The organism is Microcoleus sp. S36b_A4 (assembly GCF_036700645.1).
GTDB lineage: Bacteria > Cyanobacteriota > Cyanobacteriia > Cyanobacteriales > Microcoleaceae > Microcoleus.
The window spans coordinates 1-43,004 of the sequence record NZ_JAUBPI010000054.1 but is presented as its reverse complement, the minus strand read 5'-3'; the positions used below and the strand labels follow the sequence as shown (position 1 = coordinate 43,004).

The window sequence follows — 43,004 nt, the reverse complement described above, 5'->3', positions numbered from 1 at the left end:
GACCGAGAGTTCAGCCTTGTGGCTGGAAACGTTATGTACGGGCTTTCACCGTGATTCACGTTTCAACGAATCGCACTGCCTCTATCTATTAATAGTAATGCTAAAATCCGTTTAAGAAATGCCAATTGTCGTTAGCGGAGCCCTCGAAGAGGATCGCACTTGCACGCTTTTTCGTCCTAGCGTGTTCGCAGCACTGCAGGCCCGAAAATTTCCGCCCAAATTCCCGCACCTTCCAGGGCACAATCCTCAGACTGGCAGCCCCAAATGCTTGCAGATTTTTGCCTTCAGATTCACAAAACCTCTGTTAATTTGACCAATGTGCGATCGAGCTATCTTGCCTTTTCCGAACAGATGTCCCACGTTTTCCTGCCCTTTCGCTCTAACGGAAATACGGCGAGACTAAAGCTGCTAATGACTTGCACTCATTAATTCAATTTCAAAGCATTAACAGGCACCTCATCCCAAGAACTAACAGTCCGCAAGGTAGCAACCCAGCCCTGCTGTTTTTGCTCTGCCGTCAAATTCTGCTCAAAAGATTCGTGGCAATCCTTCGCTTGAGTCTCATCGCAACAAGCAATGCAAGAATAAAGAATACCCGACGGATCGATTTGCTCGTTTACCCAAATAATCACGATATACTCTCCCAATTAACTTAACTCTTATCTAAATTTTCCTATATTTTTGTCAATTAATTAGGTCGGTATTAATTAACCAGAGTGCTGCATTTTAGCTTAACAGGCAAGATGCCTGTTCTACACACAGGCAAGATGCCTGTTCCACACACAGGCAAGATGCCTGTTCCACAACAGATGAATTTTGGGTTGGGCACGCGATCCCGCCTGAATTACTTCGATGCCAAATTTGCCAAAGACTCGCCCGCAACCCGGCAAATCCGCCAATCGGGCATCACATCAGCACCGATACCCTTGTAAAATCCGATCGCCAATTCATTCCAATCCAAAACGCTCCATTCCAAACGCCCGCAGCCCCTTTCTACTGTCAACTGCGCTAAATAAACTATCAAAGACTTGCCAATTCCCCGCCCTCGAAACTCAGGTACCACAAACAAATCTTCCAAATAAATTCCCGGCTGAGTCAAAAAAGTAGAATAATTGTAAAAAAACAGCGCCCACCCCACCACTCGATTTTCGCACTCGGCTAAAATCGCTTCAGCAAAAGGTCGATCGCCAAACAAATGATGCTCCAAATCAACCGCATTGCCAGTAACGGCATGAGATAATTTTTCGTACTCAGCTAAAGCTTTAATCAAATCAAACAGCACCGGCACGTCGGCGCGGGTAGCTGGACGCAAAATTACCTCAGAAGACATAAATAAGTAAGTAGTACGCGACAATCAACAATTAAAAATACCACATCAAGACATTTTTAATTTGTAATTTTTAATTAAGCTTTTCCACCTTGAACAAGCATATTTACGGTGACCTCGGAGTGCCACCCCACAATAAGTTTAAGATTTTTCAAAATGCCAACTCAATGTTTTTTTGTTTATTTCAACCAGCCCTTCAATCGTTCCGTCACTTGAGGGCGGCGCAGCTTTCGCATTGCCTTATTTTGAATTTGACGGACTCGTTCGCGGGACAAATTGAACAAACTGCTGACCTCTTCTAAAGTGTAAGGTTCGCCGGTCAGCAAACCGTAACGCATAGCAACAATCTCTTTTTCCCGCTCAGTCAAAATACTGTCCAACACCTCCAAAATATCTTGGCGCATCATCATCTCATTCATCTGAGCTTCGGGAGATTGCGTCGCGTTATCTTCGAGAACATCCAAAAGTTCCGAACTTTCTTCTGAGCCGATGCGGTGGTTGAGAGACAAAGATTGCCGACGTACTTGCTGGAGGTAGCGAAGCTGTTCGCAAGTAACTTGCATTTCTCTAGCAAGTTCAGTTTCATTTGGATTTCGTTGAAGAGAACGCTTCAAATCTCGATAAACTTTTTTGAGTTTATTTAACTGTTCGACAATGTGAACAGGCAAGCGAATCGTCCGCCCTTGATTGGCAATTGTCCGGGTAATTCCTTGGCGAATCCACCAATAGGCATAAGTAGAAAACTTGTAACCCTTCTCCGGATCAAACTTTTCGGCTGCCCGATTCAAACCCAAAGCTCCTTCCTGAATTAAATCGAGAAAAGGCACGCCCCGATTAAGATAGCGTTTGGCAATCGAAACCACCAAGCGCAAATTCGAGCTGATCATTTTCCGTTTCGCCGACTGACACTGGTGGCGAAGCTGTTGCAGTTGAGTTTCGCTTATCCCCAAAGCCGCAGCGATTTCAGCTTTTGTCGGCACTCTGTCGAATTCCTGCTGCAAACGCTGTTCTAATTCATCCAGGGCTACCAATTCTTGAACGCGGCGCGCTAACTCTACTTCTTCGGCTGCTGTCAGTAGAGGATACCGAGCCATTTCCTTGAACAAAGCTCCCACTGGATCGTCGGCAGACCAGTTGTTGTATGCTGACGATCGAGTTACGGTCGGACGATCGATCTCGGTGTCTTCATCTTGTGCGATCGCGAATGAGGCTTCGGGTGCCACCGCAAAACTGCCTAGGTCAGATTCTGCCATATCGTGCTTGGTGTCGGTGGAAGGATTTGAAAAGTATCCCTTAACTTTAACCAATTTAACCGGAAATTTCCGAAATCCATCTAGAAGACCGTGATCGAAAGCATCCAGGATACAAGCCCCCGGATTCATCCGTCCAGAAATAAAAAACCTGTACCCGAGAAACTTGCCCCCCGAATTTATCCGTGGGGTCAATGCTTCAATTCTTTAATCTAAAATCTAAAATCTAAAATCGATTGACAGAAATTAGATGGCCCCAATTTTCTACCTTTCTATTGAGTTCGAGCCAGTAAAGGAGCTGCCTGCAATAATTGCTGAGTATAAGGGTGCTGCGGATTAGTAAAAATATCCCTAGTCTTACCGATTTCAACAATTTTTCCAGCATTCATTACCGCAATCCGATCGCAAAAAAATCTCGCCACCCACAAATCGTGCGTAATAAACAGATAAGTCAAATTAAATTCCTGCTTCAACTCCAACATCAGCTCTAAAACTTGAGTCTGCACGCTGGCATCCAGCATACTCACAGGTTCGTCGCAAATTATCAGTTGCGGCCGAGTAATTAAAGCGCGGGCGATCGAAACTCGCTGCTGTTGTCCTCCCGACAATTCCCCCGGATAGCGACGAAAGAAATCCTCCCCTGGACTTAAACCCACCCGCTCTAACATTTGGATTACTTGTTTTTTAGCTTCGCTGCCATTAGCTAATTTGTGAATAAACAAAGGATCAGCAATACTTTGCCCGACAGTCATCATCGGATTCAGGCAAGCGTGGGGATCTTGAAAAATCATTTGCATTTCGCGGCGGTGCTTCCTCACAGCATCGCGGTTCAGGGCAGTTATATCTATTCCTTGAAATTCCACTTTGCCACCAGTCGCGGTAATTAGCTGCAAAATCGTGCGTGACAAGGTACTTTTGCCGCAGCCGGACTCCCCTACAAGCCCTAGGGTTTCTCCTCGTTGTAGCTCTAAACTAACGCCGTCTACTGCTTTAATTACCTGGCGATTCCTGGAAAACAACTGATCTAATAAATTGCTTTCTAAACTGTAGTGTTGCTGCAAATTGGTTACGGTCAAAAGAGGCGCATTTGTTAAGTTTGCAGTAACGCCTTCAGTCCTGATTTCCTCGAATGCTAACCCTTTGTCAGAATCGGCTTGAATGTGCAAAGCTGCTTTGAGGAGCGATCGAGTATATTCGTGCTGCGGCTTCTCAAAAACGTTTAGCACCGGCCCGGTTTCTACAACTTTACCGCCGTACATCACCGCAATGCGATCACAATACTCAGCCACCATCGCCAAATCGTGAGAAATCAACAAAATAGCCGTTCCCCGTTCCTCACAAAGTCTGGTTAATTCCTGCAAAATCTGAGCAGCTACAGTTACGTCCAAACTTGTAGTCGGTTCGTCTGCCACAATTAATTTGGGATCGAGCAAAAGAGCCAAAGCAATTGCTACTCTTTGCCGCATTCCGCCACTAAATTCGTGGGGAAACTGCGACCAACGAGACGCGGGAATTTTCACAGCTTCCAGAGTTTCGATCGCCCGTTTCTTAGCTTGCTTGCGATCCAAATTCGGTCTGTGAGCTTGCAAAGTCTCGATGCAATGTTCTCCTACAGTCATCAAAGGATCGAGACGAGTCATCGGATCTTGAAAAATCAATGCTACAGCTTCGCCCCGAAACCGCCTCAGCCGCGAAGCATTCATATCAAACACCGACTCTCCAGCAAAACTAACTCGCCCCTCAATCAGCGTTGAGTCCGGCAGCAACCGCATCGCCGCCCTTCCCAAAGTTGACTTACCGCACCCAGACTCCCCAACTAATCCGAGCTTTTCCCCCGGTTTCAGCGTCAGGGAAACCCCGTCAACGGCCCAACCGGATTGGCCCCGCCGCTGAGGATAAGCTACTCGCAGATTGTCAACGGAAAATAGAGAAGAGTCATTAGTCATTAGTCATTAGTCCTTAGTCAATCGATTTTAGATTTTAGATTTTGGATTTTAGATTAAAGAATTAAAGCATTAACCCCACGGATAAATTCGGGGGCTTATATCCTGGACGTTTTCGGTCAGTAGTCAGTGGTCAGTGGTCAGTTGTTATTTGTTATTTAATGGTCAATATACTGGCTGTTAGTTGTTACTTATTAGTGTTTCAGAGTTATTAGTTATGGGCAAGAGACTGCTCTGCTGTTTGTAAATACAAATAAAAATAGCTACAAACAAAGCTTTTATTAGTACATCATTCACCGAGCAACTGATAACTGACAACTGACAACTGACAACTAACAACTGACAACTGACAACTGACAACCATGAACTGACTAAATTTCCCTTCGCTTCAACTCAGCTCTCCGCAGTATGTAAGTAGCGGCACAATCTGCGTGAGGATGGTCTGCTAAAACTTCCGCGAGTTCCAACACATATCCGGCGATATCCGGCCCCAGCTTCTCAGTCAGCACTTGACGTTCCCGAGAGGCGAGTTCTTGCACGCGGGCCTTAGCTTGCCAATTCGGAGAAAACATCTTGTCAATCTCGGTGTGGAATCCCAGACTTTCGAGAATGTCCCACTCGCCGTTATCGCACCAAATGCCCCCGCACAACATACAGCGCTCTATGTAAAAAGGCACTCTGCTGAAAGGAACTTTCGCCCGCGACAGATAGTGACCGTCTTCGGGACACAGCGCTGCTTTGCTGTCGTAGGGAGACGGCGTGAATTCTATGCCGAGAGTCGCTGTCGCATCAGGCTTCTCGGATTTGTTGTACCACTGGCTTTGCTCTTTTTGCCAAGCTTCGTATTCTCTGCCTGGAATCCAGATACCGTAACAGTTGGGACACCACTGCACCGACATACGGCCGGCTAAGGTACCGCCTTCTAAATTGGGATGTTTACATTTTGGACATTCCACCGCTTTATTTCTCCTTGCCTTATTAATTCCCTGTTAATGCAATTATTAATTCTGTATCTGGGCGGGCCCTGAAGAACCAGAATTTTTTTGCAGCAGCGCGCCACAGTAGCCAATTAGCGTGTTGAGTCGCGCGATCGCCGCAGTTTGCCTCGCCTTTGCTGTCGCTGGCTGGCGCGACGCTTGCAAAAAGGTGACATCTGTCCCCAATAACCGCAGTTGCTTGTGAATTTCCGTCAAATAGGACTGCTCTGGGGGTGTTTCTGAGGCGTCTAACTCATCGCTTTCGGCTCTCATAATTTGGTTTCCGAAAAATTGTTGCACTTTTGTGTATTCGATCGCCAGCGTGGCCCCATCCAGATTATCCTGTGCAGCAGTTCTTTGTAGTTGTTCTAGTGCTTGCTGTAATTCTTGGTAGCACTGGCGGCGGTCTTCGGACAATATCATGATTTTGTAAACAAATTTGTATTTATAATCAAAGTAGATACTTACTTAAGTTTGCTCATATGGAGGGAAGCCGTGCGTTTTTGGAGCAATTCCCTGTTTTATGAGAACTTTTTTTGATTTGCTGCCCTGACTCTACCCTTCTGGCTGCTGCTTTTAGTTTAGCGTTGCCGGTAAATGCCGATCCCCCGCAACCTCAACGGCTACCGCCCAAATCTGCTGATTTTACCCGATTTTCCTCGTTCGACAGACTGCGGCGGCGGCAGTGGTGTCACTATATTTTCCTACCTCCGAGGGGGGACGACTCGGAATTACATAGGTATAGTTTGAGAAAAATCGACTATTTTTTTGAATTGCAAATTGTGGCATTCAATTAGTTTAGTATAGCTAAACACATAATTTCGGCAATTCAACCGGAAACCGGCTTTTAACCATTTGTATTTCTAAGTTTTAAAGGTGTACCCCATGAACGCGAACACTCTGACTCCCTCTCCTTCGATCGATCCTGCCGTAGTTCCCGATTGGCTGCAAGAATGCCTGAATACTCGATCGCAGCCGGATGGGGGATCTAACCCGAATTGTTCGACTGACGACAGCTTAATTTGTCGGGCCTTTGAATTTGCCCGCGACTTGCACGAAGGACAATACCGCAAATCAGGAGAACCTTACATTTGCCATCCGGTAGCTGTCGCTGGAATACTCAGGTATATGGGCGGCAACAACGTCATGATTGCCGCCGGCTTCCTCCACGACATTGTTGAAGATACAGATATTACTCTCGAAGAAATAGAACAGCGGTTCGGCGCGGAAGTACGACAGTTGGTTGAAGGTGTCACCAAGCTTTCTAAGTTTAATTTTTCCAGCAAAACAGAGCGCCTAGCGGAAAATTTCCGCCGAATGTTCCTAGCAATGGCTAAAGATATTCGCGTCATTGTCGTCAAACTCGCAGATCGGCTGCACAACATGAGGACTTTGGAGCATTTGTCCGAAGAAAAGCAGCGCACTATTGCCCTAGAAACCCGAGATATTTTTGCTCCCCTAGCAAACCGTTTGGGTATCGGCCGCTTTAAGTGGGAATTGGAAGATTTAGCCTTTAAATACCTGGAACCAGAAGCTTACCGCGAAATTCAGGACTTAGTGGCGGTGAAGCGAGCTGATCGAGAAACTCAACTCGCAGAAGTCACAGATAGTTTACGAGAAAGGCTTGACAAATTAGGCATTAAATGTTACGAAGTCAGCGGCCGTCCCAAACATTTGTACGGAATTTATGGGAAGATGCAGCGCCGCCAAAAAGGCTTTAACCAAGTGTACGATATTGCGGCGGTAAGGATCATAGTAGAAACCAATGATGACTGTTATCGCGCTTTGGCGATCGTCCACGATTCTTTCCGCCCCATTCCCGGCCGCTTTAAAGATTATATCGGTTTACCAAAAGCCAACCGCTACCAATCTTTGCACACCGGAGTAATCGGAACCAGCGGTCGCCCCATCGAAGTGCAAATCCGCACGGTAGCAATGCACCACATTGCAGAATACGGCATTGCCGCGCACTGGAAATACAAAGAAACTGGCGGTTCTAACACAACAGTCACTGGCGACGACGAAAAATTTACTTGGCTGCGGCAACTCCTAGAATGGCAAAGCGACCTCAAAGACGATCGCGAATATTTACAAAGCATTAAGGACAACTTATTCGACGAAGATATTTACGTTTTTACTCCTAACGGAGACGTAATTGCTCTCAATAGCGGGTCAACTCCCGTAGATTTTGCTTTCCGCATTCACACCGAAATTGGTAATCACTGCACCGGTGCCAGAGTCAACGGGCGAATGGTAACACTAGACAAGGTTTTAAAGAATGGCGATATTGTAGAAATCTTGACCCAAAAAAATGGTCATCCCAGTTCCGACTGGCTGAATTTTGTCAAGACAAACGGAGCAAAAAACCGAATTCGTCAGTGGTTGAAGCGATCGCACCGAGATGAAAATCTTGCTCGCGGGCGGGAATTGCTGGAAAAAGAATTAGGTAAAAACGGATTAGAATCTTTGCTGAAATCTGAACCCATGCAGTCTGTGGCTCAGCGCTGCAACTACCACAGCGTCGAAGATTTAATCGCCGGTTTGGGCTACGGCGAAGTTACCTTAAATCTCGTAGTAAATCGACTGCGAGATTTAGTAAAAGTGCAGCAAAAAATTGAAGCTGCTCCCGCAGGAACCCACGAAGTGCCCCAGCTAATACCTGCATCGACGACACCGAAACCAGTACCGAGTTCATCTCCGAGCAAATCGCCCATCGCAGGTGTAGAGGGATTGCTCTACCATTTATCCGGCTGTTGTTGTCCGATTCCTGGGGAATCAATTATTGGAGTGGTGACTCGCACTCGCGGAATTTCGATTCACCGGCAAGGATGTTCAAATGTTGAGAGCGTACCTGGGGATCGGTTGGTTCCTGTGAGTTGGAATTCCAGCAACCGCAATGAATCTCGACCCAACACTTATCCGGTTAATATTCAAATTGAAGCCCTCGATCGAGTGGGAGTTCTCAATGATGTTTTATCGCATTTGAAGGACAACCAAGTAAACGTCCGCAGCGCTCAAGTCAAAACATATCCCGGATTGCCTGCATTAATTGACTTGTGCATGGATATCCAGGATAAACAACAGTTCGAGCGGACTTGTATGCAAATTAAAAAGATGAGCGATATTTTGAATTTGCGGAGGCTGAGTGAAGTGAATTAAGAGCAAAGACGGCGGTTGAAACCGCGCCTACAAAAACGAACTCCACTCCAAGCGGACTGAAAAAAATAAGGTAATTTTAACCGCCTGTTCTTCAACCCGCACCAGGCGGGTTTTCTTTTTATAGACGCGGTTTCCAGCGCCCGGTCTTCTTAACATTATCTGCGTTTATCTGTGTTTATCTGCCTAACATCTGCGGTTGACCTATCAATCAAAGATTTATGCAACAGGTCTTATGGCTTTGACACGCCCAACTTTTGCTGCAAAAACTCCCGCGCCACTTGTCCGGCTTCCTGCTGTTTCTTATCAACTTGATAGTTGAGTCGTCGCATATCTTCCTCAGAGATTTTGCCACCCAATTGTGCGAGGACTGGACGCAATTCCGGGTATTTTTCCAAAACTTGCGATCGCACAACCGGAACTGCTTCGTAGGGCGGGAAATAGTTCTTGTCATCTGTGAGAACTACTAAACCTAAACTTTGAATCAAACCGTCCGTCGTATTACCAGCAATCACATCTACTTCTTTTTGTTGCAGCGCTTGATAAAGCAATCCTAACAGCAATTCCTTGGGTTGTTCTCGAAATTTAATCCCGTAAGTTTTAGCCAATCCGGGAAACCCATCTTCTCTCTCGTTAAATTCTGGGCCGAAACCAGCCCGGAGGTTAGGTGAAGCTTTCCCAAGTTGCGAAATAGTTTGTAAATTGAGCTTTTTGGCATCGTCTCCCCGCACAATAATCGCAAAACTGTTATTAAATCCTAGCGGTTCCGTCCATTCTGCTTTAAACTGTTTGGGATATTCTTGTTTGAGGTAATCGAGGACTTTTTTGGGGTCAGAAATCGGTTTCTGTTTGAGCAGGTTGGCGTAAGCAGTCCCCGTGTATTCAACGTACAAATCGATTTTACCTGCTGTTAGGGATTGATGGCAAAGCGAACCTCCGAGATTCAGTTCTCGTTCTACTTTGATATCTGTTTTAGCTTCGATATGCTGTGCTAAAATTTCTGCGAGAATGGCTTGTTCGGTAAAGTCTTTCGAGCAGATGACAACTTGCTTTTCGGGCTTAGAGGTACATCCTGCTACTGCAAGCAAGCAAAGCAGCCAGCAGGAATAGAAAAAAAAATCGTTCTTAGATATTTTCATGACTTAACTCACATTAAAAATCTACAATTAATACCTTATAAGTTATAGCATAAAGCCCAGATCGCAGACTTATTCCAGAAGTCTACGCTTTAACACCGATCGCACTTTACCCAAGTTCCATTTTCTTGTTGTAACATTTATTTATAGACATGGAGGACTAAATATGGTAATCAGCGTCAGCGATATTATCCAGCAGCAGCGGCAATTTTTTGCGACTGGGAAAACGAAAGATGTGGATTTTCGGCTCGAACAACTGAAAAAACTTAAAAGTGCGATCGAACTTAATCAATCACGAATAGTCGATGCTGTCAAGGCAGACCTGGGTCGGCCGGAATTCGAGGCTTATCTTGAAATCGCATCGATTGCCGAAGTTAATTATGCCCTCAAAAACCTCAAATCATGGGTAAAGCCGAGAAAAGTGCCTGCTTCGATAGATCAATTCCCAGCATCAGCCCGCATTTACCCTGAACCTTTGGGCGTAGTGTTAATCATCGGGCCTTGGAATTACCCATTTCAGCTAATGATATCACCTTTAGTCGGGGCGATCGCCGCCGGCAACTGTGCACTTCTCAAACCTTCGGAAATCGCCTCACACACCTCCGAAGTTATCGCCGACATGATATCCAAAACCTTTGATCCCGCCTACGTAGCAGCCGTCGAAGGAGGTGTGGAAATCAGCCAACAATTACTAGCCGAAAAATTTGACCACATCTTTTTTACCGGAGGCACTAAAATCGGTAGAATAGTCATGGAAGCTGCCGCTAAACACCTGACACCTGTAACCTTGGAATTAGGCGGCAAAAGTCCTTGCATTGTAGACTCAGACATTCAGATTGAATACACCGCAAAACGCATTGCGTGGGGCAAATTTCTCAATGCCGGACAAACTTGCATCGCTCCAGATTACCTGTTAGTTGATAAAAAAGTTAAACCTGCTTTGATGGCAGCAATTAAAACAGCAATTCACGAATTTTACGGCGACGATCCGCAAACAAGTCCCGACTATTCGCGGATTATCAACCAGCGGCAATTAGACCGTTTGAGTGGGTTTATCAAAGATGGAGAAATTGTCGTTGGTGGGGAAGTTAAGCCGGAAGATAGATATATTGCACCGACGGTTTTAGATCGTGTTTCCTGGGACTCCCCGGTGATGCAGGATGAGGTTTTCGGGCCGATTTTGCCAGTTTTGGAGTATTATGATTTCGGAGAGGCGATCGCCCAAATAAACGCCCGTCCCAAACCCCTAGCTTTGTATTTGTTCTCCAAAAATAAAGAGAAACAAGAGCGAGTTTTGAGGGAAACTTCTTCGGGGGGAGTTTGTCTAAACGACACGGTTATGCAAGTGGGGGTAAAAGATTTACCTTTTGGCGGAGTTGGCGACAGCGGCATCGGTAGCTATCACGCCAAAGCAAGTTTTGATACTTTTTCTCATTACAAAAGCGTGCTGCAAAAGTCATTTTTACTGGACTTGAAATGGCGGTACGCCCCCTATAAGGGTAAGTTGGATTTGATTAAGAAAATTATCGGTTGAGCGCACTTGGAGGGGCGGGTTCGCCAACGTTTACAATATCACCGAGATAGCCAAATTAACCCGCCCATTCCTGATATTATCGGTTAACCGATTCCACGGTGCAGGATAATTTTCATAAAATTTAAATGATTGCTCATCTGTTTTATGAACTATTTTGATCACACTCTCTACGTCACTGCTAAATGACTGTTGCCCCATCCAAAATAATTCCCATTAGAAATGTCTATAATGTCTTTTAGAACCGATCGCTAACAAGCAATTTATGGAACCTTTAGCAAAAGAACGCTGTGCAGCCTGCAGCCCCAACTCTCCCCGCGTCACAGCTTACGAAATTGTCCAACTAAAACCTCAAATTCCCGACTGGAATTTGATCGAAAAAAATGGCATTCCCAAAATAGAACGCACCTATGAATTCCCGGATTTCAAAAGTGCGATCGCCTTTACAAACAGCGTCGGCGAAGCAGCAGAAACTGAAGGACATCACCCCGCACTGTTAACCGAGTGGGGGAAAGTTACCGTTACTTGGTGGACTCACGCGATTTCTGGACTACATCGCAATGATTTTATTATGGCAGCGAAAACAGATGCAATCGCCAATCAATTCTCAAAATAAAATCCGACTTATAGCCCGATCGTACTCTAAGAACTCACAGCTCCGGGTACGAGCGGAGAATGCCGTTGGTTCCCATTCAACAACTCCAGATTCAGTCGGTAGCCGACATTCCGTACAGTTTGAATCAGGCTCGGCTGTCGCGGATCAATTTCGATTTTTTTACGCAGAGAGAGTACGTGAGTGTCGATCGTCCGGGGGTTATCAATCGCATCGGGCCACGCCCTCCGCAGCAAATCCGAGCGCGAGAGTGGCACTCCTCCAGCTTGAGCTAGCACGTACAGCAGGCTAAATTCCTGGGGAGTGAGTTCAATATGTTCCTCGTACAACCTGACTCGGCGCTGCACCAAATCAATTTTCAGCAGCCCGCACTCCAGCGTCGCCGGCGGTACCATCGTGCGGTTACGGCGCATCAGAGCTTCCACCCTCGCCATAAACTCTTGCATCCCAAAGGGTTTAGTCAGGTAATCGTCTGCCCCCGCCTTCAAACCTTCAACAATATCCGATTCCGAATTCCGCGCCGACAGCATCAAAATCAGCGACTGCTGCTGCTGTTGCAGCCAGTGGCAAAATTCCAAACCGTCCCCATCCGGCAATTGGGCATCCAGAATGACTAGGGTTGGCTGGCGGCTGAAAAATATTTCCCTAGCGTGACTGATATCCGCTGACTGGTGCACCCAGTGACCGACTTGCTGTAGATGCCAGCCCAAGAGCGATCGCAGGTGCGGATTCCCTTCAACAATTGAAATACTTGCAGATTCCACAGAGGCGAGCTTCCCATATCACTAATTGCTACAAGGTTAACAGAGCTTTTGTCAAGCTTTTGTAACCATCGCTACTCAAGCATTAGCTGCGTTTAAAGCAGCGGACATACCTAGGGTACGAATTTTAAAGATTGGGTTAATTTGGCAGGGTCAGCCTGCAGAAAGGTTAAATCATTCTGGCGATGAGCTTACAATGAAAATAAGACAGTGTAAAGCCGATCGATCCCATGCCCCAACCGCCTGCCAAAAGCGATCCCCCCGACCCAGCCCCCACTCCCAGGAGGTTGACAAATCGCGCAAGTGAAACTAGAATTCCTCCAACCGTTCGCTCGGTAGCCGGAACACTCAGCCACTTAGACCGCCAAATTCAGCAATATCCCGACTCTATTAAACGCACAGCGAATTATCTAGGTGCGCGCACAAAGTCGAGCAACTGCATTGCAACGAGTGAAATTTTTTATGGAGGGTAGCCTGTTGAGCAGGGTAAAAACTTTTATTTAGAAATAGCCTCAAGCTGAGCCACTCAGCATCAATCGAGGCCATTCCTAAATCCCGCCGTCATTATACAAACCACAAAGGATTTCAAACTCACACTATGCTACAAGACACCCAAACAATCCGGCACTACCAAAAACTCACCGACGCCCTCGTCGAAATGTGGAATAGAGGTTATCGCTTCGATGACCTGCGGCTTTACTTAGACGGCTATTTAGCAGCCCTGCGGCATTCCAACAGTTTGGAGCCCTATCTGATTCACAGACTAGAGGAAGAAGCAGCGCGTTACATTCACGACCCCTCCAATTTTGCAATGCCACAGACACAGACACAGGCTGAATCAGACTACTATTAAATAGCAAATTCGGTTTGATAAACCCTTGATGAATTGGGAATTGGGAATTGGGAATTGGGAATTGGGAATTGGGAATTGGGAATTGGGAATTGGGAATTTTAACGGGTTCCCTGGCTCGGCCTGAGAGCCCATGTCCAGAGGCTCGACCTCGCTTTCGGAGCCTAAAAATTGGAGGTCGAGCCGACCGCATTGCGTTCCCAGGCTTTGCCTGGTAACGAATAATTAAGTAAATCAACTTAATTCAAAGTAAAACGCGATTGCTGTTATTTCCCCGACTTCTTAAAGAAGTCGGGGAAATGTTTTTTCTGTCTAATTTAAGAAGCCAAAGCCACTTCTACAACTTCTTGCAATTCGCCCTTTTGATACATCTCGATCATAATATCCGAGCCCCCAATAAACTCGCCGTTGATATAAACTTGAGGAATTGTCGGCCAGTTGGAATACTCTTTAACGCCTTGACGAATTTCCTGGTCTGCCAAAACATCAACGGTTTCGTAAGGCACTCCCAGAGTATTGAGAATTTGCACCACAGTATTAGAAAAACCACACTGGGGCATTAACTTATTGCCCTTCATAAACACCATGATTTTATTTTGCTTAACTAACTCGTCAATTCTTTCATGTGCTGCTGTAGTCATGGTAGCTCCTAATATTGTTTGAAAAATTTTAAACGTTGACTGACGCAGAAACCGGGTTTTTTAGGACAATCTTTCGTTACAGCCATAGATTCCGGTTAAAAAACCCGGTTTCTTTGGTTTTTGTGCGTAAGTGCAGCAGTTGTATTTCAAGCAACTATTGACAGAAGCACAAACTTGTGATCTCCACTTGCAAGTCAACAATTAAGCAACTTGACTTTTCGCTTCCCATTCTGCGGGAGTTAAGGTTTCCAAGCCCAAAGCGTGGATGGCTTCACTAGCCATTGCCTGTTTGAGAGCGCCGTAGACCAGTTGGTGCTGCTGTACTCGGCTTTTTCCTTCAAAGGCTGCTGAGACGACTCTCGCCTGGTAGTGGTCACCGCCACCAGTCAAATCCTCAACTTGTATTTTAGCGTCGGGCAACCCTGCCTTAATCATTTCTGCTACTTGAGACGGTGTAACCATTGGTTTCTGTGATAAACGGCTGTAATTTAGATTTTAGTGGAACTATTTTGTCGATGAGCTCGGTTGAGTGCTGGCAGGCCGGGGAAAGGGCGAATCCACAAAACCCAATTCCAGTAACTGCTGGTAAGCTTTCTTGCCCAAGTCGCGAGTTGGCTGCTGCGATCGAATAATCTGAATCAGCAGGGGCACAGCCAGTTCGGGCTTATTTTGCGCCCGGTGTACCAACGCCAGCCGATAGGTAGCTTCGTCGCGCATTTGGGCTGTTTCTACAGCTTTGGTGCGGTGGCTTTCGGCCAAGCGGATGTCAATTCCGGCAAAACTGCTACCCAGTTGTTGGTAGAAGTTGGACAGTTGATTGAAAATTTGGCGGGATTCTTGCAGCTTTTGAGTAGCGAGTGCGTAATTCTGAGAGGAAATAGCACTGCTGGCTTCTGTCATCAAACGCTGGCCTCCTGGGACGCTCAGCAGACTGCTGTCTTGCGTCAGAGGGCGAAGATTGTTGGGGTCTGTGGGGTCGTCGGCGGGATCGACTTGCGGTTGGTTCTCTGGCCCAGAAGGTTGTTGTGCTTGGACTGAGAGCGGTTGCAACAGGATAAAAGCTGCGATCACCCCGATCGTAATCCGGGCAGTGGAGCGAAGCCAACAAACAGTTCCAGAGTATACCATGAAATTACTTTGCGCCTGTGCGCTTTAAAAAAATATTTAGCTTGAGCCGATCTTACCATTGGCGATCGCAACCGGCTAAGTGTAAACCAAATTTGTTGAAATGTCAAAGGGTTCGATCGATTTTGGATTTTAGATTTTGGATTTTAGATTTTGGATTGAACAAGGAAATCGCGGGGGATTGGACAGATCCCGGCAATCTAGTCCTGGACACAGAAACCGGTTTTTTTTACCTAAATACTGCCTTTGAGGCTTGAAAAATGGTGGAAAACCCGGTTTCTTTGGTTTGGATGGGTAAGTCCCCATCTAATTCAACAATCGAACGAACCATGAATATCGCAATTCAAAGAACAGCTTACGGTCAACTGCTGGCTAAATCTCAGCCTAAGCCAATCCTGAACGAAGAAGATTACGATCTTGCCCTCGCAGAAGTCGATTTTCTGATGTCTAAAGAAGAATTAACATTAGAAGAAACTTTACTAAGCCTCTGGGATCTGTATGATCGAAGAATACGAATCAAAATATTACCCAATTCCACAAGCGACTCTCCAGGATGTTCTATTGCATTTCATGGAAGTTCGCGAACTCAAACAAGCCGATTTAGTGGGCGTGATTGGTTCCAAAGGAGTAGTCTCTGAGGTGGTTAATGGGAAACGGGCGATTAGCAAGGCGCAAGCTAAGGCGCTGGGAGAATTTTTTAATGTTAATCCTAGCGTGTTTATTTGAGGGATTTGCTGAATCATTGTTAATAAGCCTTTTACGGGCGGGCTAGAAGCCCACCCCACAAGAAAATTCAGTTTTTGTGGAACAGGCATCCTGCCTGTTCTTGAGAATATAGTAAGACTGGATTAAAATTAAACAAAGGCATTTCTGATGACACAACCGATCGAACTTTCCGCAAATACCTTACAAAATTATCAAGGTATCGGAGTTCCAGAAGAAAGTCTGGCAGTGATTTTGCAGCGCGGCGGCGACGAATTGCTGCTGTCAAAAGCGAACGATCGCTTTACAGTCCGCCCCTCATCAACAGCATCAGCCTCAAACGATTGGGCTGCAACAAATGGGGCAAAACTCAACCGCCGCATCGGCCAAAGCAATCTCGAAGAATATCTCGTTGCGCCCTCTAACCTAGCAGCAGCAATGCAAGCAGCCCGGGCCAGCGATGCCGTAGCTTTTGCCAGCCACGTCTATTGCCCCGCGAACAATCCGAGTACATTCTTTTATATAACCGACCAAATTACCATTCAATTTGGCGAACAAGTAGACGAACAATCGCGCAAGGCTATCGCCAATGCAGCAGCTTTAAAAATAGTCCGGCCAGTAGAAGGAATTCCCAACACTTTCGTCTGCGAAGTCACAAAACAAGCAACAGAAAACCCGGTCAAAATTGCCAACCGCCTGACAAGATATCCAGAAGTTCTCGTAGCCGAACCCAACATTGTAGTAGAGACGCAGCAGCATTACACGCCCCGCGATCCGCTTTATCCCAAACAGTGGTATCTCAACAACAAAGGCGGCAACGAAGTTGTCGGCGGTGCTCAAATTTATGCAGAACCAGCTTGGAACATGACTCGCGGAGTTCGATCGATCGTAATTGCCATCGCCGACGATTCAGTTGACATCACCCACCCAGATTTTCAAGGCCAAGGCAAAATCGTCTCACCCATCGATTTCAAAGACGGCGACACTTCCCCGATGCCAGTCGCAGACTCAGACAACCACGGCACAAGTTGTGCCGGCGTCGCCATTGCTGAAGAAAACGGCAAAGGCATTGTCGGCGTCGCCCCCGGATGCGCCCTGATGCCCATCCGTACCACGGGTTTTCTTGATGACAATTCTGTCGAAAAAATATTTAATTGGGCGATCGAAAAAGGTGCCGCCGTCATTTCTTGCAGTTGGGGACCTGCTGCAGTTTACTATCCCATTTCCCTGCGACAGAGTGCCGTTATCACCAAAGCCGCAACCCAAGGGCGGGGCGGCAGAGGCTGCGTTATTATGTTCGCTGCGGGGAATGCCAACCGCCCAGTCAACGGTACTGTTAACGAGAAAGGCTGGCCCAACAACGTCGTAGAGGGTCAAACTAGATGGCTAAACGGATTTGCCGTTCACCCCGACGTAATTGCCGTCAGCGCTTCCACTTCCCTCAACAAAAAAGCAGCTTACAGCAATTGGGGCAGCAGCATCTCGGTTTGCGCCCCCAGCAACAACGCGCCGCCGGGAACTTGGTTGCCCGAAACCGGATATATCGGCACGCCGCCGGAGGTGACGCAGTATTTGCCCGGTTTAGGGGTGTTTACTGCCGATCGAGTGGGCGATCGGGGCTACGACTGGGGGGACTATACTGATACTTTTGGCGGTACTTCCAGCGCCACTCCAGTAGTCGCTGGGGTTGCAGGGTTGATACTTTCGGCTAACCCCCGTTTGACGGCGCGGGAAGTACGGGGAATTCTCGAACAAACTGCTGAGAAAATTGTCGATCTCGATCCCGATCCCCAGTTGGGCAATCGCATGGGAAATTACGATCCTAACAACGGCCGCAGCGATTGGTTTGGTTACGGGAAAGTGAATGCTTTTAAAGCTGTGCAAGCTGCGGTGAGAAAGGGCGGCGGCAATCCAAATATCGGGGGTGCGGTGTTCAGCGATATTTCTGGACATTGGGCACAGAAGTTTATTGAAGCTTTGGCTGCGGCGAATATAATTAGCGGTTTTCCTGACGGTTCTTTTCGGCCTGATGACAGTTTAAACCGTGCTCAATATGCGGCGCTGTTGGTGAGTGCGTTTAGTCCGATTCCGAGGGTGCCGGCTACAAATTTTATTGATGTTTCTGCTACTTTTTGGGCGAGAAGTGCGATCGAACGAGCAAATCGGGGGGGGTTTTTGGCGGGGTTTCCGGGGTTGAAGTTTGGCCCGAATCAGAATTTAACTAAGGCTGACGCGATCGTGTCTTTGGTTAACGGTTTGGAACTTAAGGGCGGCAATCCTGATTCTTTGAAAGTTTATATAGATCGTTCTCAAATTCCTAATTATGCTTTGAGTGCGATCGCCACAGCAACTGCTTTGAAGATTGTGGTTAATTATCCTTCCCGCGATTGGCTTTCGCCGCAGCGGGATATTACCCGCGCTGAGATTTCGGCTTTGATTTACCAGACTTTGGTGGCAACTAATCGGGCAAAGGCGATCGATTCTCCTTACATTGTCTAATGGCAATAGATTAGAATCGGCGGTTGAAACCGCTACTACTATACAAACAAAGTCCGCCTGCGCGGACTCAAGAAATAACAGGATTTATGTCGCTTGTAGTCGAGTCTAGAGCCCCTCGAATCCCCCTTAATAAGGAAAATTTTGACGACATTCTTGTCCCCCCCTTGTTAAGGGGGGTTAGGGGGGATCGAGAGGATTGTGAATCAGACAGAAGATTGATGCTATTAACTTACCCTCGAAAATCCCCCAAAGCTTTCAATGCAAATTGTGGCAAAGCCAACATTCTGCGCCACCGCCAAGGTTCTTGATAAAGCCGATACAGCCATTCTAAATGATTGTCGCAAAACCAAGCCGGCGCGCGGGTTTTTGTTCCCGCCCAAATATCGAAACTGCCGCCAACTCCCACCCAAATCGAATCAGGACAAAGGTGTCGGTGTTCGGCAATCCAAAATTCTTGGCGTGGCACTCCCAAGCCTACAAAAATCACTTTTGGCTGCATTTGTTTGAGGCTTGCACGGAAGTCTTTCTCTTCATCTGCGGAAAGATAACCGTGTTGAGAAACAATTGACAATCCGTTAACTTTTTGCTGCCAAGTTTTGGCCGCTGCAGCCGCCACTCCTGGGGAACCTCCAAAGAAAAATAGTGGTTCCGAATCAGGCAATTTTCCGGCTTGTTGCAGCAGCGATTCTGCTAATTCAATCCCCGGATAGCGCTGGGCCGGTTTGCCACGCAGCCGCAAGTACAACACCACTCCCGAACCGTCGGGAATCACCAGTTCCGCTTTGCGGATTACATCTGCTAAAGCCTGATTTTGCTCGGCTTGCATCGCCATTTCAGCATTCAGCGTCACGACGTGACTTCCTAACCCTTGATACAGGCGCTGCATCAGCCAACCTGCATAATCATCTAATATGTGAACTGGTAGTCCCAGCACTGAAAATTGCGGGCGCGATACATCCATATTTTTTCTTTGATATTCCTACACACCTAGTTATTTAAATTAGCTGAGATTGGCGATCGACGCTAGAGCTGTTTTGGTCGCAAAAAACCCGGTTTGTGCCACCCAGAGTTTGTTAAGTCATCGTTCAGTGGCCCAGAAACCGGTTTTTTTGTAAGCGAGAGCTCGCGCAAGTTCATTAGAGTTGGCCAGCCAAGTGCGATCGAGCATTAGTGTTCGATTTTTTTGACAGACCCGTCGGCGTACCATTCCATCGGTACTAGCTCAATTTTACCATTAATTTTCACTGTAGAGTAGACAACTTTTACGAAAGGAACGCTGTTGTTATTGTGGTTTTGGGTAGACATGGCAATTACCTTCTTCTGTTTGGATAACTTGAGAAATGATCTAATCTCTGATATATTTAAAAGTCTATTCACCGCAAATCTACTCGCATCAGGAAAAAGCAGGAAAACGAAATGGCGATCGCAAAAACCCAGCGGCAAACCAGGTTAGATTATTACTACCAGCAAATCAAAAACATCATCCTCAAGCGCCAAAATCCAATTACTGGTTTGCTGCCGGCGAGTACCGCCGTTAACGCCCACGGCGACTACACCGATGCCTGGGTGCGGGACAACGTGTACAGCATTCTCGCGGTTTGGGGTTTGGGTTTAGCTTATCGCAAAATTGATGGCGATCAGGGCAGAACATTTGAACTCGAACAAAGCACAGTCAAACTAATGCGAGGCTTGCTGTTTGCGATGATGCAGCAATCGAGCAAAGTAGAACGTTTTAAAAATACTCAGTCGCCGCTAGATGCGTTGCACGCTAAATACAATACTCAAACTGGAGGGATTGTTGTCGGCGATGACAAGTGGGGACATTTACAGGTAGACGCTACATCTATATTCTTATTAATTCTTGCTCAAATGACGGCTTCCGGGCTGCACGTAATTTTTACAATTGATGAAGTCAATTTCGTGCAAAATTTAGTTTACTACATCGGTAGAGCCTACCGCACGCCGGATTACGGAATTTGGGAAAGAGGCCATAAAATCAATCGCGGCAATGCAGAATTGAACGCCAGTTCAGTTGGCATGGCCAAAGCAGCCCTAGAAGCAATAAATGGGTTGGATTTGTTTGGAATTAAAGGCTCTCAAGCGTCAGTTATTCACGTTTTGCCAGACGAAATTGCCAGAAGTCGCATAACTCTGGAATCCCTTTTGCCTCGCGAATCTAGTTCAAAAGAAGTAGATGCCGCTTTATTGAGTGTGATTAGTTTTCCGGCTTTTGCTGTGGAAGATCGAGAATTAATAGAACGGACTCGAAATAAGATTATTGACAAATTGCAAGGAAAATACGGCTGCAAGCGGTTTCTGCGGGACGGACACCAAACAGTTTTAGAAGATGCCGATCGCCTGCACTACGAACCCACAGAATTAAGGCAGTTCGAGCACATTGAATGCGAGTGGCCGCTATTTTTCACTTATTTATTGTTGGACGGCATATTTCAGGGAAATCAAGCCCAAGTGCAGGAGTACCAGCAGCGTTTGGAATCTCTAGCAGTCGATCGATCTGGTTTGCCGCTACTACCCGAATTGTACTACGTCCCCGCCGAAAATATAGAAGCAGAAAAGCTAAATCCCAGCAGCCAGCAGCGTTTACCGAATGAAAATATTCCCCTGGTTTGGGCGCAAAGTTTGTACTTTCTCGGTCAATTGCTGAACGAAGGATTAATCGCAGTTGGCGACATCGACCCGCTGGGAAGGCACCTATCAGTGGACCAACACAGAGAACCTTTAGTGCAAATTGCACTGTTAGCTGAAGACGAAGATTTGCAAGCAGAATTAGCCGCTAACGGCATTGCGGCACAAACCCCAAAACAGGTAGAACCAATTCAAGTCCGCCAGACTAAAGAATTATCAGCTATTTACACGCAAATTGGACGTAACGACCAATTAGGCTTAACTGGCCGCCCCGTGCGCCGTCTGCGGAGTTTAACAACTTCTCGGGTGTTTAAAATTCGCGAAGAGGCGATCGTATTTCTCCCCTCGTTTTTGAACAGACAAGAGTTTTACTTAACTTTAGATTACCATTTTTTAGTAGCTCAAATCAAGAGCGAAATAGCTCACATTCACCGCCACTGGTATCAGTTGGGACGCCCTACGGTAACGCTGATGCTGACTCACACGATGCTGGAAACCGGGCGGGAAGCGTTGTTAGAATTAATGAAGGAATTCCGGGATGGACACTGTAACAACACGCCAGTTAAACTCGGAAATCTTAAGCAGTTAATGCTGACCGCTGGCACGGAAAGAATTGATTTCATGCACGATTTTGAATTTACCGAATCTCCGGTGACAGGTGCACTAGAAACGCGCAGCTATCTAACTTACAATACCGAAAAAACTTGGCCTTTGGGTCACACGCAAGAATTTAAATTAGAGTGCGAAACTAATACTCAATTCTTGCTAACTAGCCTGCGCGATTCAGAAAATTTGTACGAACAAATTGAGTTACTGCACACCTTAGTTCGCCTCAAAGGATTAAATTTTGATACGGGATTTGGAGGGGCGGAAGAAACAGTTAAAGTTGTGGATTTGCTCAACGAAGTTTATATAAAAGCTGGAGAAAGTTCGCAATCAAAAATCCAATGGGCAGTCATCCGCCATGCCGCAGGTTTGCTGGACAAAGTTGATATCAGCTTATCCGATGCGGTGACAGACATTTTGGTTCGACAAAAACAGATTGCTGTGGGGAAAGCCTACAGCGAAGATTCGATAATTTCACGGCCGGGCTCTTACACGGAAGTGATGGACAAAATTCGCCAATTCTGCGGAGAAGACATTCGCGATCGAGTTCTAACTCAAGAAGTTCTCATCTACCTCGGCCTGCTAATTAAAGCCGAACCGCAGTTATTTAAAGGCCTGCTGACGCTAAGAGTTAGCTACTTTATTTTGCTGCTGACTAGCGAGTTTGCCCGCGAATTGGGAGTTACGCAAAATGAAGCTTACGAACATTTAATGCAGCTAAGTCCCTTTGAAATCAAAAATCGCCTGCGCCAAGTGTTGACGGAATACGAGGAAATGAATCAAATCCTCAAACAGCAAGAATCCCTGCGCGTCAAACAGCCGGAAAAAGATATTGAATGGGTAGTAGCGCCAGTTTCCGAAGAACCAACAATGCCTGGCGGAGGATGGCGTCGGAAGCGGCAAATGGAAGGTACTGTCAATCGCGTACCGAAGAATTTTTATCCGAGTGTTTGGGGACTGCTGCGGCACTGCAAAGGCTTGATAATTGGCGACAAATTAGAGCGGCGCAATCGGTTAGATAGCCATATCATTTTATCGGAAATGACGCCGGGGGAAAAAAATTTTGCGCTACAAATCGAGCATTTGCTGAATAAAATTGTGGCGCCAGAATACCGGCAAGTCAATATTGAGGCGCTGATGGAGTTGGCTGCGATCGCCCAGCGCAACCCGGAATTGCAAGTAGAAGAATACATCGTTTTAGATGTATTAGTCGGTCACGCAGTGCGGCTTAATTGGCAAGGAAAACACCCGGAAAGAGCCGATAAATACGACGAAGATAAAGCGGCGGCTTGGCAAGCTTTTTACAATACTTCGCCTTACGTTTGTGCGAGTCATGTACTCGATGCTTTCCGATTCTTGACGAAGTTTGGATAGATTGAGGGCGGGTGGTTAATACAAGTCTCGATCAACATGTTTGTAGTAAGGACTTCAGTTTTTTCTTTGCCAACTCATCAGCAAAGTATTCTAACTATTTAACTGGACATGGTATGACAGGTTCGTAGTAGCGCCCAAACGCTACTACAAACCCCATACTACAAAACTCCTTTAGAACTCGGAATTCGGCTGGCGCGCCGCGGGTCGATTTCTACCGCCATCCGCAGAGCTCGCGCAAATGCCTTAAACGCCGCTTCCACAATGTGATGAGAATTCCCGCCCTGCAACTGTCGAATGTGCAGTGTCATCTGAGTGTGGTTCACCACTGCCGAAAAAAACTCTTTCACTAATTCAGTATCGTAAGTGCCGATCCGCTGGTTGGGAATTTCCAAGCTGTAACTTAAGTGAGGCCGTCCCGAAAAGTCTAGCACTACTTCAATTAAAGCTTCATCCAAAGGTGCGATGAAATGTCCGAAGCGAGAAATGCCCGATCGATCCCCCACAGCTTTTGCTAGGGCTTGGCCCAAGGTAATCCCCACATCTTCGTTCGTGTGGTGGTCGTCAATCTCCAAATCCCCGATCGCCTGCACGTCCAAATCGATCAATCCGTGAGAAGCAATCTGGTGCAACATATGGTCTAAAAACGGAATCCCCGTAGACGCCTTGCAAGTTCCCACACCGTCGAGATTGAGACTGGCCGTGACATCCGTTTCCAGTGTCGTGCGTTTCACCAGGGCGGCCCTAGCTGGTTGAACTGAACTTGTAGGAGGTAGAGAAGGGCGATCGATTATCTCCATAATTCGCAATTGGTCATTCATTAGTTATTGATAATTAGTAATTTGAGAACGGGATTTTTTTAGTGTTGAGTCTCAAGCGAGGGGCTGGTTCTGCATGCAACTGACATCAGACACCAATGTCAATCAAGGGATTTTTGGTGGGTGGGGGCGGGTTTATTTAACCTGTTTGTTACCGGAGAAAGCTTTTGGTGAACCCGCCCCTACAGGTTCTTGAAAACGGTGCAAGAAGATGCTAGATAAAACTTACTTTTGAAAGTTAAAGTTTATTGTCTAAACCCGCCCCTACATAAATCAAAACTCTCGACTACCGTTACATTCCCATGATTTCGTAACCGGCATCGACATACAAAACTTGACCCGTAATCCCGCTAGCGAGATTGCTGCACAGAAAAGCCGCAGCATTTCCCACTTCCTGCTGAGTCACCGTCCGCCGCAGCGGGGCCACTTCCTCAACGTGGTGGATCATGTCCAGAATACCGCCAACTGCTGACGAAGCCAGAGTCCGAATCGGGCCAGAAGAAATTGCATTTACCCGAATATTTAACGGGCCCAGTTCAGCAGCCAGATAGCGAACATTCATTTCCAAAGCCGCCTTAGCAATTCCCATCACATTATAATTAGGAACTACCCGGACGCCGCCCAAGTAAGTCAGCGTCACAATACTGCCACCCTCGGCCATTAGCGGTTTAGCAGCAGCACAAAGCCGCACCAGCGAATAAGCGCTAATATCCAAAGCATTGGAGAAACCTTGGCGCGAAGTGTTGGTGAAGTCTCCCGAAAGTTCGTCCTTGCCGGCAAAAGCCAGACAGTGGATCAGGACATCTAACTTGCCCCACTTGTCGGCGATGGTTTGAAAAGTAGACTCAATTTCGCTCTCGTCTTGGACATTGCAGGGCAAATACAGACTGGGATTGAGCGGTTCCACCAGTTCAGCGACTTTACGCTCGTGCTTGCCTTTCTCGTCCTTCAAATAAGTTATGCCGAGGTTGGCTCCAGCTTTGTGGAGCTGCTGAGCGATGCCCCAGGCGATCGAGCGATTGTTGGCAATGCCCGTAACAAGAGCATTTTTTCCGGTCAAATCTATCATCTGTAGTTTATCTAAAAGCAACTTGCACCGTTCTCATTGGCTATATCTGACAACCCCGCCAGTTTAGACACAACTGATTCAGATTTAACTGATTCAGACACAATTGAGACACAATTGAGACACAATTGAGACACAATTGATATTAATTTTGCTGTGGAGCTACATGGGGGCGGAATTGAAAAAGTTAAGAGAAGGGCTAGATTTAATCATACAGTGCGTGTTTACCTTAACATTAGATGGAAGTAACAGAATCCCTAGATATTGGAGGTTGGACAGTATATTTACTCAATAAGGTTAATCGGCAAGTTATAAAGTATTGATTAGTACAAAGGATCTAGTCGTGACGCATGATAGACCGCTAGCAGCCGTGTTCCGCCAAATCAGCGGCGGGGCGTTTCCACCCATTGTGGAAACCTTTGAACGGGGCAAGACAATTTTTTTCCCTGGAGACCCGGCTGAGCGCGTCTACGTTCTCATTAGAGGTGCTGTGAAGCTCTCCAGGGTCTACGAAGCAGGGGAAGAAATTACAGTCGCCCTCCTGCGCGAAAATAGCGTATTTGGGGTGCTGTCTTTGATTACGGGACACCGATCGGACAGGTTTTACCACGCGGTAGCCTTTACGCCGGTGGAATTGATCTCGCTGCCGATCGAACAAGTCGAGAAAGCGCTCAAGGAAGACCCGGAATTGTCGATGGTGATGCTGCGGGGACTGTCGTCTCGGATTTTGCAAACCGAGATGATGATTGAAACACTGGCCCACCGAGATATGGGTTCGAGACTCGTCAGCTTTTTGCTGATTCTGTGCCGGGATTTTGGCGTGCCCGGTACAGAGGGGATTACGATAGATTTGAAGCTGTCCCACCAGGCGATCGCCGAAGCGATCGGCTCGACACGGGTAACTGTGACTCGTTTACTGGGCGATCTCAGACAAGAAACCATGATCTCGATCCACAAGAAAAAGATCACAGTCCACAACCCGGTGGCCCTAAGCCAGCAATTCACTTGATGCCGAGAAAGTATAGGATTTTGGATTTTGGATTTTAGATTCAATCCAAAATCCAAAATCCAAAATCTAAAATCGGAATGACTGCTGGATACATCCTGGTATTTGTAATTTTAGTGTTGGGGGGTGTGATCGCCACTGTCAGCGATCGCCTTGGGACGAAAGTCGGCAAGGCAAGGTTGAGCTTATTCAAACTTCGCCCCCGCGATACTGCTGTTGTTGTGACAGTGATGGCCGGCAGCATCCTGTCAGCAATTACTCTGGGCATTTTGTTTGCTACTAGCAAGCCGTTGCGAACGGGAGTTTTTAGAATAGACGAGATTCAAAAAAGGCTCAACAACGCCCGCCGAGAAATCAACCAAGCCACTCAAGAAAAAAATCGAGTTGAAACTGAATTAGCTCAAGCCAGGGCAGCTCAAGCGCAAGCTAGAGCCAATTTAGAGCAAATTAATCAATCCCTCCAAGCAGCTAATGCTGAGCAAGCTCGGACGCAAACAAAATTAAACTCGCTGCGGGCCCAGCTCAACAGCGTGCAAGCAGCCAAGTCTAAAACTGAAGAGCAGTTAAGTCAGGTAGAAGCGGCTAAATCTAAGACAGAAGAACAGCTCAGCAGTGTGGAAGCGGCTAAATCCCGCACCGAAGAACAGTTGAAACTGGTTGAAACGATCCGATCGACTACACAAGCTCAGCTCGATCGCACCGAGAACCAATTGAAAACAGTTTCTGGTCAAAAAACGACTTTAGGAGCGGAAATCGCCCAACTGCAGGAGGAACGCCAACAGTTAATCGAGCAGGTAAAAACTCAAATTGCCCAGCGCGATCAAGAAATTGCCAAGCGAGAGAGAGAAATTGCCAGGCGAGACGCAGAAATTGTTGATCGCAACGAACTAATTGCCCAACGGGACAAGGAAATTGCTCAGCGGGTGCAAAATCTCGCCGAGCGCGATCGAACTATTGTCGAGCGCGACAAAGTAATTGCCGAGAGGGAAGCACTCCTAGAAACCTTGGCACAGCAACAATCTCAACTCGAACAGCAACAAACTTTATTGCAGCAGCAAGTGCAAGTTTTGGAACGCGATTTTCAGGCAATCCGCGAGGGTACAGTTGCCATCAGGCGCGGTCAAATTTTAGCTGCGGGCGTGGTTCGCATTATTGAACCCGGTATGGCGAGTCGCGCGATCGATCGACTCTTGCAAGAAGCAAATAAAACCACCGTCGGACTGATGCAGCCGGAAAATAGGAAGGTTAGAGACCAGGTTATTCAAATTACTAAAGCAGAAATCGATCAACTAATTAGTCAGATTAAAGACGGTCAAGATTACGTGGTGCGGATTGTCGCCGGCGCTAATTACCTGCGGGAAGAAAAGGTAATTAAGGTATTTGCAGAAGCAGAAATCAATCGAGTTGTGTTCCGCGCTGGAGATGTGATTGCAGGGGTTGCTGTCGATCCCGTGACTTTGACCCACGAACAGGTGCGGCAGCAGTTGCTGCAATTGATAGAAGCTTGTCAATTTCGCGCTCGCCTGATCGGTGTTGTCGGCGGTAGAGTTCAAGTGGCCGACAGTCAGATTGAAACTTTAGCTGGTTTTATCGAGCGATTGCAGCAGTACGAGAAACCGCTGGACGTTCAGGCGATCGCAGCCGATGTCACTTACATCGCCGGCCCGCTTAAAATAGATTTAGTTGCTCTTGAAAACGGAGCCGTTGTGTTCCGCACCGGACAACAAAAACAAGGCCCCGGAGACTTGAAAATTAAAAAATAAACTTGGTAATTAATAATAGGTAACTGGCTATGATTTTAGGTTTCGATCCAGGTAAAGACAAATGTGGCATAGCTGTAATGGGTAGAGATAAGAAGGTCTGCTACCATCAAGTTGTGCAGTCCGAAGCAGCGATATCTACTATTCAATCTTTGTGCGAACAGTTTTCGATTGAGTTATTGGTAATCGGAGATCAAACGACTTCTAAGAGTTGGAAACAAAAACTGACGCAGAGTTTGTCGCCTGCGCTCAAAATTGTTCAGGTGGACGAGAGGTACAGCAGCTTAGAAGCGAGGGAACACTACTGGCAAATGTACCCTCCGACGGGACTCAACCGCTTGATTCCGAAGGGAATGCGGACGCCGCCGAGACCGGTGGACGATATTGTGGCGATCGTCCTAATTCAGAGATATTTAAACAAAAGTTAGTCAATTTTATAAGCGTTACCACTGATGAGCTTTGATAATTAAGGAATCAATATGTTTTGGCGACTCTTGAATTTTTCACTTAAATAAAATACACCCTGAATTTAGTGAATTTATGATTAAATAACAATTAGTGTTACTTGATCACACCTTCAGTCAAAATTACCTTACCATTTTGCCGGACTTGTAGGCGTTGGGGGTTAATCGAATAGATAATATTGCCGTTAGTCGCTTCATAAGTTCCGTCATCACCTGTCGTTACTTGCATGACATTGATTTGGCTGCCATTTATCTTGCTGAGGCCGCGGTAAAAAATATCGCCTTCCTGGGTTTTGCAAATGTATATAGAAAAGTTGGGCGTTGCGAAAAATTGCACCATTTGGGCCCTCGGACATCCCTCAACTTGAGCAATTTGCAGCGGTTGATTATTGCCCAAACTGTTGGGTGCGATCGCCCGAACTTTGTCAATCGGTTGATTTAGTGCAGTTGCTTCTGCTGAGGCAGTCAAAAAGCAGATCGCACTAATGCCTGCCATAACTAGAACTACTCCTTTAATGCCCTTAACTCTCTCTTTATAAAACATCTTGTCACTCCTGGTTTTAACTATATAATTACATCTTAAGCGATCCTTGCTGGATATTAATAATATTTAATGTCAAAGGTGAGATGTGCAGGGGACACGGTACAGGGCCGATTTAAGTAAGGTGCGAACTGTGCACGCTACACCAGTAAAAATACATAAGTATGTCAATGCGCTCGCAGGAAAGCAATCTCTTGCATTTAGGACATTTTTAAGGTTTTATGACTTGTTCACGCTGATTTGAGAAACCGGGTTTCTTCATATATTTCTCGTTACTAAACCTTTGATTTTCCTAGAAACCAGGTTTCTAGACGCCCAGGCGATCGCTAACTGACTCTTTTACAGGGTAATGTTTATTTGCGCTTAGCTATTTAGTGATATCATGTCCGATCGAGTGACCGAGATTAAAAGGGCTGGTTTTTGAGATTGTCAATTATGGGCAGATATTTTTGGTGAGGGGAACTCCTACCGTATTAGGGTAATCGACCGGACATAATATGAATAAAAAAAGGGAAACAGAAGATACATTTTTACTCCCATTTCCCCTGTTGAAAAGAACCGTCGTCCTGACGGGGAACCTGGTAATTAATTAACTGCTGCCAACTGTTTGTCTTTAATTTCCACTGGCGCGGTTAATGCTTCTTCCAAATCCGCACAGCCGAGTTTTTCCTCCAAAATAGCCATCACTTCACGGCCGAAATCATTGGAATTACGCTGCCAAGCTTCTAAACAAATTTGCCCGAAAAACGAACCCAAAGGTTCGGGATTCCACAGCAACTTGCGCGCTGTCCAAGGCATCAAACTCATCGGATCGTAACCAGGTTGCAGAATATCCTTTTTAAAGGCGTATTCTTCCAAAATTGTGTGTGGCTGCAACCCGATAAAGAAAATAGCTGGTTCTACTTTATCTACTCCGAAAATTCGCTCTAATTCTCGGTGATAAGCAATAGTTTGCCGGATAGTTTCAAAGGTTTCGTCAATGACGTTAAACGAGTAATTCACGGAAACCACATCGTTGTAACCGGCTGCTTTTAAATCGCGACAATTTTCCAAAACTACTCGCAAGTTATAGCCCATCCGCATTTTGCGAACCAGTTCCTGGGAACCGCTGGTGATGCCGATTTCAAAGTAATTCATCCCCGTTTTTACCATCAAATCACACAACTCGGGTGTGAGATTGTCCGCACGGATGTAAGCAGCCCAGTGTATGTCAGTCATGCCGGCGGCGATGATTTTTTGCAATAATTCGATCGCATCATCGATGAATTTGCGTGCGGGGATAAATTGAGCGTCGGTAAACCAGAAATTGCGGATACCTCGATCGTACAATTGCCGAATCTCCGCCACCACCTCATCCGCCGGATTGATCCGCACTTGTTTCCCTTCAATCACGGTATAAATGCAGTAACAGCAATTATGAGGACAGCCGCGCTTGGTTTGGACTCCGACGTAGAAGTCCATATCTTGTAGATAATAGGAAAACTCGGGCCAAATCGTTTCGATGTAATTGTAATCGCAGGCAGTTTTCTCAATGTTGGCTGGCTTTTCGTGAATTAGCTTCGCGCGCGGCACAGTTTCTCCCACGACATAACACCTTTCCTCGGCCAAATCTTCGCCTTTAATCAACTTCTCCAGCAAAGCTTCGCCTTCCCCCACCGAAACCACAGTCCCCGCCGGCAAACTGCGGCCCAACTGTTCGTAAAACACGCTCACAGCACCGCCTCCGACCACTGCACGAGCTTCGGGGCGGTATTTCCGGGCCCGCTTCAATCCGCGCTTAATCAGTCCCAAATTGCGCCAGAGTTCGGTGTAGTAAGACGTGGCTAAACGCAGTCCTCCGAGGGCTCCCCGGAACTTGATCAGCGGATTTTTGGCGTAGTAAAACTCGAAGGCATTTTGCAACGGATTGCCGCCCCTGCCGCCCACGGGCGCATAAATTTGAATGTCCCGCCAAGAGAAAACCAGCAGCGTCGGCTTAAACTCGTCTATGCTGGCATCCAAAGCTTTAGCGAAATCCAGGGGGGGTACGGCACCTAAATCGAAAATGCGCTGTTCGACATCGGGAAACAGCTTGTGTACGTGATCCGAAAGATACACAACTCCGATCGGGAAAATAGGATTGCAGGGGAGGCGAACGTACAGGACTCGGTTTTCTCGGTTTTCCATGATTGCCATATCCTAAAGTGGAACTTTTTCAGCTATGTTAATATTCTTTTAATATAACTTTACAATATGTCTAATTTTCGCAATTTGACATTAAATATTCTTAAATTTTTCTATTGGGTTCAAGGCCGAGCTTGTTGGTGTCGATCGGCGAGAGCAGCAGAAAAAAGCTAATTTTTAAGTCAATACAGCGTATTTTGAATGAAAATCCCAGCGGGGAGTCAAAAATCCGATATTTATCCGGTTAGATTTTAATTTAAGTTCGATCGGTCTCTCATGTATTAGGGAGTTGGTAGTCGGCTTTACAGTAGGCGGGATCACCTAGTGTTAGCCTGAGAAGATAACTAAAACTTTTAGGCAAGGCTCCCTCAGCAGTTATGGCTCAAATTCTTGACCCCGTACCCTCAGACACCGACAGCAAGATTCTGTGCTGCTACGTTAACGCCACCAGTCAGATTCAGATTGCTCGCATCGCCAACATTCCTAACTGGTACTTTGAACGAGTGGTGTTTCCCGGACAGCGCTTAGTGTTTGAAGCGATGCCCGCTGCAGCATTGGAAATTCACACCGGGATGATGGCCAGTGCAATTTTGTCGGATAAAATTCCTTGCGATCGCTTGCAGATTAACGAAGGCCCCTATTCAAACGTCAATCCTAGCAGATCGCGAGAGGCAGTTCAGGGCGATCGAGCAGCAATGACTGGCCGCCCCAAATCCCGAGAAATCTCAGAACCTCTGACTGTACCGGCACTAACGGCCGTTGATTAATTGAAGTTGTGAGTTTTGAGTTATAAATTGTCAGTGAATTGATAACTCCGCGCTCAAAATTCCAACTTCAACAAAGCCTTAAAAACTCAACACTTAAGAATCAAAGTTTGTGAAATGAATTTTAGATCAAAACTCCCGACGGCAAATATTGTCCGGTTTTTCCTATTTCCCTGAGTTTGGTTGGCGGGTTCGGCAACTGTGCAAAAATATCATTAAACAGCTTCTCGAATTTCAGCCATGTCAGCACAACCTCTTGCTTCTTCCCCATCTTCGGCCCCAGTATTTGAGCCGGCGGTATTCCGGCTTTCTCCCCTGATTAGAATCACGCTGTTGAGCTTGTACACAGCCCTGACAATTCCCTTGCCGTTTTTGTCGGAAGTAACAAAAGCACCGGTTCCCCCGGCGGGCCTCTGGGCGGCAATCTTTGTCGGCGCTGTGGGCCTGTACGGCGTGCTCAGTGAAAGGGTAATTTTGAGCGAGGAGGGGATTGAAGTCACATATCCCAACTGGTTTCCGCGTTGGTTTCGCAAGGGTTGGTCGCTACCTTGGACTGAGGTAAAAGCTCTCAAACCTCGATCGACCGGTCAAGGAGGTTTAGTTTACTATTTTTTGAGTCATTCGGGTGAAGGTTATTTGTTGCCAATGCGAGTGGCTGGGTTTGGTAAATTAGTCGGTTTGGTGGAAGCAAAAACAGGTATTGATACTAGAGATGTCCGCCCTTTGTCGCAGCCTTGGATGTATCTTATTTTACTGGGATGTACGCTGCTGTTGCTGTTGGTAGATGCGTGGACTATTGTTACGGCGATCGGGATCAAAGGTAATCTGTAAATTTCTTGTGGGGCGGGCAAGATGCCCGCCCCCAATATCCAGGCTAAATGTGGAACATCTTATTATCAAACACGCACAAAAAAGAAAAACCCGGTTTCTTTAAAAAGCCGGGTTTTTGCTTATTCTATTGTTTATTTAAGCTACTTAACTTCAGCAGAGCGCCGACTGTTAGGTGATTCGTAGTAAACTCCAGAACCTGTATCGGAGACAAAATGACAATCCCAGTAAGAGCGAATAAAGCTTTTCCAAATTGGCTCAGTTGACTTGCGGTAATAATCGCCCAACACTGGCTTGATGGCTTCCGTTGCTTCCTTCAAGTGATAGTGCGGCATGGTCGAGAAAATGTGGTGGGCTACGTGGGTGCCGATGTCGTGATGGATGGAATTGATGATTCCGTAGTCGCGATCGATCGTAGACAATGCACCTTTCAAGAAAGACCAATCTTTACCGCGATACCAAGGAATATCGGCTTCTGTGTGGTGCAGGAATGTTACCAAATCCAGCCACATCACGAACACTACATAGGGAACTAAGTAGAACTTGAGTAAAAACAGCCAACCAAACTGATAGGTTAGCGCGCCTAAAAAGCCTACCATCAGTACCAAGGATGCGGAACTCGTCAACACCTCCCATTTTTCGGACGGACGGAAAAGCGAGCTACCGGGCATGAAGTGAGAACCAGTTCGATCGGGCGATCGGCGAAATAGATAAATTGGATAGGCAAATAACATCAAATAAAAGCGTCCCAGCTTTTCGTACCAAGGCATTTGATTGTATTTGCTCTCCGATACCGGATACCAGCTTTCATCGTTATCTAAGCTGCCTGTATTGGCGTGGTGGGTTCTGTGACTAATCCGCCAACCGTGGAAGGGCACGAGAATTGGAGCGTGAGAGAGGTGTCCGATCAGGTTGTTGAGCCATTTGCTCTTAGAAAATGAACCGTGTCCGCAGTCGTGGCCCACTACAAACAATGCCCAAAACATGGTTCCCTGCATCAACCAAAAGATTGGGTAAAAAAGCCAGGAATCGACGGTGTAGGCGATCGCATATAAACCTGCGATGATGCCAATATCTAAAAAGAAATAAGCCAGAGATTTCCATGCCGAGGGCTCAAAACAGTGGGCTGGAATGGCTGCCTTGATATCTTGAAGAGTAAAAGGTAACTCTGCTGTACGAGAGGATGAGCCTGGATTGCTCGCGGGATTGAGAACAGTATTTGATTGCACGAAGTTTCCGATTTAAGCTGACTTGAGAAACCGCATTCCGCCTTCTTTTAACAGTCAATCGATTTTAGATTTTAGATTTTAGATTTTAGATTTACTCCACAGATGAATCTGGGGGCTTAAACTAATATCTAAATTTTTTGGCTCTCCCCGACATGAGTCGGGGGGTTGTATCCCTATGCAGGTGAGGTCAGTTTCAACCTGCAAGGAGCCATATTTTTACTCTGCAAGGGTTTCTAAAGTTCTTTAGTTCGCATGAATAGCCCGTCCGCGATTCTCAAGCAAGTTGGCTTGTCGAATACTTGTGTCGGAAAAATTAGTGCGATCGACCCTGTTATCTGAAAAAATCTCCTGTGCCCGTTGTTGGTGCGAAATGCGACTTCAATCTGAGAGTGGACATCTGGAGGAACTACCTCCAGTCTGCAGGTAGCATACAGCGTTTCGAGCAAGAATTGTGAACGAGAGTGTAGGGAAAAACCATCGATTTTAGATTTGCGATTTTAGATTCAAGCACAAATCTCCAATCTCCAATCTTCAATCTTCAATCTCCCATCTCCAATCCGAGGGTTGGGTTTCACACAAGTTCTACCCAACCGACTGTTCACTACTGTTCACAAATTCTGCAAGAACTGCTAAAGCTAAGTTAATGTAACATTTCTACACACATTCTGGCAATGACTTACCATAAAAACTTGAAAATCCATAAATTGGGGAAAGTGACGGGCAATCGCTTTCCCGCTTTTTTATTTTTTAGGTTCCAGCTTTTTCTAATATGAGCTTAGACCGTTTTACCATTTCTGGAACGTCGATCGGATAATCACCAGTGAAACACGCCGAACAAAAACTCATTGGGTCTTCGTTAGTCGCCTTCAGCATTCCATCCCAACTCAAGAAAGCCAAAGAATCTACCCCAATTTGGGCGCCAATTTCTGCGACTGACTTAGTAGCCGCAATCAACTGATCTTGATTGTCGGTGTCGATCCCGTAGAAACAAGGATGAGTCACCGGCGGCGAGGAAATTCTCATGTGAACTGCTGTTGCACCCGCATCCCGCAAGGCTTTGACTATTTTGCGACTGGTAGTACCGCGCACGATCGAATCGTCGATAATAATTACTCGCTTTCCTTCCAAGACATCTTTGAGAGGGTTGAGTTTCATGCGGATTCCTGACTCCCGCATTGTCTGAGTCGGTTGAATAAAAGTGCGCCCGACGTAGCGATTTTTAATCAATCCTTCGGCGTAAGGAATGCCGGAAGCTTGAGAAAAGCCGATCGCCGCCGGGATTCCAGAATCGGGAACGCCGATAACTATATCAGCATCAGCCGGAGATTCTGCTGCCAACAAACGCCCGATCCGCAGTCGGTAGCTGTATAAACTTTCACCTTCCATTTGGCTGTCGGGTCGAGCAAAATAGATCATTTCAAAGATGCAAAGTTTGCGCTTTTGTTGCTGACTCCAGTGGAAGGAAGCCATACCTTCCTCTGTAATCCAAACTAATTCCCCCGGTTCTACGTCCCGCAAAAATTCAGCACCAATAATATCTAAGCCACAAGTTTCCGATGCTAAAACGTATCGTACCGGAGTTGTGGGGAGGATGCCAATTACCAACGGGCGGACGCCTTGGGGGTCGCGGACTCCCATCACGCCTTTGGGGGTGGCGATGGTCAAACTAAAGGCTCCTTGGCACATACCAAAGGCGCTGATCGCTGCTTCCAGCCAGTCTTTGCCCTTGTCTACTTCGGAACCGATCGCCACTGCGATCGCCTCTGAATCCGTCGTACTGACAAATTCGCACTTCCGAGACAGCAATTCTTCGCGCAATTCTTTAGTATTGACAAGATTCCCGTTATGTGCTAATGCCAGACTTCCCAAACGGGTTTGGACGACAACAGGTTGAGCGTTGACCACGCGCGAGGAGCCGGTAGTAGAGTAGCGAGTGTGGCCTACTGCTAAGTTACCGGGCAAGTGACCTAAACTCGATTCGTTAAAGACTTGGGAAACCAGTCCCATATCTTTGTGCAGGTGGACTTTTTCACCTTCAAAGGTGGCAATTCCTGCTGATTCCTGACCGCGGTGCTGCAAAGCATACAAACCGAAGTAGGTCAACTTGGCGACATCTTCACCCGGTGCGTAGATACCGAAAACGCCACAAGCTTCCTCGGGCTTGTCGGGTTTACTAGAATGCTCGTCAGCCGCGAAGGAATGGTTGGGAATCATAGATGGGTGGGTTCCTAATGGGGAAGGTGGGTTAGGGGGACAGTTTCAGCGGGAAATCTTGTTTGCGAAAGCGTCGCATAACTTAACATTCCCTTAATCTTGCCACGGATCTGTCATTATTTCCAACTCGTGTAGCATTTCAGACAGAAGCGATGCGGCGTTTAAGGGCATTGTAGTATCGATCGCTCGCAAATTCTATACTAACCTTGATTAAGGGCGGGCGAGGGATGTGGCGAGGGATGCGGCGATTGTCAAACGAAGTCCGCGCAACGCCAGAATGAAGAGATCGGCGATCGTGCAATGGCAAATAAATTAGGAAATTGCTTGATGGGCTTTTTGAAATATTAGAATTTAAGGGCGATCGAGGTTGACTTTTCTGTGAGATTGACCTACTATATCATCATGGGAATCTGTGCGGCCATGTAAAGTCAATTTTGGGCGCGATAGAGTATTAAGTAATGTCGTATTTTGTAGGGTGCGTCGCTATGAGATTGGCCTCTTACTTGGAGATTGTTTCGGGCGACGCACCCTACAGCTTCAACCCACGCACCATCAGGTTTACGTTGGTGTAGACGCGGTTTCAACCGCCGATTCCAATTCTTGAAAAATTTTGTAACTACCGCAAACTACTTCGATACAAATATCCCCTTCCAGTCGAAAGTAGAAAAGGGACGAAGAACCTGTCTCAACCAAACCGGCTTGATTTTGAAAAGGATAGGACAAAGTAGATAAAATTTGACTCTTATCTTCTGTCAATTGTCTTAATTCTGCGTTACCCACCCAGAAGCAAGACTCTTCTGAGTCGGAGTTGACTGGTTGAGAGATTACCTGATGAACGAGTTGATAGAATTCGATGGAAGTGTCATAAATCCCGGTTCCGAATGTAAAGTCTAAGCGCAAGGTTAAAGGTTGGGGGATTAGAGTAATGCCTGCAAGGTCGGCACTTTTCAAGTCTTCTATGCAAAAATGTTTTAAAGGGCGATTCCCTACGGGATAGCTACGCTTCACGGCTGTAAGAGTCATATAATTATATTTTCTCCGGTACTGTGGGTGTTTGAACCTGCCATGAATTGAATCTGATTGCCAAACTGGTCGTATCGGCGGCGGTAACTTTTACCGCGATCGTTTTTTATTTTAGGCCCAGTTCGGACAATTTCACCAGCGGGTCTAATATGAATTAAACTACCATCAGGATGCTCGAATGTTTCATATCCACCCTCTGTTTTAGTTTTGAATACAAAGCCGCTATCTGCTATAATCACTTATAATCACTAGGGCTTCTGACTTGGTTTTTGCCGTTAAATTAGGCAACTGCTGAGATGCTACATTCATTGCTGCTGTCGGTCAAGTTTCTGCACCAACTGAGCGCGTTTTTGCTCCCACCAATCATCGGTAATCTCTATAGAATTGCCACTATCCAAACCAGCCAAAAATAACGACTCAACCCGCGCGAGTCTTGCTTGTTCTTGGCGAATTAGATGCAAGATGTATTCCGCTGCATTACTGTAGCCTCCGATTCCACTTGTTCGTTAATAAAATTTTGAATTGAATGGGGCAGAGGAAGATTGAGGGTCATATTTTTTATCCTTCCTAATATGTGACATTGGCATATTTTAACTATTATAGGACTTATGCGCGGGTGGTTAGGAACCTGGTTTTTTGGCCCAGAAGACGCGCTACAAACCGCAGAAACCGCAAAAAGCCCGGTTATGAAGGTTTTGATGCGTCCAGGACTATATTTATAAACCAGGTTGAAACAGCCGAGTCTTAAAATAAGAGTCCTCGCGGGAGACTACAGCAAAGAAGCGAAAACCCGAGACTACGCGGAAACCAAAGCCACGCGAAAACCGATGTCCGAGTAACGATCGCCCGCCGAATTGCTAAGACGATACGCACTGCGACAATTCACCGCAGAGTCCTTCCAGGAAGCGCCACACCGCACCCGGCGATCGCTTTGATCGTTGTCGGAATGACTGCACCATTCCCAAACATTTCCGTGCATATCATAAAGTCCAAAAGCATTGGGTGAAAAATTCCCGACATCAGTTGTTTGTTTGCGGTAAAGTCCCTTCGATGCCCCAGCGTAGGGATTATTGCCATTATAATTAACTAAATCTGGGGTAATTGTTTCACCAAAATAGAAAGGTGTTTTAGTTCCGGCGCGGCAAGCATATTCCCATTCCGCTTCTGAAGGTAAGCGATAAGTCTTGCCTGTTTTTTTAGACAGCCGCTTGCAGAATTCCACAGCGTCATTCCAGCTTACTTTTTCGACCGGAAGTTTCGCACCTTTGAACTCAGAAGGGTTATTTCCCATCACCGCTTGGTATTGTTCTTGAGTTATCTCATATTTACCCATAAAAAAAGTAGGGATCTTCACGGTACGCTGCGGCCCTTCATAACTACTTCGTCCGGCTTCCGTATCGGGCGAACCCATCACGAAACTGCCACCAGGAATTGCTACCATTTCTAGAGTAATACCATTCCCCATATTTTCTATAAAAGCCTGTGCTTTTCCTTGACGGCGGTTGGCAATTTGCCCCGTTGAGTTGACTGTCACTGTTTCAAAAGTAAAGCTTTTTAAAGCATTGGAAGATGGCGTAGGTTTTGGAGTTTCTGGTGCGGGTTTGGGAGATGGTTTGGGAGATGGTTTTGGCGATGGACTTTCTGCTACAGATTGTGGAGATGGTTTTGGCGATGAACTTTTGGCTGTAGTTTTTGGAGATGATTTAGGAGATGGGGCCGCCTTGTTGGATGAAGGTGGAAGATTTGGTGAAGATGAAGAAGTTTTGTTGTTCAACAAACTTTGGCCCAGCACAGCTAATGCAAATCCTCCCCCAGCAAAACCCGCTAATTGCAAGAAACCTCGCCTTGTTGTGTTAGTTCGTAACGGCAAAGAGTGCTGTGGAATCACAGGAATTGTGGGAGTTGGTGTCGGTGCGGGAGATTGTGTTGACTGACGTTGAAAATCTCTTAAAACTTCCTCGGCTGATTGATAGCGCTGCTGGATATCTTTTGCCAACAACTTAGATAAAATCAATTCCAATCCCTTGTCTATGGGACTTTTCAAATATTGCTGCCAATTTCCAGTCCAGCTATAACCGTGTTCCGTCCACAAACCATAAGGATGTACCCCCGTCAGTAGATGAAAAGCCGTCGCCCCCAAGCTAAACAAATCGCTGGCTGCATAAGCTTCACCGCCTTGCATTTGTTCAAGCGGTGCATAACCATGGGAACCAATTTGCGTTCCCTGTCGCGATATCACTGTTCCCGACAATTGTTTGGAAACTCCGAAATCAATCAGCATTAACAAACCGTCGCTGCGACGGCGCATAATATTCTCAGGCTTGATATCTCGATGAATAATTTTTTGTTCGTGAATAAAGTTGAGAACAGGTAAAAGTTCGAGTAATAGTTGCTTAACTTGGCTTTCTTGCAAAATTCCCTGATTTTGGAAAAGCGTCAACAAATTATCCCCATCCACAAACTGCTGTACGAGATACAAATATTTGTTGTCTTCAAAATAGGCATCAAGGGAGGGAATTTGGGGATGTTGTCCTAGCTGTTGTAGTTGTCTAGCTTCTAGCTGAAATAATTCTACCGCTTTGTTAATCGCCCAAGTTCCCTGGACATCGGGTGCTAATTGTTTAACGACACAGCGTTGATTTAGTCTATCAATATCTTCTGCTAAATAGGTTCGACCGAAGCCACCTTGACCGAGGAGTTTGATCATGCGGAAGCGATTTCGCAGGATGGGTACGAGTTGAAGGCCACAACTGATGCAATATGTTTGCCCGTCCGGGTTTTGAGGATTGGGGCAATCGGGATTGATACAGCAAATCATTTATTTTAGGAATGATATTGTTTATATTGTATAGGACTTTCGATACAAATATTCCCTTCCAGTCGAAAGTAGAAAAGGGACGAAGAACCTGTCTCAACCAAACCTGCTTGATTTTGAAAAGGATAGGACAAAGTAGATAAAATATGACTTTTATCTTCTGTCAATTGTCTTAATTCTGCGTTAGCCACATTGTGTAGCTATAGTTGGCTGTGACTGAATTGAAGGATAAGTATGACAGGAGTGAACCGTGCCAATAAATTATGGTAAAAATTAACGCTTCAGCTCAATATCAAACTCAAGCCGAGAACGATAAAAGTGAACGTCAAATTCTAAGAAAAAATTTGTCTGTCCCAGAATCAATGATACACTATCACTTTTTGCCCAAGCAAATACTAATCTTACCGGAGCAAACTCCCCTATTTCAGCCATGAAAAATACTGGCATCGCTGGTTGATTACCCACGTTACCAGCCAGTCGAATAATGGCTTTGCTGTCATCCCACACTAAGCCAAGCTGAATTCCTATTTGGTAAGGCAATACACTCACTGTTGCACCGCTGTCTACTAACCCAACAACTTCGACTCTCTGGTTATTGTGGCGCAGAATCAAGGGAATGCGCGGTAAGCTGTCAAACTCATCTTGAGAGGGGTGATTGGTAGAGTATTGAAATCGCATAATACTCACTTTTCGTCGCTGTTAGCCAGATTCATTGCCTGCATCAAAGCTGCACCAGCGCCAAAAGTATCGTAGGGAGTTGGTAAGTAGTAAGTCTTGTAAGGTTCCAAAGGAAAAATATTCTCACTGATATCTTCTTCCGCCATGAGAATACGGATTAACTCTCGTTTATCGATCGCAGACAGTTTTCTAATGGTAGGGAGTAATTCTGTTAGTGTCATCGGTTGTTTTCCTACGATGCGTCTATCTTGATGATAGCAGGTCAACAGTTTTTGTAGGGTGCGGATCTGTGGGATATTCGATGGAATTTACAGGTTTGAGATGGCGACGCACCTGACTGACTCTCGCGGTGCGTCGCTGCGAGATTGTGGATTTGATTTGTAGATTGTTCAATGCGACGCACCCTACCACTACTACGCGGAAACTAGGACGAGGAAGAAACCGAAGCTACCGCCACACGAAAACCCCAGTTCCTCAACTTGTAGCCCGCCGAATTCCTGTCACGATCGGCACTACGGGAATAGAGCGCATGGTTGTTCCATGAACCACCACGCAGCACCCGCTTATTATCCGTTGCAGTTTCCCAAGAACTTCCGTCAGTCGGTGCGCCACTATAATTATCGTGCCATTTATCGCTGCACCATTCCCAAACATTCCCGTGCATATCATACAAACCAAACGGATTCGGCGGAAAACTCCCCACATCCGTTGTTTGTTTGCGGTAACGTCCCTTCGGCGCAGCACCGTAGGGATAATTGCCATCATAATTAACTAAATTTGGGGTAATTGTTTCGCCAAAATAGAAAGGCGTTGTAGTTCCGGCGCGACAAGCATATTCCCATTCGGCTTCCGAAGGTAAGCGATAAATCTTGCCGGTTTTTTGAGAAATTTTCTGGCAGAATTCCAGAGCATTATTCCAGCTTACTTGTTCTACAGGACGTTTCAAACCTTTGATATCAGAAGGGTTATTCCCCATCACTACTTCCCACTGTTCTTGAGTAATGGGATATTTACCCATAAAAAAAGGAGAGATATTAACAGTACGCTGCGGCTCTTCATTGTTACTTCGCCCTGCTTCCGTATTGGGGGAACCCATCACGAAACTGCCACCAGGAATTGCTACCATGTCTAAGATTGCACCGCTACCTAAATTTTCACTAAAAAATTGTGCTTCACGGCGTTGACCGCTACTTATATTACCCCGCACATCAACTGTCACCGGGTCAAAGTCAAACCTTTTTAAAGTCTGTATAAAATTTGGTGTTGACTGACGTTGAAAATCTCTTAAAACTTCCTCGGCTGATTGATAGCGCTGCTGGATATCTTTTGCCAACAACTTAGATAAAATCAATTCCAATCGCTTATCTATGGGACTCTTCAAATGTTGCTGCCAATTTCCAGTCCAGCTATAACCGTGTTCCGTCCACAAATCAGAAGGATATATCCCCGTCAGTAGATGAAAAGCCGTCGCCCCCAAGCTAAACAAATCGCTGGCTGCATAAGCTTCACCTCCTTGCATTTGTTCAAGCGGTGTATAACCATGCGTACCAACTTGTGTTCCCAGTCTCGACATCACTGTTCCCGACAACTGTTTGGAAACTCCGAAATCAATCAGCATTAACACACCGTCGCTGCGACGGCGCATAATATTCTCAGGCTTGATATCTCGGTGAATGATTTTTTGTTCGTGAATAAACTTGAGAACAGGTAAGCTGTTGTGCATTTAAAACGCATAGTGGTATAATATAACATAATGATATTCAGACAAAGTGAATGCCTGCTAAAAATTTTCTAAGTTCCGAAACAAAGGAAACTCTTCAACAAGTATTAAAAGAGCATGATCATCCAGACATTCGGCAAAGAGCCTTAATTTTTTTGTTACTAAATAACGGAAATACACAAGCTCAAACTGCTGAACTAATTGGATGTTCTCTCAGAAAAGTTGCCTACTGGAGCATTCATGGTGATCCCGATAATTTAGACAGCTTTAAAGATAATAGGATGAAGGGTAATTACCGAAAAGCCACAGAAAAATACATTAATTTACTTTTAGAAACAGTTGAAGTAGAGCCTGAGAAATATGGTTATGAGTTCGGAAGATGGACAACAGCTAGACTTGCAATACATCTAGGAGAGCAGACGGGAATTGAGTTGAGTAGTACCCAAGTAAGGAGAATTTTAAAATCAAAAAAGTATGTTTACCTTTGGGCTAAATACAGCTTAAAGGATAAGCAAGATGCCGTAGAAAGGGGTTTATTTAAAGATAAATTAGATGAGTATTTAAAAATAGAAAAAGAATCTCCAAACCTATTGCAGGTATGGTTTTGGGACGAAAGTGGATTTAGTTTAAGAGTAATTAGACGGAAAAACTGGTGTAAAAAGGGGACTAGAAGTAATAAAAGAGGAGACCGACGAAAAGGTCGTATTAATGTTATGGGTGGAGTGAGATACTCAGACAAAAAAAGATGGGTAGATTTTATTCCATCTGGTAATTCTGCTAA

41 protein-coding genes are annotated in these 43,004 nt (G+C 46.1%); 15 read left to right on the top strand and 26 right to left on the bottom strand.

The window, feature by feature from the left end:
* Positions 1–425: 425 nt before the first annotated feature.
* The 6 genes from QUA03_RS17890 to patD all read right to left on the bottom strand — a co-directional run bounded on the left by QUA03_RS17890 (position 426) and on the right by patD (position 5,920).
* Positions 426–632, bottom strand: coding sequence for a hypothetical protein (locus QUA03_RS17890; RefSeq protein ID WP_015178896.1), 207 nt, complete (start codon positions 630–632; stop codon positions 426–428).
* A 212-nt stretch (positions 633–844) separates the two neighbouring features.
* Entirely contained in the window at positions 845–1,330 is a 486-nt protein-coding gene (locus QUA03_RS17885; protein ID WP_333213589.1) for a GNAT family N-acetyltransferase, read from the bottom strand.
* 176 nt (positions 1,331–1,506) lie between these two features.
* Positions 1,507–2,772: an RNA polymerase sigma factor, RpoD/SigA family gene (locus QUA03_RS17880; protein ID WP_445304861.1), complete on the bottom strand. Its 1,266-nt coding sequence runs from the start codon at positions 2,770–2,772 to the stop codon at positions 1,507–1,509.
* 77 nt (positions 2,773–2,849) lie between these two features.
* Positions 2,850–4,523, bottom strand: coding sequence for an ABC transporter ATP-binding protein (locus tag QUA03_RS17875; protein ID WP_333213587.1), 1,674 nt, complete (start codon positions 4,521–4,523; stop codon positions 2,850–2,852).
* A 368-nt stretch (positions 4,524–4,891) separates the two neighbouring features.
* Complete coding sequence (locus tag QUA03_RS17870; protein ID WP_333052547.1) at positions 4,892–5,476, bottom strand: zf-TFIIB domain-containing protein; 585 nt, start codon at positions 5,474–5,476, stop codon at positions 4,892–4,894.
* 45 nt (positions 5,477–5,521) lie between these two features.
* Positions 5,522–5,920, bottom strand: a complete 399-nt coding sequence (gene patD / locus QUA03_RS17865; RefSeq protein WP_333213585.1) for a heterocyst frequency control protein PatD — start codon at positions 5,918–5,920, stop codon at positions 5,522–5,524.
* A gap of 174 nt (positions 5,921–6,094) precedes the next feature.
* On the opposite strand from patD, the gene QUA03_RS17860 reads away from it, so the two are divergent.
* On the top strand, positions 6,095–6,247 hold the full coding sequence (locus QUA03_RS17860; protein WP_333213583.1) for a hypothetical protein: 153 nt from the start codon (positions 6,095–6,097) through the stop codon (positions 6,245–6,247).
* Between the two features lie 135 nt (positions 6,248–6,382).
* Positions 6,383–8,656, top strand: coding sequence for a bifunctional (p)ppGpp synthetase/guanosine-3',5'-bis(diphosphate) 3'-pyrophosphohydrolase (locus QUA03_RS17855; RefSeq protein ID WP_333213582.1), 2,274 nt, complete (start codon positions 6,383–6,385; stop codon positions 8,654–8,656).
* A gap of 230 nt (positions 8,657–8,886) precedes the next feature.
* Here the strand turns inward: QUA03_RS17855 and QUA03_RS17850 are convergent, their stop codons facing one another.
* Positions 8,887–9,792, bottom strand: coding sequence for a glycine betaine ABC transporter substrate-binding protein (locus QUA03_RS17850; protein WP_333213580.1), 906 nt, complete (start codon positions 9,790–9,792; stop codon positions 8,887–8,889).
* Between the two features lie 163 nt (positions 9,793–9,955).
* Between QUA03_RS17850 and QUA03_RS17845 the strand changes: the two genes are divergently transcribed.
* Together QUA03_RS17845 and QUA03_RS17840 are read left to right on the top strand one after the other, a co-directional pair.
* Complete coding sequence (locus tag QUA03_RS17845) at positions 9,956–11,323, top strand: aldehyde dehydrogenase (RefSeq protein ID WP_333213578.1); 1,368 nt, start codon at positions 9,956–9,958, stop codon at positions 11,321–11,323.
* Between the two features lie 262 nt (positions 11,324–11,585).
* A complete protein-coding gene (locus tag QUA03_RS17840) occupies positions 11,586–11,936 on the top strand; it encodes a 4a-hydroxytetrahydrobiopterin dehydratase (protein WP_333213576.1) in 351 nt (116 codons plus the stop codon).
* Positions 11,937–11,962: 26 nt separating this feature from the next.
* Here the strand turns inward: QUA03_RS17840 and QUA03_RS17835 are convergent, their stop codons facing one another.
* Complete coding sequence (locus tag QUA03_RS17835) at positions 11,963–12,697, bottom strand: response regulator (RefSeq protein WP_190657709.1); 735 nt, start codon at positions 12,695–12,697, stop codon at positions 11,963–11,965.
* 227 nt (positions 12,698–12,924) lie between these two features.
* Between QUA03_RS17835 and QUA03_RS17830 the strand changes: the two genes are divergently transcribed.
* Together QUA03_RS17830 and QUA03_RS17825 are read left to right on the top strand one after the other, a co-directional pair.
* A complete protein-coding gene (locus QUA03_RS17830; RefSeq protein ID WP_333163281.1) occupies positions 12,925–13,167 on the top strand; it encodes a hypothetical protein in 243 nt (80 codons plus the stop codon).
* 125 nt (positions 13,168–13,292) lie between these two features.
* Entirely contained in the window at positions 13,293–13,547 is a 255-nt protein-coding gene (locus QUA03_RS17825; RefSeq protein WP_333101986.1) for a DUF6761 family protein, read from the top strand.
* Between the two features lie 314 nt (positions 13,548–13,861).
* On the opposite strand, the gene grxD is transcribed toward QUA03_RS17825, so the two are convergent.
* The 3 genes from grxD to QUA03_RS17810 all read right to left on the bottom strand — a co-directional run bounded on the left by grxD (position 13,862) and on the right by QUA03_RS17810 (position 15,313).
* Positions 13,862–14,185 carry a Grx4 family monothiol glutaredoxin gene (gene grxD, locus QUA03_RS17820; RefSeq protein WP_333042762.1) on the bottom strand — a complete coding sequence of 108 codons (324 nt, stop codon included), beginning with the start codon at positions 14,183–14,185 and terminating at the stop codon, positions 13,862–13,864.
* Between the two features lie 201 nt (positions 14,186–14,386).
* A complete protein-coding gene (locus tag QUA03_RS17815; protein WP_333068825.1) occupies positions 14,387–14,647 on the bottom strand; it encodes a BolA family transcriptional regulator in 261 nt (86 codons plus the stop codon).
* Positions 14,648–14,689: 42 nt separating this feature from the next.
* Entirely contained in the window at positions 14,690–15,313 is a 624-nt protein-coding gene (locus QUA03_RS17810) for a hypothetical protein (RefSeq protein WP_333213573.1), read from the bottom strand.
* Positions 15,314–15,808: 495 nt separating this feature from the next.
* Here QUA03_RS17810 and QUA03_RS17805 point away from each other — a divergent pair, with 495 nt between their 5' ends.
* The gene (locus QUA03_RS17805) at positions 15,809–16,036 is read left to right on the top strand and encodes a hypothetical protein (protein ID WP_333213571.1); all 228 of its coding nucleotides are present in this window, start codon (positions 15,809–15,811) and stop codon (positions 16,034–16,036) included.
* A 147-nt stretch (positions 16,037–16,183) separates the two neighbouring features.
* On the top strand, positions 16,184–18,511 hold the full coding sequence (locus QUA03_RS17800; RefSeq protein WP_333213569.1) for a S8 family serine peptidase: 2,328 nt from the start codon (positions 16,184–16,186) through the stop codon (positions 18,509–18,511).
* A 229-nt stretch (positions 18,512–18,740) separates the two neighbouring features.
* Here QUA03_RS17800 and QUA03_RS17795 read toward each other — a convergent pair whose 3' ends face one another.
* Positions 18,741–19,472, bottom strand: a complete 732-nt coding sequence (locus QUA03_RS17795) for a WecB/TagA/CpsF family glycosyltransferase (protein ID WP_333213567.1) — start codon at positions 19,470–19,472, stop codon at positions 18,741–18,743.
* A 206-nt stretch (positions 19,473–19,678) separates the two neighbouring features.
* A complete protein-coding gene (locus QUA03_RS17790) occupies positions 19,679–19,816 on the bottom strand; it encodes a hypothetical protein (RefSeq protein WP_333183364.1) in 138 nt (45 codons plus the stop codon).
* Positions 19,817–19,927: 111 nt separating this feature from the next.
* On the opposite strand from QUA03_RS17790, the gene QUA03_RS17785 reads away from it, so the two are divergent.
* Positions 19,928–23,137 carry a glycoside hydrolase family 15 protein gene (locus tag QUA03_RS17785; RefSeq protein ID WP_333213565.1) on the top strand — a complete coding sequence of 1,070 codons (3,210 nt, stop codon included), beginning with the start codon at positions 19,928–19,930 and terminating at the stop codon, positions 23,135–23,137.
* 158 nt (positions 23,138–23,295) lie between these two features.
* Here the strand turns inward: QUA03_RS17785 and hisB are convergent, their stop codons facing one another.
* Together hisB and fabI are read right to left on the bottom strand one after the other, a co-directional pair.
* Positions 23,296–23,934 carry an imidazoleglycerol-phosphate dehydratase HisB gene (gene hisB / locus QUA03_RS17780; RefSeq protein ID WP_333175893.1) on the bottom strand — a complete coding sequence of 213 codons (639 nt, stop codon included), beginning with the start codon at positions 23,932–23,934 and terminating at the stop codon, positions 23,296–23,298.
* Between the two features lie 310 nt (positions 23,935–24,244).
* Positions 24,245–25,021 (bottom strand): enoyl-ACP reductase FabI, encoded by a 777-nt coding sequence (gene fabI / locus QUA03_RS17775; RefSeq protein WP_006634022.1) that lies wholly within the window; start codon positions 25,019–25,021, stop codon positions 24,245–24,247.
* 340 nt (positions 25,022–25,361) lie between these two features.
* Between fabI and ntcA the strand changes: the two genes are divergently transcribed.
* The 3 genes from ntcA (at position 25,362) to QUA03_RS17760 (ending at position 28,212) form a co-directional block, all read left to right on the top strand.
* The gene (gene ntcA, locus QUA03_RS17770) at positions 25,362–26,027 is read left to right on the top strand and encodes a global nitrogen regulator NtcA (protein ID WP_006634020.1); all 666 of its coding nucleotides are present in this window, start codon (positions 25,362–25,364) and stop codon (positions 26,025–26,027) included.
* Between the two features lie 77 nt (positions 26,028–26,104).
* Entirely contained in the window at positions 26,105–27,787 is a 1,683-nt protein-coding gene (locus QUA03_RS17765) for a DUF3084 domain-containing protein (protein WP_333213564.1), read from the top strand.
* Between the two features lie 29 nt (positions 27,788–27,816).
* Positions 27,817–28,212, top strand: a complete 396-nt coding sequence (locus QUA03_RS17760) for a pre-16S rRNA-processing nuclease YqgF (RefSeq protein WP_333213562.1) — start codon at positions 27,817–27,819, stop codon at positions 28,210–28,212.
* A 133-nt stretch (positions 28,213–28,345) separates the two neighbouring features.
* Here QUA03_RS17760 and QUA03_RS17755 read toward each other — a convergent pair whose 3' ends face one another.
* On the bottom strand, positions 28,346–28,792 hold the full coding sequence (locus tag QUA03_RS17755; RefSeq protein WP_333213561.1) for a hypothetical protein: 447 nt from the start codon (positions 28,790–28,792) through the stop codon (positions 28,346–28,348).
* 582 nt (positions 28,793–29,374) lie between these two features.
* Entirely contained in the window at positions 29,375–30,955 is a 1,581-nt protein-coding gene (locus QUA03_RS17750; RefSeq protein WP_333213559.1) for a photosystem II high light acclimation radical SAM protein, read from the bottom strand.
* A gap of 374 nt (positions 30,956–31,329) precedes the next feature.
* On the opposite strand from QUA03_RS17750, the gene QUA03_RS17745 reads away from it, so the two are divergent.
* Both QUA03_RS17745 and QUA03_RS17740 read left to right on the top strand, forming a co-directional pair.
* Positions 31,330–31,719, top strand: coding sequence for a DUF1830 domain-containing protein (locus tag QUA03_RS17745; RefSeq protein ID WP_333213557.1), 390 nt, complete (start codon positions 31,330–31,332; stop codon positions 31,717–31,719).
* Positions 31,720–31,956: 237 nt separating this feature from the next.
* A complete protein-coding gene (locus QUA03_RS17740; protein WP_333213555.1) occupies positions 31,957–32,547 on the top strand; it encodes a hypothetical protein in 591 nt (196 codons plus the stop codon).
* Between the two features lie 140 nt (positions 32,548–32,687).
* Here the strand turns inward: QUA03_RS17740 and QUA03_RS17735 are convergent, their stop codons facing one another.
* The 9 genes from QUA03_RS17735 to QUA03_RS17695 all read right to left on the bottom strand — a co-directional run bounded on the left by QUA03_RS17735 (position 32,688) and on the right by QUA03_RS17695 (position 42,226).
* The gene (locus QUA03_RS17735; RefSeq protein WP_333213553.1) at positions 32,688–33,773 is read right to left on the bottom strand and encodes a DUF3474 domain-containing protein; all 1,086 of its coding nucleotides are present in this window, start codon (positions 33,771–33,773) and stop codon (positions 32,688–32,690) included.
* Between the two features lie 747 nt (positions 33,774–34,520).
* The gene (gene purF, locus QUA03_RS17730; RefSeq protein WP_333213551.1) at positions 34,521–35,987 is read right to left on the bottom strand and encodes an amidophosphoribosyltransferase; all 1,467 of its coding nucleotides are present in this window, start codon (positions 35,985–35,987) and stop codon (positions 34,521–34,523) included.
* Positions 35,988–36,545: 558 nt separating this feature from the next.
* The gene (locus QUA03_RS17725; RefSeq protein WP_333213549.1) at positions 36,546–37,010 is read right to left on the bottom strand and encodes a hypothetical protein; all 465 of its coding nucleotides are present in this window, start codon (positions 37,008–37,010) and stop codon (positions 36,546–36,548) included.
* Positions 37,007–37,249, bottom strand: a complete 243-nt coding sequence (locus QUA03_RS17720) for a hypothetical protein (protein ID WP_333213547.1) — start codon at positions 37,247–37,249, stop codon at positions 37,007–37,009. The genes QUA03_RS17725 and QUA03_RS17720 overlap by 4 nt, the downstream gene beginning before the upstream one ends.
* A gap of 66 nt (positions 37,250–37,315) precedes the next feature.
* Positions 37,316–37,471 carry a hypothetical protein gene (locus QUA03_RS17715; RefSeq protein ID WP_333213545.1) on the bottom strand — a complete coding sequence of 52 codons (156 nt, stop codon included), beginning with the start codon at positions 37,469–37,471 and terminating at the stop codon, positions 37,316–37,318.
* Positions 37,472–37,806: 335 nt separating this feature from the next.
* Positions 37,807–39,828, bottom strand: a complete 2,022-nt coding sequence (locus QUA03_RS17710; protein ID WP_333213543.1) for a bifunctional serine/threonine-protein kinase/formylglycine-generating enzyme family protein — start codon at positions 39,826–39,828, stop codon at positions 37,807–37,809.
* 270 nt (positions 39,829–40,098) lie between these two features.
* The gene (locus QUA03_RS17705) at positions 40,099–40,503 is read right to left on the bottom strand and encodes a hypothetical protein (RefSeq protein ID WP_333106498.1); all 405 of its coding nucleotides are present in this window, start codon (positions 40,501–40,503) and stop codon (positions 40,099–40,101) included.
* Between the two features lie 5 nt (positions 40,504–40,508).
* The gene (locus tag QUA03_RS17700; RefSeq protein WP_333106499.1) at positions 40,509–40,724 is read right to left on the bottom strand and encodes a hypothetical protein; all 216 of its coding nucleotides are present in this window, start codon (positions 40,722–40,724) and stop codon (positions 40,509–40,511) included.
* 203 nt (positions 40,725–40,927) lie between these two features.
* Positions 40,928–42,226 (bottom strand): bifunctional serine/threonine-protein kinase/formylglycine-generating enzyme family protein, encoded by a 1,299-nt coding sequence (locus QUA03_RS17695; protein ID WP_333213542.1) that lies wholly within the window; start codon positions 42,224–42,226, stop codon positions 40,928–40,930.
* A 50-nt stretch (positions 42,227–42,276) separates the two neighbouring features.
* Here QUA03_RS17695 and QUA03_RS17690 point away from each other — a divergent pair.
* A partial coding sequence (locus QUA03_RS17690; RefSeq protein ID WP_333213541.1) for an IS630 family transposase occupies positions 42,277–43,004 on the top strand: 728 nt, incomplete at its 3' end.

Excerpts from the sequence above, each read along its gene's own strand:
- QUA03_RS17885 (WP_333213589.1), bottom strand. The coding sequence starts at position 1,330 with ATGTCTTCTGAGGTAATTTTGCGTCCAGCTACCCGCGCCGACGTGCCG.
- QUA03_RS17875 (WP_333213587.1), bottom strand. The coding sequence starts at position 4,523 with ATGACTAATGACTCTTCTCTATTTTCCGTTGACAATCTGCGAGTAGCT.
- patD (WP_333213585.1), bottom strand. The coding sequence starts at position 5,920 with ATGATATTGTCCGAAGACCGCCGCCAGTGCTACCAAGAATTACAGCAA.
- QUA03_RS17860 (WP_333213583.1), top strand. The coding sequence starts at position 6,095 with ATGCCGATCCCCCGCAACCTCAACGGCTACCGCCCAAATCTGCTGATT.
- QUA03_RS17855 (WP_333213582.1), top strand. The coding sequence starts at position 6,383 with ATGAACGCGAACACTCTGACTCCCTCTCCTTCGATCGATCCTGCCGTA.
- QUA03_RS17850 (WP_333213580.1), bottom strand. The coding sequence starts at position 9,792 with ATGAAAATATCTAAGAACGATTTTTTTTTCTATTCCTGCTGGCTGCTT.
- QUA03_RS17845 (WP_333213578.1), top strand. The coding sequence starts at position 9,956 with ATGGTAATCAGCGTCAGCGATATTATCCAGCAGCAGCGGCAATTTTTT.
- QUA03_RS17840 (WP_333213576.1), top strand. The coding sequence starts at position 11,586 with ATGGAACCTTTAGCAAAAGAACGCTGTGCAGCCTGCAGCCCCAACTCT.
- QUA03_RS17830 (WP_333163281.1), top strand. The coding sequence starts at position 12,925 with ATGCCCCAACCGCCTGCCAAAAGCGATCCCCCCGACCCAGCCCCCACT.
- QUA03_RS17825 (WP_333101986.1), top strand. The coding sequence starts at position 13,293 with ATGCTACAAGACACCCAAACAATCCGGCACTACCAAAAACTCACCGAC.
- grxD (WP_333042762.1), bottom strand. The coding sequence starts at position 14,185 with ATGACTACAGCAGCACATGAAAGAATTGACGAGTTAGTTAAGCAAAAT.
- QUA03_RS17815 (WP_333068825.1), bottom strand. The coding sequence starts at position 14,647 with ATGGTTACACCGTCTCAAGTAGCAGAAATGATTAAGGCAGGGTTGCCC.
- QUA03_RS17810 (WP_333213573.1), bottom strand. The coding sequence starts at position 15,313 with ATGGTATACTCTGGAACTGTTTGTTGGCTTCGCTCCACTGCCCGGATT.
- QUA03_RS17805 (WP_333213571.1), top strand. The coding sequence starts at position 15,809 with ATGATCGAAGAATACGAATCAAAATATTACCCAATTCCACAAGCGACT.
- QUA03_RS17800 (WP_333213569.1), top strand. The coding sequence starts at position 16,184 with ATGACACAACCGATCGAACTTTCCGCAAATACCTTACAAAATTATCAA.
- QUA03_RS17795 (WP_333213567.1), bottom strand. The coding sequence starts at position 19,472 with ATGGATGTATCGCGCCCGCAATTTTCAGTGCTGGGACTACCAGTTCAC.
- QUA03_RS17790 (WP_333183364.1), bottom strand. The coding sequence starts at position 19,816 with ATGTCTACCCAAAACCACAATAACAACAGCGTTCCTTTCGTAAAAGTT.
- QUA03_RS17785 (WP_333213565.1), top strand. The coding sequence starts at position 19,928 with ATGGCGATCGCAAAAACCCAGCGGCAAACCAGGTTAGATTATTACTAC.
- hisB (WP_333175893.1), bottom strand. The coding sequence starts at position 23,934 with ATGGAGATAATCGATCGCCCTTCTCTACCTCCTACAAGTTCAGTTCAA.
- fabI (WP_006634022.1), bottom strand. The coding sequence starts at position 25,021 with ATGATAGATTTGACCGGAAAAAATGCTCTTGTTACGGGCATTGCCAAC.
- QUA03_RS17765 (WP_333213564.1), top strand. The coding sequence starts at position 26,105 with ATGACTGCTGGATACATCCTGGTATTTGTAATTTTAGTGTTGGGGGGT.
- QUA03_RS17760 (WP_333213562.1), top strand. The coding sequence starts at position 27,817 with ATGATTTTAGGTTTCGATCCAGGTAAAGACAAATGTGGCATAGCTGTA.
- QUA03_RS17755 (WP_333213561.1), bottom strand. The coding sequence starts at position 28,792 with ATGTTTTATAAAGAGAGAGTTAAGGGCATTAAAGGAGTAGTTCTAGTT.
- QUA03_RS17750 (WP_333213559.1), bottom strand. The coding sequence starts at position 30,955 with ATGGAAAACCGAGAAAACCGAGTCCTGTACGTTCGCCTCCCCTGCAAT.
- QUA03_RS17745 (WP_333213557.1), top strand. The coding sequence starts at position 31,330 with ATGGCTCAAATTCTTGACCCCGTACCCTCAGACACCGACAGCAAGATT.
- QUA03_RS17740 (WP_333213555.1), top strand. The coding sequence starts at position 31,957 with ATGTCAGCACAACCTCTTGCTTCTTCCCCATCTTCGGCCCCAGTATTT.
- purF (WP_333213551.1), bottom strand. The coding sequence starts at position 35,987 with ATGATTCCCAACCATTCCTTCGCGGCTGACGAGCATTCTAGTAAACCC.
- QUA03_RS17725 (WP_333213549.1), bottom strand. The coding sequence starts at position 37,010 with ATGACTCTTACAGCCGTGAAGCGTAGCTATCCCGTAGGGAATCGCCCT.
- QUA03_RS17710 (WP_333213543.1), bottom strand. The coding sequence starts at position 39,828 with ATGATTTGCTGTATCAATCCCGATTGCCCCAATCCTCAAAACCCGGAC.
- QUA03_RS17705 (WP_333106498.1), bottom strand. The coding sequence starts at position 40,503 with ATGCGATTTCAATACTCTACCAATCACCCCTCTCAAGATGAGTTTGAC.
- QUA03_RS17700 (WP_333106499.1), bottom strand. The coding sequence starts at position 40,724 with ATGACACTAACAGAATTACTCCCTACCATTAGAAAACTGTCTGCGATC.
- QUA03_RS17695 (WP_333213542.1), bottom strand. The coding sequence starts at position 42,226 with ATGCACAACAGCTTACCTGTTCTCAAGTTTATTCACGAACAAAAAATC.